Raw genomic sequence first — 56,736 nt, 5'->3', positions numbered from 1 at the left:
AGATCACCTGACCGGGCACTTCCTGCCCGTCTCCGGCGCCGACCGGGCAGTTCCTGCCCGTCCGCCCTCCGCAAGGTCCAGGAAGTGCCCAGTCGATGTCCAGGACGGGCACGAAGTGCCCGGTCACCTGCAATCGTCGATGGGGCACTTGCGAAGGATGTGACCAGAGGGGACAGTGGGGCGTCCGTGTTCTCGGATCGAAGGCCCTTCCCCCATGCCCGTGCTCCGCCCGCTCGCCCAACGCCTCGCCCATCGCATCGCTGCCGACGACACGTCGCGTCCGCTCTGGCGGCACCCCGCCACGATCGCCGCGGCTGTCCTCGCGCTGACCCTCGGCGCCGTCCCGCTGCTCCCGGACGGCGACGAGGAGCGGGACGCCATCACGCCGGCAGCCGAGTCGGCCCCGCGCGCCGGAACCGCGGGCCGCGGCAGGGTGACGACCGAGATGCGCGCCGAGATCGAGCGGGTCGTCGCCGCCGGCGCAGTTGCGCGGCTGGCTCAGGGACGTACGGCGGCGGCGCGCGCGGCGGTCCGGTGCGCGACCTTCGACGGCCAGCGCTACTGCCTCGGCTTCGGCTGGACCAACCAGTCGCGCGAGACCCTGACCGCCCGGCTGGAGAGCCCGCCGGTCTTCGGCCGGCGGGCCGAGCGGACCGGCGACCTCGACGCGGACGGCGTACTGGGTCGGGCCATGGCCCGCAGCGACGCGGAGCGGGAGGAGGCCGAGCGCGCCGAGCTCACGATGGCAGCGCAGTCGGTCGGGAAGGTCTGGATGCTGCGCCACGAGGTCCAGGGGGTCGCGCTTCCCGAGGACTTCGCCGAGGACCACCCCGAGGTGACCACCGGCTCGGGGATCGACGCCCGCGGCGGGTACGGCGCGTCGTACCCCACGAAGGACAAGATCCTCACCAGCAAGGTCGCGAAGGCGCAGCACCAGACCTGGTGGTGCGGCCCCGCCACGATGCAGGCGATCGGCTGGAGCTCGCAGGGACAGCGGAAGACGCAGGCCTACTGGGCGCGTCGCCTCGGCACCACCTCCGCCGGCACCGCGATCTCCGACATGGTGCGGGTCGCCAACAACAAGACCGACTACGACGAGGAGACCGCCGCCGGACCCTACGTCGTGCTCGACATCAGCGACTTCACGTTCAAGCAGTGGTACCGCGTGATGATGCGCCACATCACCGACTACCGCGCGCCGGTGATCCTCCACCCGGTGCTCCTCAAGCAGTACTACCCCTACCTCGACGACGACGCGAGCGGGCACTTCCAGGTCGGCCGCGGCTTCGACCAGGACCCGGACGGCAACCGGAAGATCGGCTACTTCGAGCCGTGGGACCAGTCACGGTTCGACCCCAGCGAGCCGGCGATCGAGCGCGTGCAGTGGCGCAACGCCTACAAGTCCTACCGGGCCAACCTCGACCACTTCCAGCACAACATCGGCGTCTGACGTGCACGGGCGTACGACGACCACGCTGGCGCTCCTGGTCGTGCTGACGGGCTGCACCGGGACCGACGCACCGACCGACGACCCGGCGACGCCGGAGCCGTCGAGCGCACCCGCCGGCGGGACGCTCGACGACCCGGCGACGGTCGAGCCCAGGGAGGCGCTGCTCGACTGGAACGCCACCGGCTACGGAGCCGCGAGCCGCGCCGTCATCGGCGAGCGGTGGACGGGCATCGTCCCGGACGACCAGTCCGCCGCCTGCGTGTCCGACCGCACCGCCACCGGGGGTGAGGACGAGGTCGAGGAGTGCATCGAGGTCACCGCGGGGGCGGGCCGCACGATCTCCGAGCTGCTGATGAGCGAGGACTGGGCCGTGGTGGTCACGCAGGACACGGCGGAGACCGCGCCCAGCAAGGTGGTGGCGATCGACCTCGCCACTGGCGAGGAGCATGACGTCGTCTCCCCCGTCGCCGCGAGCGGTGGTTCCTGGGCGCTCACCGGCGGCGACCTCTACTACCCGACCTACGGCGACGGCGGCGCCTACTGCCTCGCGACCAGCGCTCTCGCCGACAGCAACGGCGAGGACGGCTGGTGCGCCCCGCTCCGGACCGGCTTCTCCAACCTCACGGCGAGCGAGCACGGCGTCGGCATGATGACGTTCGACGACGGCCGCCCCGCCTGCCGGACGCTCAACATCCTCGAGGCCGGCGTGCCGCGGCCGATCGACGGTCCGACCGAGTGCACCGGCTGGGACGTCGCCGCCACTGCCGACGGCGTCGTGTGGTCGGAGGTGCCCAGGCCGCGCCGACAGGAGGAGGCCGTCTTCCGCGCGTCGGCCGGCGGCGAGTACTTCGACCTCGGTCCGGGCACCACCGGCACCGCGCTCCCCTGCGGCGACTCGGTGTTCTTCGTCCGCGACCCGCAGGGCCCTGACGAGCCCGCACGGCTGATGCGCTGGACCCCGGACCACACGCTGGAGGTCGCCTACGAGTCTCGCTCGGTCGGCAACGCCTTCCTCGGCGAACCGGCCTGCGGCGGCGGGGTGCTCACCCTGTCGTCGTACGGCGAGGAGGGCGACGAGATGGTGTGGGCTACCGTCACCTGACGTGAGCTTCACCGGATTCCCCGTCGCGGCGCTGGACTTCTACGACGACCTCGAGATGGACAACTCCAAGTCGTTCTGGGAGGCCAACAAGCAGGTCTGGAAGGACTCGGTCGAGGCGCCGATGAAGGCGCTGGTCGCCGAGCTCGAGCCGGAGTTCGGTCCCGCCAAGGTGTTCCGCCCCTACCGCGACGTCCGCTTCGCCAAGGACAAGACGCCCTACAAGACCCACCAGGGCGCGTACGTCGGCGCCGGCCCGTCGACCGGGTGGTACGTCGAGATCTCCGCGCGCGGCACCCGGGTCGGCGGTGGCTTCTACGACGCCGACGGGCCGCGACTGTCCGCGATCCGCGAGGCGATGGCCGACGAGAAGTCCGGCACGGCGCTCGAGCGGGTGCTGAGGCGACTCGAGAAGGACGGCTTCGAGATCGGCGGCGACCGGCTCAAGACCTCGCCGCGCGGCTACGACGCGAACCACCCCCGCATCGAGCTGCTGCGCTGCAGGCAGCTGATCGCCAACAAGTCCTACGGCTTCGAGGCCGACGCCATCGACGCGAGCCTGGTCGACCGGGTCCGCTCGGACTGGAAGACGCTGCGCCCGCTCGTCAGCTGGCTGCGCGCCGTCCCGACCGACTGACCAGCACTGTTCTGGCCCTCGACGGCTCGCGTTCACGCAGTCGTCGTACGCCCCGACGAGGCTGGCGCCATGGCCAAGCGACTGTTCCTGCTCCACCTCGGTCCCGACACCGTCGACCTCGACGAGATGCGCGAGGACCTGCGCCTCGGCCGGGTCGCCACCCCGGACGTCGACGCCGAGGTGCTCGACCTCGCCGGCATCGAGATCACCCGCGCCCACAGGGCCGCCGGGATGAGCCGCAAGGAGGTCGAGGGAGCGTGGGCGAAGGTGTGCCGCAGGGCATGGAAGGCGAAGGCCGACGTGTTCGCGAGCGTCCCGGCGTTCTTCGACGCCACCTCCGAGCAGGCCGCGCTCGCCCTCGACGGGCTCGCCGGCTTCAAGGTGGTCCTGGTGGTGACGAGCGGCTTCGCGGCACAGCCGCCGGCCGCGTGGGTGTCCCTGGTCAAGCCCGACCGGGTGCACGTGCTGCCCGACAACCTCGGCGACGAGCAGCTCGCGGCCCAGGTGGCGAGGATCGCGCTGATGGAGGAGGAAGCCCGCCTCGACAAGCGGCTGGCCAAGGTCGCCCGGCGCCGCAAGCAGGTCAACCGGCGGCTGGCCGCCTGACCCTCTCGCTGGTCGACGAAGGCGCCCTGGCGCCTGTCACGAGACCACGGATCGAGCGGGTCTCGCGACGGTCGCTGCGCGACCTCCTCGACCAGCGGTGTGGCTCAGTGGGGCTGCCAGGCGTCCTCGTCCTGGGTGAGCGCGTCGACCGTGGTGGGCAGGCTGCCGTCGGCGAGGTCCTGGATGGTCACCTGCTCGAACACCGAGCGCAGCGAGCTGCGGGCGGCGATCCACACGCGCTGGAGCACCTGCGCCGAGTCGTCGTACTCCACGGCCTCGGGCCGCAGGCCGTAGACCGAGACGAGCGGGCCGTCGACAGCCCGGATGACGTCGGCCACGCTGACCGTGCCGGGGTCGCGCGCGAAGCGCCACCCGCCCGACTGGCCGCGCTGCGACACGACGACGTCAGCACGTCGGAGGTCGGCGAGGATCGCCTGGAGGAAGCCGTGGGGGATGCCCTGGGCCTTGCCGAGCTGCTCGGCGCTGACGGCCGTGCCGTCGGTGCGCACCGCGATCTCGATCAGGGCCCGGAGGGCGTAGTCGGCTTTGGCGGAGACGCGCATAGGTGCAGTTTGTCAGATATGTCGGCAGAGACAGTGGTGCTTGGCCCCGTCTGCTCCGGACGTGTCCGTACGCCGCCCCTCCCGCGCGCTGCGGACGTGGCGGCGTACGACGGCGTGCGTCAGGCCGGAGCGGCCTCGAGCTCGCGCTCGTCGGCAGCCTCGGACTTCGCGCGGCGCTCCTGCTTGACGGCCCAGACGATGCCCGAGACCCAGAGGACGAAGATCACCGCAGCGGCGGTGGCGACGCCGACGCCCGGGACGCCGAAGGCCTCGAGGAGCGTCTTGGAGTTGGTGAGGATGATCAGGCCACCGGCGGCGACGCCGAGGACGCGGGCCGCGAGGTGCTTGACCAGCCAGGCGGCGATCGGGGCGGCGACCACGCCACCGGCGAGCAGCGCGACGGCGTAGCCCCAGTTGATGCCCTGGGAGCCGAGGCCGAAGATGAAGCCGAGCGAGGCGCCGACGGCGACGACGAACTCGGAGGTGTCGATCGACCCGACGACCTTGCGGGGCTCGAGGCGACCGCTCGACAGCAGCGAGGTGGTGCCGACCGGTCCCCAGCCGCCGCCACCGACGGCGTCCAGCGTGCCAGCGACGAGGCCCATGGGGGCCAGGAAGAACGCGGACGGGTGGCCCTTGAAGGTCGGGCGGGCGCCGCCCAGCTTGAGGAAGCGGTAGACGACGTAGAAGCCGAGGCTCAGCAGGATCACGGCGACGACGGGCTTGGCGACGGCGGCGTCCATGTTGGACAGCAGCGTCGCGCCGATGAAGGCGCCGATGAAGCCCGGCAGGGCCAGGATCGACACGGTGCGCCAGTCGACGTTGCCGAACTTGTGGTGCGAGGCACCGGAGACCAGCGACGTGCCGATCTCGGAGAAGTGGACGGCGGCCGAGGCCGCGGCCGGGGCGACGCCGGCAGCGAGCAGGAGGGTCGAGGACGTCACGCCGTAGGCCATGCCCAGGGATCCGTCGATCAGCTGGGCGACGAGGCCCACGAAGCCGAGAACGATGAGCTTGCGCACGTGCAGGCACCTTCCACTGGGGTCAACGCGATGAGTCGAGTGTCTGAGGTTTGTCAGGTGAAACAGTAGAGATAGTGGGCGTGATAGGCAAACCCGCGCTCCCGTCCGGCGCGCCCTGCCGCCCGGGGCGGCGTGACCGGTGACATCCACCGTTCGTGTTGCGCGCGACGAGCCCGCGAGGCATCATCTTGTTACCGACCAGTAAACTGATCGGTAGCACTGACCGCAGACCCCTCGCACACGGACAGGTGGAACGCACGTGAGCCACTACAAGACCAACCTCCGCGACATCGAGTTCAACCTCTTCGAGGTGCTCGGCCGCGACGACGTGCTCGGCACCGGGCCGTTCGGCGAGGTCGACGGTGAGACCGCCCGCGAGGTGCTCGCGGAGGTGGACCGCCTCGCCCGCGAGGACCTCGCCGCGTCCTACGTCGACAGTGACCGCAACCCGCCCGTCTTCGACCCGAAGACCAACACGGCGCCGCTGCCCGAGTCGTTCAAGAAGAGCTACCAGGCGTGGGCCGACGCCGAGTTCTGGCGCCTGCAGATCAACGAGGACCTCGGCGGCACGCCCGCCCCGTCGTCGCTGATCTGGGCGATCGGCGAGATGGTGCTCGGCGCCAACGCCCCGGTGTGGATGTACGGCGCCGGCCCCGCGTTCGCCGGCGTGGTCCACCGCAACGGCAACGAGCGCGACAAGCGCATCGCCCAGCACATCGTCGACAACGGCTGGAACACCTCGATGGTGCTCACCGAGCCGGACGCCGGCTCCGACGTCGGCGCCGGCCGCACCAAGGCCACCCCCAACGACGACGGCTCGTGGAACATCGAGGGCGTCAAGCGCTTCATCACCTCGGCCGAGTCCGACCTCTGCGACAACATCATCCACCTCGTGCTGGCCCGCCCGGTCGGCGTCGAGGGCGCCGGCGGCCCCGGCACGAAGGGCCTGTCGCTCTTCATCGTCCCGAAGATCCACTTCGACCACGAGACCGGTGAGCTGACGGGCGAGCGCAACGGCGTCTACGTCACCAACGTCGAGCACAAGATGGGCATCAAAGTGTCCAACACCTGCGAGCTCACCTTCGGCGACTCGTCCGTCGGTGGCGGCGAGCCCGCGAAGGGCTGGCTGCTCGGCGAGGTCCACGACGGCATCGCGCAGATGTTCCAGGTCATCGAGAACGCGCGGATGATGGTCGGCACCAAGGCCATCGCCACCCTCTCGACCGGCTACCTCAACGCCCTCGAGTTCGCGAAGGAGCGCGTCCAGGGCGCCGACCTCACGCAGGCCGCGGACAAGACGGCCCCGCGGGTCACGATCACCCACCACCCCGACGTACGTCGCTCGCTGATGACGCAGAAGTCGTTCGCCGAGGCGATGCGCGCGCTCGTCCTCTACACCGCCACCTGGCAGGACCAGGTCATGCTGGCCGAGCACGCCGGCACCGCCGGCTCCGACGAGGCCCGCCTCGCCGCCGCCGTCAACGACCTGCTGCTGCCGATCGTGAAGGGCTACGGCTCCGAGCGCTCGTGGGTGCTGCTGGGCACCGAGTCGCTCCAGACCTTCGGCGGCTCGGGCTTCCTGCAGGAGTACCCGATCGAGCAGTACGTCCGCGACGCCAAGATCGACACCCTCTACGAGGGCACCACCGCGATCCAGGGCCAGGACTTCTTCTTCCGCAAGATCGTCAAGGACCAGGGCCGCGCGCTGGGTCACCTCGCGAAGGAGATCGAGGGCTTCATCGCCTCCGAGGCCGGCAACGGTCGCCTCAAGAACGAGCGCGCGCTGCTCGCCACCGCGCTCGAGGGCGCCAACGCGATCGTCGGGCACATGATCAACGACCTGATGTCGTCGCAGGACGAGGTCCGCAACATCTACAAGGTGGGCCTCAACACCTCGCGCCTGCTGATGGTGCTCGGCGACGTGGTCTGCGCCTGGCTGCTCCTGCGCCAGGCCGACGTGGCCCTGCAGAAGCTCGCCGGCGAGGTCTCCGCGAAGGACAAGGCCTTCTACGAGGGCAAGGTCGCGGCCGCGCAGTTCTTCGCGCAGCACAACCTGCCGAAGATCTCCTCCGAGCGTGCCATCGCCGAGGGCATCGACCTCGACCTGATGGACCTCGACGAGGCCGCCTTCTGATCGGTCGAGCGCGCCTCGCTGGTTGAGGTGCGAGGAGCTCCAGCGACGAGCCTCGAAACCTGCGTCTCACGTATGGTTTCGAGGCTCGCTCCACTCGCACCTCAACCAGCGGGCCGCACGTCTCGATGACAGGTGTCACGGGGAGGTCGTGACAACTCCACGGGGAGCCTGGCGCCGTACGGCGACATGCTCAGGGCCATGAGCACACCAGCCATCCATGCCACCGGCCTGCGGAAGTCGTTCCGCACGACCGACGGCTCGAGCGTGACCGCGGTCGACGATGTCGATCTGACCGTCCAGCCCGGCGAGATCGTCGCGTTCCTCGGCCCCAACGGCGCCGGCAAGACCACGACCGTCGACATGCTGCTCGGCCTGACGTCGCCCGACGCCGGCACGATCGAGGTGTACGGCGCCACGCCCGCCGAGGCCGTCCGGCTGGGGCGCGTGTCCGCCGTCATGCAGACCGGCGGGCTGCTCAACGACTTCACCGTCGCCGAGACCGTGCAGGCGATCGCCGCTCTCCACGGACGCCCGGACCGCGTCGACGTGGTGCTCGAGCGCGCCCGGTTGACGGGCCTGGCCGGTCGCCGGGTCGAGGCGTGCTCGGGAGGCGAGCAGCAGCGGCTGAAGTTCGCGCTCGCGCTGGTGCCCGACCCCGATCTGGTCATCCTCGACGAGCCGACCACCGGCATGGACGTCGGCGCCCGCCAGGAGTTCTGGCAGGCCATGCGCGAGGACGCCGCACTGGGCCGGACGATCGTGTTCGCGACCCACTACCTCGCCGAGGCCGACGAGTTCGCCGAGCGCACGGTCCTGATGAACCACGGACGGATCGTCCACGACGCCGCGACCACGGACGTGCGGGCGGCGTACGGCGGTCGGACCGTCACCTTCCGCCCGCCGGCAGACGTGGTCGGGGCCGCCGGCATCGACCCCGCCTGGCTGGCACGGGTGCGCGCGGCGCTCGCCCCGCTCGGCGTGGGCGACCTCGAGGTCTCCGCTGCCAGCCTGGAGGCGGCCTTCCTCGCCCTGACCGCCGAGAGCGGCACGACCAGCAACGACGACGCCCTGACCGGAGCCGCACGATGACCACCACCGCCCTCACCTCGGCCGTCCCGTCCGGGCGCACCGCTCCGCGCCCCGCCATGGTGGCCTACGCCCGCCTCGACCTCCGCCGCCAGCTGCGGGATCGGATGGCGATGTTCTTCATCGTGGGGCTGCCGACGTTCATGTACCTCGTGTTCGGCCTCGGCTCCGACGACCGCGTCGGCAGCGGCAACGTCGCGATGTACATCATGATCTCGATGGCCTGCTACGGCGCGGTCACCGCCACCACGGGGATCGCCGGCAGCGCGGCGACCGAGCAGGTGATGGGCTGGGGCCGCCAGCTCGGGCTCACCCCGATGCGACCGCTCGGCTTCGTCGCTGCCAAGGCCGCGCTGGCGATGGTGGTCGCGGCGATGCCGGTCACCCTGATCTTCGCCATCGGCGCACTGACCGGCGCCCGCGGCGCGTGGAGCGACTGGGTGCTGGGCGCCGCGATCGTCTGGCTCGGATCGGCCCTGTTCGCGATCTACGGCCTCGCCGTCAGCCTGGTCTTCCGCGGGGCCAACGCCGCCGGCATCGCGTCGGGCTTCATCGTGATCATGGCGTTCCTGGGCGGCCTCTTCACGCCGATGAGCGGGATCATGCTCGACATCGGCCGGCTCACCCCGCTCTACGGCTACGCCTCGCTGGCCCGCTACCCGCTCACCGACGGGTGGCTCCCGGTCGGCGGGCACGACCCGCTGTGGCTGCCGGTCGCTAACGTGCTCGCGTGGACGGTGATCTTCTCCCTGCTGGCGATGTGGGGCGTACGACGCAGCCGGGCGCGGACGTGAGCCAGGCGGCGCACCACCCCCTGCCCGACAACCCCTGGGAGAAGTGGGGGTGGGCGTTCGCCTCCATCTGGCTCTTCTTCCTCGTCTTCCCGATCTCCGCCACCCTCGACGCCGACGCCCCGTCGCTCGCGAAGGCGTTCACCCTGACGTGCATAGCGGGGTTCGCGGTCGCCAACGTCCTGGGCTACTCGCACCGCCGGAGCACGTGGGTGAGCCTCGGCCTGATGGTCGCCCTCGCCCTGGCCACCGTGCCGGTGATCGGCATCGACGTCATCTCGTTCACCCCCTACGTCGCGATCCTGTCCGCGCTCGAGCTGCCCGCTCCCGCGTGGAAGTGGGCGGTCGGCCTCTGGGCGGCGGTGCCGATGCTGTCGCTGCTCGACATCGACGGCTTCCCGACCTACTTCTTCCTGATGCTGTGGCCGGTCATCCTCGGCGGGGTCATGCTGCGCCTGTTCGGCGAGCGCGAGCAGGTGGCCTACGCCGCGCGCAGCGAGTTCGCCCTGGTCTCCGAGCGCGAGCGGGTGGCCCGTGACGTCCACGACGTGCTCGGCCACTCACTGACCGCGCTGTCGGTGAAGGCGGAGCTGGCCGCTCGCCTGGTCGACCTCGACCCGGAGCGGGCCAAGGAGGAGCTCGAGTCGATCCAGGCGACCGCCCGGCAGGCGCTCGCCGAGGTGCGCGCGACCGTCGGCGGGCTGCGGGCGGGCAACCTCGAGGCCGAGCTGGCCGCCGCCCCGCGCGTGCTCGCCGACGCCGGGATCACCGCCACCGTCGTGGGCGACGTCGCCGACACCGACCCGCGGCACCGTGCGCTGATGGCGTGGGTGCTGCGCGAGTCGGTCACCAACGTCGTACGCCACGCGCGGGCGCGGTCCGTCGTCATCGAGCTCGGCCCCGACGGGATCGCGGTCACCGACGACGGCGCCGGGTGCGACGGCCCGGAGGGCAACGGCCTGCGCGGCATGCGCGAGCGGGTGAGCGGTGCCGGCGGCACCCTCGAGGTCTCCCCCGGCACCCCGGGGACACGCGTGCGGGTGGCGCTCCCGTGATCCGGCTGCTGCTGGCCGACGACCAGGCCCTGGTGCGCGGCGCGCTGGCGGCGCTGCTCGACCTCGAGTCCGACCTCGAGGTGGTCGCCCAGGTCGGCCGCGGCGACGAGGTCGTCGAGGCGGCGCGCGCGTCCGCCGCCGAGGTGTGCCTGCTCGACATCGAGATGCCCGGCCTCACCGGCATCGACGCGGCCGCCGCCCTGCGCCGCGAGCTGCCGGACGTGCGGTCGCTGATCGTGACGACGTTCGGCCGGCCCGGCTACGTCCGGCGCGCGATCGAGGCCGGCGCCTCCGGCTTCGTCGTCAAGGACACGCCCGCGCGCCAGCTCGCCGACGCCGTACGCCGGGTGCACAGCGGGCTGCGGGTGATCGACCCGGACCTCGCCGCGGAGTCGCTGATCGACGGCCCGAGCCCGCTGACCGGACGCGAGCGCGAGCTGCTGACGCACGCCCTCGACGGCTCACCCGTCGCGACGATCGCGGCGCGGGTGCACCTCTCGGAGGGCACGGTGCGCAACCACCTGTCCGCCGCGATCGGCAAGACCGGCGCGACGACCCGCAGCGAGGCCGCGCGGATCGCTCAGGACCGCGGCTGGCTCTGAGCGGTCAGCGCTGGGGCGCCAGGAAGCGGTAGGTGACGGTGAAGCGGTCCACGTCCACGGAGTCCGCACCCCGCGTCGTGAAGCTCCAGGTCACCGCGGCCGGGACGACCACCTCGTCGCCGTCCTCGTCGTAGACCGTGCGACCCGCGCCACCAGAGGGGTGGGTGACCCACGGCGTCTCACCACCGGTCGAGCCCCGTACGACGGCCCGCGACGCCGACGACGACCCGAGCGCCAGCTCGCCGGCATCGTCCTCACCGGCGGTGGTCGGCGCACCCGTGAACGCCACCCTGGCCTCGGCGACGCCTCGGACACCGGTGGCGTCGGGGACGAGCACCTGGTGGGACCGCGAGGCGAGGGGGTACCTGAACTCCCCGGTGCAGTCGACGGAGCGGTAGCTGAGACCCTCGGCGAAGAGGGTGCTCGGCACCACCGACCCGCACGGCACGTAGTCGCCGCACCCGCTGCCCAGGCACGGGTCGCTGTACGCGCTCTCGACCGGCGTGACCGTCTCCGTGCGCTCCTGCCACCCGAGCTCGTCGTCGGACACCCAGATCCTCAGCGGCTCGGACCGTCCCGAGTTGCCGGCGAGGTCGCGACCCGAGGCGACCGCGGTGTAGCGGCCCGCCGGGAGGGGCCTGCCACCGCGGACGGCCGCCCAGTCCACGGTCCGCCCCGTGCCGAACGAGGGACCGTTGGGGCCCATCCGTCGCTCGTCGAGGTCCGCGCGACGCACGACGCGACCGGCGGAGTTGCGGATCACGAGCTCGAAGACGTCGACCTTGTTGTCCCAGACGTTCGCCGTGATCGGGAGGGTGTCCTGGACGACCGTGGTGCGCGGGTACACGCGCGCGGGCACTCCGGGGCCGGCGCCGTAGGTGGGAGCGGCCAGCGTCGGGTCGAAGTGGGTGTCGACCTGCACCTTGTCGCTGGCGCGGGAGGAGAGGGAGCCGGAAGCGGGGTCGGCGTCGAAGAGCTGGATGACGTAGGCGCGGTCGATGACGACCTTGCCGGACTGGTTCCGGCCGTTCCAGGTCCAGGTGTGCCGTCCCGCGGGCTGCCACCCGAGGTCGACGCGGCGCTGGACCGTCCGGTGGCGTGCCGGGCCGATCGTCAGGCGCACGTGGGTGCGCTGGGGCAACGTGTATCGGAAGGCGACGGTGTCCTGCACCCCGTCACCGTTCGGCGAGAACCGGCTCGGCCCCTGGATCGTGTAGCGAGCGGGAGTCGCGGCGTCGGCGGGCAGCGCGACGAGCGCGGGCAGCGCGGCGAGCGCGGGCAGCGCGGCGACGGCGAGGCCGACGACGACACGAGCGAGACGGGAGACCACGAGCACTCCTTGCGGACGATGGCACCCTGCGTGCCGCGCAGAGCGTAGACGCAGACGGGGCGCCGGAAGTTGCCGGCGCCCCGTCACGCGTCCTGCGGTGCCACGGTCACATCTCGCGGCGCTCCTCCACGTGGGTGGTCCTCGAGCGCTGGTTGTTCATGACCAGGCCCAGCACGAGGGCCAGGACGCCGGCGATGACGAGGATCCAGCCCACCGTCTGCGGGTCGACCACGTCCTGGACGGAGGCCGGGAAGTCCTTGATGGCGAACAGCAGGATCAGGCCGATGACGAGCAGCAGGATGCCGATACCGATTCCCATGACGACTCCTTTGTCGGTGGCGCAGCCGGCTCGGGACCGGCCATCCCTTCCAGCGTAGGACCGCCGGACGCACGGGCGGCGCAGCCTGCTCCCCCGGAGGGGTGGGTGCGCCGCCGGCGTCGGCGCCCCTCGGGCTCCCGGCCCAGCCCTAGGCTGCACTGCATGTCAGACCAGCAACGTCTCGCCGCGCTCGTCGCCGTGTGGTGGGAGGCGGTGGACTCGTTCACCCGCGTCCTCGAGCACGTCGCCGACGACCAGTGGGCGACGCCGACCGATCTCCCCGGGTGGGACGTGCACGCCGTCGCCGCGCACACCGCGCACCTCGAGTCGCTCCTCGCCGGACGCCGGCACGAGGAGGTCGAGATCGGCGACGCCCCGCACGCCGTCGGCACGATGGGGCACTTCACCGAGCAGGGGGTCGTGGTCCGCCGCGACGAGTCGCCGGACGCGCTCATCACCGAGATCCGCGAGTCGACCACCGCGCGGCACACCCAGCTCCTCGCCGATCCCCCGACCGACCCCGCGGCACCGGCGCCCGGGCTCTTCGGCGCGATCGGGTGGAGCACCGGCCTGCTGCTGCGCAACCGGCCGCTGGACGTGTGGATGCACGAGCAGGACGTGCGTCGCGCGCTCGACATGCCGGGCAACCTCGACTCGGCGTCGGCGCTGCACGCCGCGAGCTACCTGATGGAGAGCCTGCCCTTCGTCGTCGGGAAGCGGGCGCAGGCACCTGCGGGCGACGTCGTACGGCTCGAGGTGGACGGGCACGAGCCCGTGTCCGCCGTGGTCGGGGAGGACGGACGGGGCCGCCCCGCCACCGCCGGGGACGGGCAGCCTGCCGTCACGCTCGGCATGGACCGCGAGACCTTCATCGTGCTGGCCGGGGGGCGCCGGCCCGCCGAGCCCGGCGTCGTACGGATCTCGGGCGACGAGGACCTCGGGGCCCGCGTCGTGGCCGGACTGGGCGTGACGCCGTGAGCGGGGCCGCCTGGAGCACCGACGACATCGGCGACCTCACCGGCCGCACGGCGCTGGTCACCGGCCCGACGCAGGGCGGCCTGGGCTTCCACATCGCCCTCGAGCTCGCCCGCCACGGCGCCCGCGTCGCGCTCGCCGGACGTACGCCGGCCAAGCTCGACGCCGCGGCCGAGGCGATCACCGCCGAGGTGCCCGGCGCCCGGCTCGACCCGGTGGTCGTCGACCTCGCCGATCTCGGGTCGGTGCGCGAGGGCGCTGCCGCGGCCGCCGACCTCGGACCGCTCCACCTGCTCGTCAACAACGCCGGGATCATGGCCCCACCGCTGCGCCGGACGGCCGACGGGCTGGAGTCGCAGATGGCGACGAACCACTTCGGCCCGTTCCTGCTGACCGGCCTGCTGCTCGACCGGCTGGTCGCGTCGGGCGACGCCCGCGTGGTGACGCTCTCCTCGCAGGCGCACCGGCTGGCGCGCTCGGCCCCGTTGGGCGACCCGCGGGCGCAGCGGCGCTACAGCCGCTGGATGGTCTACGGGCAGACCAAGCTCGCCAACCTGCTGTTCACCCACGAGCTCGACCGGCGGCTCCGGCAGGCCGGGCTGCCGGTGTCGGCGCTCGCGGCCCACCCGGGGCTGGCCGGGACGCACCTGGTGGTCAACGGGCAGATGCGCGGGATCGAGGCGCGCGGTGAGGCGATCCTCGACGCCGCGGTGAAGGCCGTGTCGCAGTCCGCCGAGGCCGGCGCCTGGCCCGCCCTCATGGCCGCCACCGCGGACCTGCCGGGCGGGACCTACGTCGGTCCGGGTGGTCCGGGTGAGGCCGGCGGCCGGCCGCGCGTGGTGGGCTCGACTGCGCTCTCCCACGACGCAGCGGCGCAGCGGCGGCTGTGGGAGCTGAGCGAGGAGACGGTCGGGCTCTCCTATCCCTGACGCCTGAGGACGCCATGGACGTCGCCGGCCGGGTGACTCGTTCGCCACGTCCTCAGGTGTCAGTCGCGGTCGCGGACCCGGACCAGGCCCGCGAGGGTGCCGAGCCAGGCGGAGCCGTCGGGCCCCAGGGCGACCCGCGACCCGTCACTGCCGGCCGCGAGCCCGGTGCCGGTGCGCACGCTCCACATGCTGCGGCCCGACCCGGCGTCGAGCGCGGTCAGGTACCACGCGCTGACGCCGGCCAGGGACGGCCGCTTGGTCCAGGCGTAGACCAGGCCGGTGGGCCAGCTGGCCGTCACCCCCGAGCTGGGCGAGACCGCCTCGCTGGTCCAGCGCACGACGCACGTCCCGTCGACGAGGTCGACGCGAGCGATGCCCGGGTCGCTCGTGAAGCCGAGAAGCGTGCTGCGCGGCGAGGAGTAGCCGTGGTTGTTCGCGACGACCACGCCGCTGCCGAGGGAGGCGAGGTCGCTGCGGGTCGACCCGTCACCCTCCTCGAAGACCGGCTGACGGCAGATCGGCGCGCCGGTGTCGCGCGCGAGGAAGGTGACGCCGAGGCGGTCGTCGACCTCCTCGGTCACGGCCACCGCGCCACCGTCGAGCAGCACCGGGGCGGACCCGCTGGCATTTGCCTGCTCGGCCCTCCATTCGGTGCGGGGCGTGCCGTCGGGGCCGGCGGTCAACCGGTAGAGCGCCTCGTCCGAGACGACGTACGTCGCCCGCGCGTCGACGGCGATGCCCCGCCGGACCGGTTCGGCGAGGTCGAGCACGGCGACCCGGCCCGAGCCCGGCTCGAGGGTGCCGAGGAGACCCGTGGCCGACACCCACCACATAAGGCCCGACCAGTCCGGGGCGATGGCGACGACGCAGTCGCCGTACGGGATCCACGGCTTGAGGTCCCAGGTGCCGGAGAGGTCGAGCGAGGCGTCACCGGTGTCGACCGCCGACACGGTGCGCTGTTCGGCGACGACCGCGCGGTCGTGGTCATCGAGGTAGAAGGCGTCCGCGGAGCAGGCCGGGTCCGCGGACGCGGGACCGAGGTCGTAGGTGGCGGTGGGACGCATCGAGTCGGGGTCGAGGAGCCGGAGCCGGGAGCCGTCGCCGTCCTCGCAGCGAGCGACGAGCGCTCCTTCCGACGTCGGTGCGATCTGCCCGCAGCGCTGGTGGAGCCACGCGGTCTCGACCTCGGGCTGGAGGCCCAGAGGCCCGGGGCGCTGGGCGGCCGCACCGGTGGTGCGGTGGGGGTGCTGCGGCGCCTCGGTGGCGATCGGCCGCGCGTCTGCCGGTCGCCCGACGTAGCGCGGGACCGCCCAGGCCCCGGGCGCGGGCGGGATCGGCAACCATCCGTCCGGGATCGCGAGCGCCACGAGCGCGACGACCAGCGCTGCGGCGCCCACCGCTGCGGCCGGCCGCGGCCGCACGTCGACACGGTCGACCACCCACCAGCGCACCCGCGGCACGCACAGCAGCGCCACTGCGAGCAGCGGCACCACGGGACCCCACGCCAGCCAGGCCAGCAGCACCGCACCGACCCCCCAGACCACCGGAAGACCCTAGGCGAGCGGCTGCCCCTCAGCGGGGAGGCTCGGCCGGTGGCCGGCGCCGCGGCATGCGGCGTTCGTCACCCGGCCAGCACGGACCGTGCGATCCGACCGGCCGGCGGGCGGCCTCAGTCGGCCAGGTGCGGCGCGGTGACGGTGAGGTCGGCGTAGGCGCCGAAGCCCTCGGCACCGCGCAGGAAGATGCGGGACTGTCGCGGCCGGGGGACCCGGGCCGGAGCAGGCTCGTGGATCGGGATGGCGTCCGCCTCGTTGCGCGGACGCACCAGGGCCGGGCCGCTGAACTGCTCGAGGGACTTGATCCGTCCCGCCACGTCCCAGGTGATGTCGTCGTTCTTCTTGCTCCGCATCGCGGACTCCTCTGATCCCCGGAGCGGTCCCCCACGGACCGCGCCACACCCTCAAGGCTAGGAGCGCCGCGTCGCGGTGACCCCGACTAGGAGAACCCTTCGGGAACTCTTGGGAAGTCGGTCCAGACAGGTCGAAGACTTCGTCTGCTGGGCCTCTGCTGGGCCTCTGCCGGACGTCTGGCGGACGGTCTGCCCCGGCCCGGCGACACGGCCCGGAACGCCAAGGACCGGCTCACGCAGAGCGTGAGCCGGTCGTGGTCGCACCGATCGCGGCGACCCCTCCCCAAGGAGGTCGCCGCGACCTGGTCAGGCAGCCGGCGGTCGGACCGCCGAGCTGGTGTCCACCGCGCCGCGCTGGCGCGGGATGACTGGTTGTGCCGTCTCCGCGCGGACGTCGTACGACGCCGCCTGAGCTGTGTCCCCCACTGCACCGACCCTGATCATCGGGTGCCCTCCTGATGTGTTGACTGGTTCATCCGTGTCTCGATCCCCACGATCGATATCCCCTGGAAAGGAAGGATGGTCCCAGTGTGCTCCTGATACATCCGTACAACTACTGATGATTGCCATTCGGTACGGAGGTCCAGACCAGCGGATTCCGTGGCAACAAGTGGCAACTAGCGTGGAAACCGTCAGGCGGCGGCCCGCGCCTCGCTCTCCAGCTTGCGTCCGAGGAGCCGACGGGTACGGCGGTCACCGGTGGCCATCTTGTAGAGGATGGCAAGTTGCTCGGGCGCGTTCTTCGCGTTCGTGGTCGCAAGCCAGCCGTTGGGCAGCGACAGGCGCACCACCTTGTGCCAGGCCGAGTAGACCTGCGGGACCATCGGCCGGGCGCAGTAGGTGAGGTCGTACTTCTCGAAGAGGGCCTGCACCTTGGGCGCGATCTCGGCGTAGCGGTTGGACGGCAGGTCCGGGAACAGGTGGTGCTCGATCTGGTGCGACAGGTTGCCGGTCATCAGGTGCAGGAACTTCGAGCCGGAGATGTTGGCGCTGCCGAGCATCTGGCGGACGTACCACTCGCCCTTGGTCTCGCCCTCGATCGAGCGCTTCTCGAAGGTCTCGACGCCCTCGGGGAAGTGGCCGCAGAGGATGACGGAGTTGGACCAGAGGTTGCGCACGATGTTGGCGGTGACGTTGGCTGCGAGCGTCGGCAGGAACGAGCCGGTCGGCAGCGAGAGCAGCGGGTGGACGACGTAGTCCTTGGTGGCCTGCTTGCGGATCTTGCCCAGCACCTGCTTGGCGCGGCGGCGGAACTCCGGCTCCTTGGTGCCCTTGCGCTTGATCACGGCGCCGAGCTCGAGGTCGTAGGCGGCGATGCCGTACTCGAAGAAGACGGCGTTGATGAAGCAGAACACCGGCTGGGCCAGCGACGCCGGCGTCCACGGCTGGTCCTCGTCCACGCGCATGATGCCGTAGCCGAGGTCGTTGTCCTTGCCGATGACGTTGGTGTAGGTGTGGTGCAGCTCGTTGTGGCTGTGCTTCCACTGCTCGGCGGGCGACGCCATGTCCCACTCCCACGTGCTGGAGTGGATCTTCGGGTCGCGCATCCAGTCCCACTGGCCGTGGAGGATGTTGTGGCCGATCTCCATGTTGTCGAGGATCTTGGAGATGCTCAGGCCGAGGGTGCCGAGGACCCAGGCCGGCGGGAACGCGCTGAACAGCAGCACCGCGCGCGAGCCGAGCTCGAGCTTGCGCTGGGTGTCGATGACCCGGCGGATGTACGCCGCGTCGCTGGCGCCGCGGTCGTCCAGGACGTCCTGGCGGATGGCGTCGAGCTCGATGCCGATCTGCTCGATGTCGGCCTCGGTGAGGTGCGCGATCGGGCTCTCCTGGCCGAGGACGGCCTTCTTCTGGATCGTGGTCATCGGGGTGTCCTTCCGTCTTTCGTCTCAGCCGGTCGAGGAGGTCGCTCTGGCGAGCGTCACGGGACCCGCGGGTGGGGGTGGTGTCAGTGGTCGATGTGGCAAGGGCCGGCGGCGGCGTTGATGCAGGTCTGCACCTTGATGTCCCCGGTCTCACCGGGGACGGCGGTCGTGATGGCGCCGTTGCGGAGGTCGCGCACGCTGCCCTCGCGGAGCGGGATGACACAGCCCATGCAGATGCCCATCCGGCACCCGCTCGGCATCAACATGCCCGCCTCCTCGGCCGCGTCGAGGATCGGCGTGGCGCCGTCGAGCTCGAGCGTCGCGCCGGAGGTGAAGCTCACCGAGCCGCCGTCGCCCGGCTCGACCCGGGCGGTGCGGAACTGCTCGGTGGTCAGCGTGAGGCCCGCGGCCTGGTGGTGGGCGGCCAGGGCGTCCAGCAGGCCGGCCGGTCCACAGGCGAGGGTCGTGCGCTCCGCCAGGTCGGGGACGAGGTCGGCCAGGTCGTCGACGTCGAGGACGCCGTGCTGGTCGTCGTACCGAGCGACGAGGCGGATGGATCCCGCGGCGTCGAGCGCCTCGAGGTCGCGGATGAAGATCGAGTCGGGGTGGCTCGGCGCCACGTGGACGACGACGATGTCGTGGACCTCGCTGCGGGGAAGGCGCAGGACGCCCTCGTCGGTGCTCGGGTAGAGGTTGCGGAGCATCCCGATGACCGGCGTGATGCCCGAGCCGGCGGTGACCATGAGGAACTTGCCGCCCTCGGGCGGCAGCACGAACTCGCCGGCGGCCTGCTCGAGGTGGACGAGCGTGCCGGGCCGCGCCTCGTGGACGAGGTGGTTGCTGACGAGGCCGTCGGGCACGGCCTTGACCGTGATCGAGATGCGGCCGTCGCGGCGCGGACCGTGGGTGAGGGAGTAGGCACGCCACTGGCGTACGCCGTCGACGTCGATGCCGATGCGGAGGTACTGACCGGGCACGTGGCCGGCCCAGTCGGCGCCGGGGCGGATGACGAGGGTCGCGGCGTCCGCGGTCTCCGGGTGCACGGACTCGATGCGACCGCGCAGGTCGGCGCCCGAGCGGAGAGGGGCGAAGAGGTCCATGAAGTCGGCCGGGAGGTAGGGCGTCGTGGCGGCCTCGGCCACGCGGACCAGGTGGTCCCGCACACGCCTGCCGCGCACCCGATCGGTGCCCGCCTGCTCGAGAGTCGTGCTCATGGGACCACAGTGCCCGGATCCGACTGTGCTTACCTGCCCCCGGCACGTGAATCGAGGCTAGACTCTTGTTCGCAACGAACAAAATCGATCCCTGGAGTCCCGTTGGCCACCCGACCTGTGCGCCCCACCACACAAATGCCGACCGTGGTGGGTCTCGATCCGGCCGTGACGGACGCCCTGCGCTCGCAGCTCGCCCAGATCGCCGACAACGCCGTCCTCGCGATCGTCGAGGAGGTCCCGAGCTATGCGGGGGCGTGGAGCGGCCGGATGGGTGAGGTGATCCGCAACGCGGTGCAGCTCGCGCTGGGCGGGTTCCTGACCCTGGCCACCAGGTCCGGCGCCGACGCGCCCCGGGCGCCCGCGATCGAGGGTGCCTACCAGCTCGGCCGCGGCGAGGCCCGCCAGGGCCGTACGGTCGAGGCGCTGCTCGCGGCCTACCGCATCGGTGCCCGGGCGTCGTGGCACCACATGGCCGACGTCGCCGTCGAGGCGGGCGTGGACGCCGGCCAGCTCGCCCGCTTCGCCGAGCTCGTCTTCGCCTACATCGACGAGCTGTCGGCCTCCTCCGTCGCCGGGCACACCGACGAGCTCGAGAGCAGTGGCCGCGTGCGGCAGCGCAACCTCGAGCGGCTCGCGCGGGCGCTGCTCACCGGCGCACCTGCCGACGCCGTCACCGCTGCGGCCGAGCGCGCCGGCTGGGAGCCGCCGGGCGCGCTGACCGCGGTCGTGCTCCAGGAGTCGCAGGTGTCCCACGCGCTGACCGCGCTCGACCAGGCCACGCTGCAGCCCACCGACGACGTGCCGGGCCTTCCCGAGGGGCACGCGTCGCTGCTGGTGCCGAGCACGGGGGCGGCTGCGGCGCGCCCTGCGTTGCTCCGCGCGCTGCGCGGCACCGATGCCGTCGTCGGGCCGTCGGTGCCGTGGCTCGAGGTCGTCGCGTCCCACCGGCGCGCCGTGCGATGCGCCGCGCTCGGCATCGGCGGCCTCGTCGATGCCGACGACCACCTGGCCGCCCTCCTGCTGACGGCCGACCCCGACGCACGTGCGGACCTGCGCGCCCGGGTGCTCGCCCCGCTCGCCGACCTGCGCCCCTCCACTGCCGAGAAGCTCACCGAGACGCTCCGCAGCTGGCTGCTCCACCACGGCCGCCGCGACGCCGTCGCCGAGGAGCTGTTCGTGCACGCCCAGACCGTCCGCTACCGGGTGCAACAGCTCCGGGAGGTCTACGGCGACCGCCTCGAGGACCCCGCCTTCGTGCTCGACGCGACCCTCGCGCTGGCCTGACGCCGTACGGCCGCGCGCCGCTGTGACGTCGGCCCTCGCCCGGCGCTGTAACGCCGGGTTATGGCCTGTACCCACCCCGGAGGACCATAGGGGGTACAGCTCCTCCGGCGTTACAGCGGATCAGGGCCGGCGGTTCAGGGGCGCTCGTACGCCGCGTCGCCGGCGACCCAGGTCACGACGACGTGGTCGGCGAAGGCCCGCAGCCGCTCAGCGTGCGCGCGGTCGGACGAACCGTCGAGGGGGTCGGCGTCGAGGAGGACGAGGTCGGCCGGGTGGCCGGCCGCGACGGTCCCCCAGCCGTCGGTGGACGCGGCCAGCGCCTCGCGCGCGGTGATCGACTGCTCGGGGTGCCACGGCTCGCGGTCGTCGCCGGACCGGTGGACCGCGGCGGCGACCGCCAGCCACGGGTCGAGCGGCGAGACCGGGGCGTCCGAGCCGAGGACCACGTCGACGCCGTCGTCGAGCATCCACCGCAGCGGGAAGCAGCGCTCCGCCCGCCCGGGCCACAGCCGTTCGGTCACGTCGCGGTCGTCGAGCAGGTGCGCGGGTTGCACGCTCGCGCGGACGCCGAGCCCGGCCATCCGTCGTACGTCGTCACGGGTGGTGAGCTGGACGTGCTCGATGCCGCCGCGGGCTCCGGTGTCGGCGAACGCGTCGAGCGCCTCTGTGACCGCCCGGTCGCCGATCGCGTGGACCGCCACGTCGAGCCCGCCCGATGCAGCGCGGGCGAGCAGCGCGCGCAGCTCGTCGGGGGTCTGGTTGGGCTGGCCCTCCTCGAAGCCCGCCACCGCCTTCTCGGCGTAGGGCTCGCAGCACCAGGCCGTACGGGTGTTGAGCGAGCCGTCGCTGATGATCTTGAGCGGGCCCATCGTCAGGCGCGGGTCGTCGGCCAACGGGTCACCCGAGCGCAGGCCCCGGGCGAGCACGTCGTCGAGGCCGTCGGCGTAGCAGGCGTGGCGGACGCGCAGCAGGTCGGCACCCGCCGACCACCGGTCCACCCAGTCGGCGACCCCGCCGCTGAACTCGAGGTCGACCAGCCCGACCACGCCCTGCGCGGCGGCCGCCTCCATCGAGCGGCGGTAGGCGTCCGGGCCGGTGCCGTCGGAGCCCATCACGCCCGCCAGCCGGCCGTAGGCCTGGAACCACTCGCCCTCGCTGACGACGTCCTGACGGCTCGAGAGCGCGAGCACGTGCAACGCGGTCGTGTTGAGCCAGCCGTGGTGGCCGTCGCCGGCGATCAGCACGATCGGCTGGTCGGTGTCGATCGCGTCGAGGTCGGACACGGTCGGGCTGTCCGGCCACGCGGTCGGCCGGTGGCCCCAGCCGATCACCGGCAGGTCCGGCCACTCCTCGAGGCGCGCGCGCACCGCGGCGACGGCCTCCGCGCTCGACCGCGCCGAGGCCAGGTCGAGCCGCGCCGACGCGAGCGTCCACTGGCCGAGGTGCACGTGCTGGTCCCACAGCCCCGGCATCAGCCAGCGCCCCGCAGCGTCGTACGTCGACTCGCCGGGCCGCGTCGGCAGCGACGGCCCGACCTCGGTGACGACACCGTCCTCGACGCGTACGTCGACGGGCCCGGGCACGTGCCCGGTGAGCGCCACGAGGCGGGTGTCGCGGATCAGCATGGCGCCACGGTAGGACGTGCGGTCGCCGCCCCCGTCGCGGCCCCGTCCCGGACCCCGCCCGTCCGAACAGGCGGCGGCGGGCGGTGCGCACACGGTGTCGCCTAGAGTGCGGCCATGGACTGGCGGGGGCCTGCGGTGGTTGTCGCGCTCCTGGCGATCGGCGCCGGCAGCGGTTACGCCGCGTCGGGAGCCACCCGCGACACCTCGATCGGCACCGGCTCCGGGACGCCGATCCCGGCGCGCAACCCGGAGTACCCCGTCGAGGCCGACCTCCCGTTCGCCCAGGACCCGGACGACCCGACCCTCCAGCCGGGCCTGCAGATGCGGACCGAGACGCGCGGCGAGGGCAAGTTCGAGATCACCTTCCCCGCCCCCGTCGGCTGGACCTCCAACACCAACGCGAGCAACGAGTGGAAGTGGAAGCAGCCCGGCACGTCCAACAACACCTACGTGATGCGGATCGAGCAGATCGACAGCCAGGACATCACCATCGAGGACGCCATCGACGTGCGGATCGAGCGGCTCGAGCGCGAGCAGGAGGACGTCGACATCCTGGCCCGCGGCGCCGACTCGCTCGAGTACACCTACCGCAGCAACGAGGGCAACGCGCGGCACAGCTTCATGCGGTGGCTCGACCTCGACCAGAGCGGGCAGGCGGACGTCGAGATCGTGGTGCACGGGCGCCAGCGCGACGTGCCGGGGACGCGTGACCTGATCCGCCGGGTGGCCGACGGCATGCGCGGAGCGACCGGCGGCGTCGTCGAGTGACCGTGAGCCGTCCGGCCGATGGCCTAGGTTGTCGGCCGTGACGTGGCGGGGGCCGGTGGTGCTGGTGCTGCTGCTGGCGCTCGGTGCCGGCGCGGGCTTCGGCGCGTCGTGGGCGCTGGGCGAGACGGCGGTGGGCACCGGGGAGGCGGCGCCGATCGTCGCCGAGCCCACCCTGCCCGTGGACCCGAAGCCGGACCTGCTCCCCGACCCGGACTTCCCCGCCCTCGCCCCTGGCATCGAGCTGGTCGAGCAGCGGGTCGGCACCGGGGACTTCGGCCTCGCGCTCGAGCGACCGGCGGGGTGGCGGTTCACGACCAACTCGCTCACCGAGTGGCAGTGGCGCCCGCCCGACTTCCAGACGTTCGGCTACTACATGCGCGTCGAGCAGGTGATCAGCAACCGTCGCTCCATCGCCTGGACCCTCGACCGCCGCATCGACGAGCTCGTCGAGGACGAGCAGTCCGTGCAGATCAAGAGCCAGGGCGGTGGCCGGCTCCACTACACCTACGTCACGAACAACCACCTGCGCCACGGGTTCCTCACGTGGCTGGACCTCACCGGGTCCGACAACGCGCAGGTCGAGATCGCCGTCACGGGACGGGCCGCCGACGTGCCGGGGATGTCGGAGCTCATCGGCCGGGTGGCGGAGTCGATGCGCCTGGGCCGCAAGGACCCCGGGGACGACGCCCCGTAGGTCGGGTCGACCTAGAGGCCGTACGTCGTCACCGACGCCAGCACGCGCGTGGCCGTGGGCCGGTCGTCGGCCGCCACCTGGATCCAGAGCAGCCGGTTGGTGGTGGCCTGCACGACGCGCTCGACGATGACGTCGGCGCCGGGGCAGCCCCGGAAGTAGACGGTCCTGGACTCGTCGCCGTCCTGCACGTCCTCGATCGGCTGGCCGTTCTCCTCGCAGGCGAAGTGCTGCGGGACCCGGGCGGGGAGCTTCTCGGCGACCAGCACGCCCACGAAGACACCGGGGGCGGCGTCGGTGGTGGTGTTCCAGCCGGGCCTCGACCCGACGGCGAGGGCGGGCTGCTCGGTCTGTCCCTCGAGCTGCGGTGTCCACTGCTCGGGGTCGACCTGGGTCGTCCAGGACTCGGGCACCGTCACCTCGATCGTCCCGGTGGCGTCCTCGATCGTGCGCTCGGTCGTCGCCCCCTGCTCGGCGGCCCACCCGACGCCGAAACCTCCGGCCAGCGCGACGATCCCGGCGACGAGCCAGGGCAGGCGGCGCCGCCGACCCCTGCTCGCGGGCGCGGCCGAGTCGCGCAGGCGGTCCGTGCCGACGGGACGGGCGGCCGCCTGGGTGAGCTCGGGGTCGGTCGGCACCCACGCCAGCGGCGCCTCCTCGACCTGGCCGCCGAGGGCCTCGGCGAGGGCGGCGGTGAAGGACTCGACGTCGTCGTAGCGGTCGTCGCGGTCCTTGGAGAGCGCCTTGCCCACGACGGCGTCGGCCTCGGGGTTGCCGATGTCCATCGGCGGGGGTGGCGCGGGGTCCTCGGCGGCGGCGAGCGTGGTGTGGTGGAACGGCTGCCGGCCGGCCAGGAGGTAGTAGGCGAGCGCGGCCAGCGAGAACTGGTCGGCGCGCCCGTCCAGCGCCTCGCCCTGGGCCTGCTCGGGGGCGACGTAGGTGGGCGTGCCGCCGACCATCGTGAGGCGCGAGGACATGTCCATCGCCTTGCCCAGCCCGAGGTCGCCGACCATCGCGACGACCTGGGCGCCACGGGCGCTCTCGACGGTGCGGAACAGGACGTTGGCCGGCTTGATGTCGCGGTGCAGCACCCCGCGGTCGTGCAGCGCGGTGAGCCCGCGGCCCACCTGGGTGAGGACGGTCAGGGCCTGCGACGGCTCGAGGGCCGACAGCTCGAGGCGGTCGGCCAGCGTGCCCTGGTCGGCGTACGCCATCACGAGGAACGGCCGCTCGTCGGGCAGCTCGCCGGCGTCGTAGACCGTCACCACGTGGGGCGACTCGACCTTGCGGAGGAAGCGGCCCTCCTCGACGAAGCGCTGGCGGATGTGGAGGTCGCCGGTCCAGTTGTCGGCGAGCACCTTGATCGCCACGGGCGAGTCGAGGTGCTCGTCGTAGGCGAGCCACACGGTCGCGAAGGCCCCCGACCCGATGCGACGGCGCACCGGATACCGACCGAGACGAGAGGGAGCGGACACCCGGGCATTATCGTGCAGGGGTGATGGATTCGGGGGACCGCGGGGCCGCACTGACGGCGGACGAGATCGACGAGCTCGCCCGCGACGCCCGTGACGGCGACCGCGACGCGCTCGAGCAGCTGCTCGCAGCCGTGCGTCCACGCGTGCTCAACATCTGCCGCGGGGTGCTCCCCTACTCCGGCGACGCGGAGGACGCGTGCCAGGAGGCGATGCTCAACGTCGCGACCAAGATCCACACCTGGGGCGGTCGCGGCCGGTTCACCACCTGGCTGCACATCGTGGCGGTCAACAGCGCGCGGTCGACGTACCGCCGGCTGAAGAACCTGGCCACCCCGACCGACTTCGAGGACGGCGCCCACGACCGGCCCGACCCGCGCACGACGAGCGTCATCGCCGGGACGCGCCTCGACCTGCTCGAGGCGATGGAGACCATCGAGCGCGACCACCCGCAGTTCGTCGAGCCGCTGCTGCTGCGCGACGTCTACGGACTGCCGTACGACGAGATCGCCGCGCTCGTCGACGCCCCGCTCGGCACCGTCAAGGCGCAGATCCACCACGGCCGCAAGCTCGCCCGGCCGTTGCTCCGGGGCGACAGGTGACACTTCCCCTGCGTCGTCGGCTGCCCGCTCTGCTGGCCGGCGCGGTCCTGCTGGCGGGCTGCTCGTCGGAGGCCAGCGGTCCGGACGAGCTCGCCACCCCGTCCGCCTCGCCCACGTCCGAGGCGACGACCGACACCGAGCAGGGCGCGGTGGCCCCGGCCTCCGAGCCCGTCGTCGTGCCGGCGGTCGAGCAGGACCTCGACGCAGCGCTGTCCGAGCCGGTCGAGGACAGCGTCTACCCGGCCGTCGGCGACCCGCGGATCGACGCGCTGCTCTACGACCTCGACCTCGACTGGGACCCAGACGCGAAGCGGCTCGAGGCCTCGGCGGTCGTCACCTTCCGGGCCGCCCGCACCGCGCCGCGCTTCCAGCTCGACCTCGGCCCCGGCCTCACGGTCGGCCGCGTGCAGCTCGACGGCGAGGCGGTGGGGTTCGCGCGGCGCGGGAAGGACCTCGTGGTGAAGGCGCCGATCACGGCCGACGAGCGCCACGAGCTCAGCCTCGACTACGTCGGGACCCCCGAGCCGGCGCCCGCGCCGACCACGCGCAGCGACTTCTCGACCACCGGCTTCACGATCACCGACACCGGTGAGGTGTGGACGATGCAGGAGCCCTACGGCGCCTACACGTGGTACCCGGTCAACGACCAGCCGTCCGACAAGGCGCTCTACGACGTGACGATCCACGCGCCGTCGCCGTGGACCGGCATCTCCAACGGCCACCTCACCGAGCTGACGGACGACGACGGGACCACCACCACGTCGTGGCAGCTCACCGAGCCCGCGTCGTCGTACCTCGTCACGCTCGCGATCGGCGACTACGCCCACAGCGCCGGCACCACCGCCGACGGCATGCGCGTCGACTACTGGACGCCCCGCGGCCTGGTGAAGGGCGTCGAGCAACTGCAGACCGCGGCGGCGTCGGTGGACTGGATCGAGGGCAAGCTCGGGACCTACCCGTTCGACTCCCTCGGCCTCGTCGTCACCGACTCGCAGAGCGCGATGGAGACCCAGACGATGGTCACGCTGGGCAACAACGACTACGTCCTGTCGCCGCAGGTGATCGCGCACGAGCTCGTCCACCAGTGGTACGGCGACCAGGTGTCGCCCGCCGACTGGAGCGACGTCTGGCTCAACGAGGGCATGACGATGCTCCTGCAGTGGATCTACGAGGACGAGCACGACATCCGCCCGCTGCGCCAGACGATCACCCAGGCGCGCGCCGGCGACCAGGGCCTGCGCGACCAGTACGGTCCGCCCGGGGACTACGACCCGTCGCAGTTCGGCAGCTCCAACATCTACTACACGCCCGCGCTGATGTGGAACGAGCTGCGGGTCGAGCTCGGTGACGACGAGTTCTACCGGATCGCGCGGTCGTGGCTGGAGGACAACGACAACACGTCGGTCACCCGCCAGCAGGTCTTCGACCACTGGGAGAGGGAGACCGGCCGCGAGCTGTCGGCCTTCTTCGACGCCTGGATCACCGGCGGCCGCACGCCGAAGCCGGGGGTCCCCGCCGCATGAGCCGGCTCTCCGCGCACGACCTCATCGCCCTGGTGCTGGACGACGACTCGTGGACGTCGTGGGACATCGCGCCCTCGCGCGACGGGATCGGCGAGGAGTACGCCGCCGAGCTGGCCGCCGCGGCCGAGAGGTCGGGCGTCGACGAGTCGGTCCTCACCGGCGAGGCGCGGCTGCGGGGGCGCCGGATCGGCGTGCTGGTCGGCGAGTTCGGCTTCCTGGCCGGGTCGATCGGCCGCGCCGCGGCCGACCGGATCGTGGCCGGCATCGAGCGCGCCACGCGCGAGGGCCTGCCCCTGGTCGCCGCGCCGGTCAGCGGGGGCACGCGGATGCAGGAGGGCACGCCCGCCTTCGTGCAGATGGTGCGAATCTCGGCCGCGATCGCGGCCCACCGCACCGCGGGCCTGCCCTACTTGGTCTACCTCCGCCACCCGACCACCGGCGGGGTGATGGCGTCGTGGGGCTCCCTCGGCCACGTGACCGTCGCCGAGCCCGGCGCGCTCGTCGGCTTCCTGGGCCCGCGGGTCTACGAGGCGCTCTACGGCAAGGCGTTCCCCGACGGCGTCCAGACCTCGGAGAACCTCTACGCCCACGGCATCATCGACGCGGTCCTGCCACCCGACGAGATCGCCGACATCCTCGACCGCGCACTGACGATCCTGCTGGCCGCGCGGGAGGGCGTCGCCCCGGTGGCCGACCCGGGGCAGGAGTCGGTGCCCGACGTGGACACGTGGGACTGCGTCACCCGGTCGCGCCGGCCGGACCGGCCGGGCGTCCGCCGGCTGCTGCGCTACGGCGCCAGCGACGTCGTACCGCTCAACGGGACGGGTCAGGGCGAGCGCGACCCCGGCCTGCTGATCGCGCTCGCGCGGTTCGGCGAGGCGCCGTGCGTCTTCCTCGGCCAGGACCGCCGCGGGCAGACGACCGACCACCCGATGGGCCCCGAGGCGCTGCGCGAGGCCCGGCGCGGGATGCGGCTGGCCTCCGAGCTCGGACTGCCGCTGGTGACGGTGATCGACACCCAGGGTGCGGCGCTGTCGGCCGACGCCGAGAACGGCGGCCTGGCCGGCGAGATCGCGCGCTCGCTCGCCGACCTCGTGACGCTCGACGCGCCCACGCTGTGCCTGATGCTCGGGGAGGGCAACGGCGGTGGGGCGCTCGCGCTGCTGCCGGCGGACCGGGTGATCGCCGCCCAGCACGCGTGGTTGTCACCGCTTCCGCCGGAGGGCGCGTCGGCGATCGTGCACCGCGACCTCGACCACGCCGCCGAGATGGCGCGCGCCCAGCAGGTGCGGGCCCTCGACCTCTACCGCCGCGGCGTCGTCGACCGGATCGTCGCCGAGAAGCCCGACGCCGCCGACGAGCCCGAGGAGTTCTGCCACCGGGTCGCCGCGGTCCTCGAGCACGAGCTCAGCGCCCTCCTCGCCGCCGGCCCGGGCACCCCGGAGCGACGGGCTCGTCGCTACGCCTGACGGACGGTCGGCGTGGGCTGGCGCTGGAGTCACCGGATGTCCGGTGACCGCAACGGTTGTCGGCCGAGATCTCGGCCGACAACCATGGAACTCGGCTACGAAGTCCGGCTGGGCGCCGGGACGAGCGTCATCCCTTGGCCGACCGCTCCTCGGCATCCTCGGCGGCGGCCTCCTGGGCCTCGACGACCTCGGCCTCGGTGACGGCCTCGGGCGCCTCGTCCGGCTCCTGCCCAGCGGCGGGCTCGTCGGCGGGCGCGTCGGCCGGTACGTCGGCCGCCTGGGCCGGCTGGTCGTCCGGGCCGCCCGGCAGGGAGACGCCGGGGACGGTGCCGGTGAGAGTGGCGAGCATCTGCCGCACGTTGGAGAGCTGGGCGTTGATGCTGTCGCGGCGCTGGGCGGCGGCGGTGAGCTCGCGGTCCGACTCGGCCTTGACGCGGTCGGCCGTCGCGCGGGCCTCGGCCACCATCGTGGTCGCCCGCTCCTCGGCGTCGGCGAGCATCCGGGCGATGCGCGACTCGGCCTCGGCGCGGTTGCGCTCGAGGGTCGCCTCGGCGTCGCGGTTGCGGGCGTTCATCGCGTCGAGCTCGGCCTGCGTCGCGGCCTGCTGGGCCTGGAACTCCGAGGTCGCCTTCTGACGGCGCTCGGCCAGGGTCGTCTCGAAGTCGGCGGCTGCCTGGGCGGCCTTCGCGCGTGCGTCCTCGTGCAGCGCCTCGGCCTCGGCGCGGCGGGCGGACGCGTCCCGCTCGGCGGCGTCGCGCTCGGACTCGGCCGCCGTACGCGCGTCGGCGACGACCCGGGCGCCCTCGGCCTCGGCGTCGCGGCGGGTCTCCTCGGCGTAGCGGTCGGCGTCGGCGCGGACGGCGCCCGCCTCCTGCTCGGCCTCCTTGCGGAGCGCCTCGACCTCGCCGAGCACGCGGTCGCGGATCTCGGCGGCCTCGGTCTCGGCCAAGGAGAGGATCTGCCCGACGCGCTCGCCGAGGTGGGTGTACGTCGGCAGCTCGGGCTCCTGCGACTCCCGGGACACCAGCGCCTCGCGGGACGACGCGGCCTCGCTGCGTGCCTGTGCGGCGTCGGCCTCGGCTGCCTGGAGCCGCGAGCGGAGGGTGGCGACCTCGGACTGCGCCTGTCCGATGGCCTTCTCGACCTCGGCGGGGTCGTAGCCGCGGCGCACGGTCGTGAACATCTCGTCAGGCATCGGGGGTCTCCTGGGCGGTGGTGGGGGCAGGGGCGGAGTCTGGGCTGGGGGTGTCCGGGTCGGCCGCGAGCTGCTCGCGCTCGGGGACCGAGAGCGCCTCGATCACCCCGGACAGCTGACCGAGCTCGGCGGCGATGCCGTCGCGGCGGGTCTGCAGCTGGGCGATCTCGGCGCGGGCGCGCTCGAGCGCCTGGCGGGCGCTCTCGCGCAGCTGCTCGGCCTCGGCGCGACCGTCGGCCACCAGCGCGAGCGACTCCTCGCGCGCCCTACGCCGGTCCTCGGCGGCGGCCGCCCGGCTGGCGGTCACCTCCTGGGCGACGAGGGCCCGCAGGCTGGCCGCGCCGGTCTCGGCCTCGGCCCGGCGTCGTTCGAGCCGCTCGACGGCGCGCTCGGACTCGTCGGTCGCCTCGGCGATGATGCGGGCCGCCTCGGCGTGGGCCTGCTCGAGCGCGGACCGTGCCTCGGCGGCGCGTTCGGCCGCGGTGGCGGTGGCGGCCTGGGTGATCTCCTCGGCACGCACCTTGGCCTCGGCCAGCTCGATCGCCATGCGGCCGTTGACGGCGGCGAGGATGCCCTGCACCCGCTCGCGGACCAGGCGGACGTGGTCGCCCGCCTCGGCGTGCGCGGCCTTGCGGATCGAGTCGGACTCGGCGGCGGCGCCGGCGAGCACGGACTCCACGGTCGCGGTCGCCCACTCGGTCTGCTCGGCCGCGTGCCGCAGCTTCTCGTCGCTCTCCGTGCGCGCGGCGGCCAGGGTCCGCTCCGCCTCCTCGCGCAGCCTGTCGGTCTCCGCGCCAGTGGTGCGGCGCAGCTCCTCGGTGTGCAGCGCCGCCTCGTCGCGCATCCGGGCGGACTCGATCGAGGCGGTCGCACGAAGCGACTCGGCCTCGGCCGTCGCCGAGCTGAGGAGCTGCTGGCCAGCGGCGCGGCCCTCCTCGACCAGTCGAGCGGCGGCCTCCTGGGCGGCGGCGACCGCGGCGTCGTACTCCGCCTTGGCGGCCTCGAGGAGCGAGGCGCGCTCCCCGGCAGCGCTGTCGCGCAGCTCCTGGGACTCCGCGCGGAGGACGATCGCGTCGTCCTGCGCCTGCGAGCGCAGCTGGTCGCCCTCTGCCCGGGCGGCCTCGACGGCCTGGTCCCGCGCGGCCTCGGCGGAGCCCATCAGCAGGGCGGCCTGCTCGTTGGCGTCGACCACGATGGTCGCCGCCTCCTCGGAGGCGCCGGCGAGCACCTGCTCGGCCTGCTTGCGTGCGCGGCCGGCCTCGGCGCGGTCGGCCTCGGCCTCCGCGGCCAGCCGTCGCGCCTCCTCGCGGAGCACCGCGAGGTCGGCGGTGAGGCGCTCGGCCTCCGCGCGGGCCTCGGCCTGCAGCTGGTCGGCCACCTGCTGCGCACGCGCCAGCAGGGCGGCCGTGGTCGGCTCGCCGGACGAGGCCGTGGCGGCATCGAGGGCCATGTGCCCGCTCCCTTCGCGCGCATGTTCCGAGAGGCTCCGGAGGAGCATTGTGGCAAAGGGGTGTCATCCCTGACAAAGGATCGTCACTGGTTGCGCTGACAGCGAACCACCCTTGCCGCCCCTCGCGACGAGCGGTGGAGTGCCCTCATGAAGCTCCTCGTGCTCGGTGGTACCCGCTTCCTCTCCCGCGAGACCGCGACCCAGGCGGTCGCGCGTGGCTGGGACGTCACGTGCGCCTGCCGCGGCGAGTCGGGGCCGGTGCCCGACGGCGCGCCGCACCTGCCGTGGGACCGCTCCGAGGAGCCGCCCGCGGCCCTCGCGGACGGTGGCTGGGACGCCGTGGTCGACGTGACCCGCCTGCCGTCCCACGCCCGTACGGCGGTCGCGGCCCTGTCGGACGCCCACTGGGTCTTCGTCTCGACGGTCAGCGTCTACACCGACAACTCCTCGGCCGCGATGCAGCCGCTGGCCGACCCGATCACCGAGGACGTGGACCTCGCGGTCGATCCCGAGGCCTACGGCGGGATGAAGGTCGCCTGCGAGCAGGCGATCCGGTCCGTCGCCGCGTCGTCGGTGGTCGCCCGGCCGGGGCTCATCGTGGGTCCTGGGGACCCCACCGGGCGGTTCGCGTACTGGCCCCAGCGCCTGGCGCGCGGTGGCGAGATGCTGGCACCGGGCCGGCCCGAGGACGTCGTCCAGGTGATCGACGTGCGCGACCTCGCGGCCTGGCTGCTCGACCTGGCCGCGGCCCGCACGACCGGGGTCTTCGACGCCGTCGGCACCCCGATGCCGTTCGGGGAGATGCTGGCCGGCGTCGCGTCCGGCGTGGGCTCCGACCCGGAGCTGACCTGGGTGGACCAGGACTTCCTCGAGGCGCACGACGTCGCCCCTTGGGCCGGCGAGGGCTCGCTGCCGCTCTGGCTGCCCCGCCCGGAGTACGACGGCATGCTGGCGCACGACCCCCGCCCGGCCGAGGCGGCGGGGCTGCGGCTCCGTACCCCCGCCGAGACAGCACCGGGCTGCCTCGACTCGCCCGTCGTCGCGATCACCCCCGAGCGTGAGGCCGAGCTCCTCGCCGCCTGGCACTCCCGCTAGGCGTTCGAACCTCCCCGCTCGGTATCTCGGGGTATCCAGGGACGTTCTGGTAGGTCGGAGGATCCCGGGACCTACCAGAACGTCCCTAGATACACCTGCTGGGTCTCAGAACAAGAGCGCGGTCCCCGGGTCCTGCAGGATCCCGGCCACGTCGGCGAGGAAGCGCGAGCCCTTCTCGCCGTCGATGTGGCGGTGGTCGAACGACAGGGCCAGCGTGGTCACGTCGCGCACGACGATCTCGCCCGTCTCCTCGTCCACCCACGGCCGCTTGTTGATCGCGCCGAAGCAGAGGATCGCGGACTCGCCGGGGTTGATGATCGGCGTGCCGGCGTCGACGCCGAAGACGCCGACGTTGGTGATCGTGAAGGTGCCGCCGGCCATCTCCGCCGGCTGCGTCTTCCCGTCGCGGGCCGTCGCCGTGAGCTCGGCGAGCGCCGCGGCCAGCTCGGTCATCGACAGGCTGTCGGCGTCCTTGACGTTGGGCACGACCAGGCCGCGCGGCGTCGCGGCCGCGATGCCGAGGTTCACGTAGTGCTTGTACACGACCTCCTGCGCGGCCTCGTCCCAGAAGGAGTTGATCTCCGGGGTGCGCTTCATCGCCAGGATGACCGCGCGGGCGAGGACCAGCAGCGGGCTGACCTTCGTGTCGCGGAGCTCGGGGCGCTTCTTGAGCCGCGCGACGAGCTGCATCGCGGCGGTCACGTCGACGGTGATCCACTCGGTGACGTGCGGGCTGGTGAACGCCGACTGGCTCATCGCCGTCGCCATCATCTTCCGCACGCCCTTGATCGGCTCGCGGGTCTCGCGCTCGCGCGGTGCGTCGTACGACGACGCAGCGATGGGTGCGGCCGGGGATGACGCTGCGGCCGGGGTCGAGCCCGACGTGGCGGCGTGCACGTCGTCGCGCGTGATCGACCCGGATGGTCCCGTGCCCGTCACACTGGTCAGGTCGACCCCGAGGTCCTTGGCGAGCTTGCGCACCGGCGGCTTCGCCAGTGCGCGTACGTCGCCCGGCTCGTTCTGCGCGGCCGACGGCACCAGCGCCTCGGCCGGCGCCGCCGCCGGCGCCGGCCGCTGGTCGGTGGCCGGCACCGGCGACTCGTCGGCCGGCATCACGTCCTGCGACTGCGCACCCCCCGGGGAGAACGCGCCCTGCACCTGCATCTGGGTGTTCGCGCCGGCCTCGGTGCTCGGCGAGGCGGACCCGCGCCGGGCCCGTCGCATCGGGCCGCGCTCGGCCTTGATCCGTCCGACGAGGGACGCGCCCTCCATCGACCCGGACGCGGCCGGGTTGGAGAGGTCGATGTCGGCCGGGTCCACCTGGGGCGCGGTCGAGTGACCGCTCTCGGCCGCACCGGCCTTCTGGGCCATGCCGAGGTAGGGGTCGGACTCGGTCTGCTCGGCGGTCCCGGCCGCCGGAACAGGGGTGGCGGCCGGCTCCTCGCCCGCCGCACCGATCGAGATGATCGGTGTGCCGACGGCGACGGTGACGCCCTCCTCGACGAGCAGCGCGAGGACCGTGCCCTCGAACGGCGACGGCAGCTCGACGAGCGACTTCGCCGTCTCGATCTCGACGATGACGTCGTTGATCTCGACGGTGTCGCCGACCTTGACCTTCCACGCCACGATCTCGGCCTCGGTCAGGCCCTCGCCGACGTCGGGGAGGAGGAACTCAGACATGGCGGGCCTCTCAGTATCCGAAGGTGCGGTCGACCGCGTCGAGGACGCGATCGAGGTCGGGGAGATACTCCTCCTCGATCCGCGACGGCGGGTAGGGCATGTCGAAGGCACCGACCCGCAGGACCGGGGCCTCGAGGGAGTAGAAGCACTCCTCAGTCACGCGGGCAGCCACCTCGGCACCCATGCCGAGGTTGACGTGCGCCTCGTGGGTGACGACGCAGCGACCCGTACGTCGTACGGAGTCGTAGACGGGCTTCATGTCCAGCGGCGACAGGGTGCGCAGGTCGATGACCTCGAGGTTGCGCCCCTCGGACTCGGCGGCCTCCGCCGCCTTCAGCGCCGTCTTGACGGTCGGGCCGTAGGCCAGCACCGTGGCGTCGCTGCCCGGGCGCACCACCCGCGAGGTGAACAGCGGCTCCGGGGTCGCGGACTCGTCGAGCTCGGCCTTGTCGGCGTGGTACTGCCGCTTGGGCTCGAGGAAGACGACGGGGTCGTCGTGGGCGATCGCCTGCTGGATCATCCAGTAGCCGTCGACCGGGTTGGAGCAGGCCACGACCTTGAGGCCCGGGGTGTGGGCGAACTGCGCCTCCGGGCTCTCCGAGTGGTGCTCGACCGCGCCGATGCCGCCACCGAACGGGATCCGGATGACGATCGGCATCTTCACCTTGCCCTGCGAGCGGTAGGTGTACTTGGCGACCTGGCACACGATCTGGTCGTAGGCCGGGTAGACGAAGCCGTCGAACTGGATCTCGATGACGGGGCGGTAGCCGCGCAGCGCCATGCCGACCGCGGTGCCGACGATGCCGGACTCCGCGAGCGGGCTGTCGATGACGCGGTCCTCGCCGAAGTCCTTCTGCAGGCCGTCGGTGATGCGGAAGACGCCACCGAGCTTGCCGACGTCCTCACCCATGAGCAGGACCTTGTCGTCGGCCTCCATCGCCTTGCGCAGGCCCATGTTCAGGCCCTTGGCGAGAGTGATCTTCTGGTTGGTCATGATCAGTGGCTCCCCTCGAACGAGGCGAGGTACGCCGCGAACTCGTCGCGCTGGGCGGCGATCTCCTCGGTCATCTCGCTGAAGACGTAGCCGAACTGGTCCATCGGCTTCGGGTCGGGCAGCGCCTTGCACCCCTCGCGCAGGTGGTGGCCCAGCTCCTTGGCCTCGGCGTCGAGGTCGTCGAAGAACTGCTGGTCGACCAGGCCGTTGCGCCGCAGGTAGACCTTCAGCCGCTCGATCGGGTCCTTGAGCTTCCAGTGCTCGAGCTCGTCGTTGAGGCGGTAGCGCGTCGGGTCGTCGGTCGTGGTGTGCGCGCCCATCCGGTAGGTGTAGGCCTCGACGAACGACGGGCCGTTGCCCTCCCGCGCACGCTGCAGCGCGGCCTTCGTGACGGCGTACGTCGCCAGCACGTCGTTGCCGTCGACGCGGATGCCCGGGAACCCGAAGCCCAGCGCGCGCTGGTAGAGCGGGATGCGGGTCTGGCGCTCGATCGGCTCCGAGATGGCCCACTGGTTGTTCTGGCAGAAGAACACGACGGGCGCGTTGTAGGACGCGGCGAAGATGAACGCCTCGTTGACGTCGCCCTGCGAGGAGGCCCCGTCGCCGAAGTGCGCGATCACCGCCGAGTCGCGGTCGGGATCGCCGGTGCCGACGACACCGTCGCGCTGCATGCCCATGGCGTAGCCGGTGGCGTGGAGCGTCTGCGCGCCGATGACGATCGTGTAGAGGCCGAAGTTGTTCTCGTTGGGGTCCCAGCCACCCTGGTCGACACCGCGGAAGAGCCCGAGCAGCCGCAGCGGGTCGACGCCCTTGCAGTAGGCGACGCCGTGCTCGCGGTAGGTCGGGAAGACGTAGTCCTGGGGGCGCAGCGCCCGGCCGGCGCCGATCTGCGCGGCCTCCTGGCCGAGCAGCTGGGCCCAGATGCCGAGCTCGCCGTGGCGCTGCAGCGCGGTCGCCTCGACGTCGATGCGCCGGGTCAGGACCATGTCGCGGTAGAGGCCGCGCAGCTCCTCGGCGGAGAAGTCGTGGTCGAACTCGGGGTGGTGGACGCGCTCACCCTCGGGGGTCAACAGCTGGACGAGGTCGGGACCGCCGTCGGACTGGGAGGGCCCGAAGACCTCCGCCAGGTCGGGGCCGAAGCTCACGGGATCGGACAACTCGGATTCTCCTCACAACAGCTAGCGGCAGTCACGGGATCGCCGGACGCCGACGGCTTGCAGGGGTGGACGCCGGCGTGTGTGACCGCGACCACATGGTGGGCTCAAGGTATCGGCAGCAGCCTGACAGCACCAATCAGACCGGGACTCCCGGCCCCCTGTGCACCGGCATGCACCGGGGCATGGATGAGCCGGCGCCGACGGACTCGTGGGTGTCCCGTCGACGCCGGCTCGCCTCCATTGGGGGGTGGAGGCTCGGGCGGCGGAGACCGCTACCCGGAGAGGAGGGCCGCCACACTCACCTCGGGCGAGGTGTGGCGACCCCCGAAAGGTCCTCCCGGGCGCGCTCGCAGGACGAGCGGCGGTCGGGTGTTCGTCAAGTCGATCAGCGGCGCGCGGGCACCGAGATGTGGACGGGCGAGCTGTCGCCCGAGGCCGAGGCCCGTGGCTGCACGGCCGTCAGGCCCCCTGCGGTGAGGAAGATCGCCAGCAGGGCGAGAGCGAGCCGGCGCATCAGACGTGGTTGCCGCGACGCGGCGGGTTGTAGGCACTGATGCCTTTCTGCGTGACACAAGACATGGAGATCCCCTTGTACTGCCGTGGAGTGGATGACCGGCGCCCCAAAGCCGTCGACCACCGCGCGCCATCCGCCCCCCAAAGGCGGTCGGCGCAGTTGCTTCGACGACTACTCTCACGCCCTCGTGCGCGGAGCGACACCCACTTGCCCGAGGCGGCGACCTAACTGGACGAGGCCTTGAGGGAGTCTTGGGGTATCTGGCCCGTTAGCGCGGGACTGGACCAGACCGATGGGCGAGTCGCGTGGCGCCCGCGCCGTACAGAGAAAGAGCCGGCGCCGACGAACTCGTGGGTATTCGTCGGCGCCGGCGGCCTCCGTGTGGGCGGAGGCGTTCGTGGGCCAGGCTGGGCCTGGCGGGGTCAGCCCAGGCGGTCTCCGGCCTCGGGCAGCTGGATGGGCGCCGGACAGCGCTTCGGGAGCCGGGTGCGCTCGAGCTGGCGCGAGCCGGCCTTCAGCACGACGACGGCACGCGACGCGCCGCGCACGGTGACGGTCTTGCGACCCAGCGACCTCACGACGAAGCGGTGCATCGAGCCGCCGACTCGGAGGTAGTAGAAGACCGCCCGGCCGGACCGGTTGTCCAGGCGCGCGCGCACGGCGCCCCGGCAGGTGGTCCGGACGTTGCCGACGGCCTTGCCGAACGACTGCTCGCCCAGCACCTCGGCCTGGCAGACGGTCACGACCTCGCTGTCGGTAGTGGCGTCCGCGGACTCGGTGGCGACATTGGCGTGGTCGTCACACGGTCCGTCGGTGACCCCGAGCGCCATGGACGACGTACGCACGAGCACGCGGTGGTCGGGTGCGGCCCACACGTCGTCCCAGTCGAGGGTGCCGAGGTCGGCGGGCGCGCCGCCGTCGGTGGAGGTGGAGACCGAGGTCAGCTCGTCGGTCTTCTGGTCGACGGCGTAGTCGGCCTGGGCGTCGTCGCTGCCGGACCCGGCGTCGGTCGCGACCGTCGCGGTGGTCACGGCCGGGCCGGCCGGCGCGGAGCCGGGGGCGCAGGTGTACGCGAACGAGCTCGCGCCGCTCGGCAGGACCACCTGCACGCCGTCGGCCGGCGAGGTGTCGGTGGCGGCGACAACGCACGCCGCAGCCCCGGCCAGCGAGGCCGAGACCGTGGCGGTCACCGTGGCGCCGGGGTTGGTGACGCCGATCGTGCCGGCGACCTCGAAGCCCGAGCGGGCGGGCGGTCCGAGGGCGATGACGCCGACGGCGTAGCGCACTGCGGCGGTGCCACCCTCGGCGACCTCGGCACGGTTGCGGTCGACGGCGTTGAAGACCTGCCAGGCGTAGTCGGCGTCGTAGGTCGCGGTCACGGTGTTGGTGACCACGGGCGCGCTGTCCACCGCGAAGGCCGCGGTCGGCGCGGCGATGACGGGCAGCGCCAGCGCCAGTACGGCGGCGCGGCCGAGGCGGCGTCCCGGACGCCCGGAAGCACCGGCGGTCGGCGAGCCGAAGAGAGTTCCCACAATCGTCCCCTGTCGAGCTGCCCGGTCGTTGCGCCGGGCGGCCGTGCTCCCCACGAGTCGGCCTGTGAGGCAACAGTGGGGCACCGACACGCCGTTCTGACCCGGCTAGGCCGAAACGCAGGACTACCTACAGAGGTCCTTGACCGAAATCACCGGCCTCGACGTCACACGTCCAGTCACCTGTCTCCCTACGACCCATCAGCCCCGCCCGTGCGGGGTGCTCCAGCCCGACGGGTCCGGGCCGGACGGGACGATCTGGAGCGGGTTGATGTCCTTCTGGACGACGTAGTAGTGCTGCTTGATCTGGTCGAAGTCGACCTCGTCACCGAAGCCCGGCGTCTGGTAGAGGTCGCGCGCGTAGCCCCAGAGGTTCGGCATCTCGGTCAACTTGGAGCGGTTGCACTTGAAGTGGCCGTGGTAGACCGCGTCGAACCGGGCCAGCGTGGTGAACAGGCGCACGTCGGCCTCGGTGATCGCCTCGCCCATCAGGTAGCGGCGGTCCGCGAGCCGCTCCTCGAGCCAGTCCAGGGTGGTCCACAGGCGCTCGTAGGCCTCGTCGTAGGCCTCCTGCGAGCCGGCGAAGCCACAGCGGTAGACGCCGTTGTTGACCTCGGTGAAGACCCGCTTCATCACCGCCTCCATCTCCTCGCGGAGGTCGGCGGGCCACAGGTCCGGGGCGTCCGGGCGGTGGTGCTCGCGCCACTCGAAGAACAGGTCGTGGGTGATCTGCGGGAAGTCGTTGGTCACGACCCTGCCGGACTCGACCTCGACGATCGCCGGGACGGTGATGCCGCGCGGGTAGTCGGGCTGGCGGGCGAAGTAGGCCTGCTGCAGCCGCTCGATGCCGAGCACCGGGTCGACACCGCCGGGGTCGAGGTCGAAGGTCCAGCTGCGGGCGTCGTGCACCGGGCCGGGGGCGCCCCACGAGATCACGTCCTCGAGCCCCAGCAGGTTCCGCACGATGATCGAGCGGTGCGCCCACGGGCAGGCGCGCGCGGCGACCAGGCGATAGCGCCCGGGCTCCGCCTCCCACACCTCGACGTCGCGCGGGCTGTCCTTCGACCCGCTCGGGAACCGGTCGTCCAGCGGGTCGGCCGAGACCTCCCCCGCCAGGACCCGGTCCGGGATGTAGGACATGTCGCGCTCGAAGGGCTTGCCCTTCGTCGAGTAGGTCGCGGTGTCGTTCACCCTTCAACCATACCCGCGCACCCCGCACTCGATACGGTGCGAGCGTGCCAGCGACCTTCGCGACCAGCGACCCCCACGGCCACCTCGCCGAGCTGACCGCGGCGCTGCAGGCCGCCGGCCTCCTGGACGGGGAGTCGCGCTGGTCCGGCGGCGACTCGCGGCTGTGGGTGCTCGGCGACCTCCTCGACCGCGGCCCCGACGGGCTCGGCGTCATCGCGCTCGTACGTCGCCTCGTGGACGAGGCGGCTGCGTCGGGCGGCGCCGTGCAGCCCGTGCTCGGCAACCACGAGGTGATCGCGCTGGGGATGCGGCGCTTCGGGGACACCCCCGTCGTGCACCGCGGCGTGGTGCGCACCTTCGAGTCGATCTGGTCGCGCAACGGCGGCCTCGACAGCGACCAGGCGGGGATCGACGACGAGCTGTTCGCCTGGCTCGCCGGTCTGCCCGCCGTCGGGCTCGACGGCGACCACCTGCTGATGCACTCCGACACCACGCAGTACCTCCGGTGGGGCAGCACCGTCGAGCAGGTCAACGACACGGTCCGCGCGATCCTGGGCGACGACGACCCCGTCGCGTGGTTCGACGTGCTCGTGGCCCTGGCCCAGCGCCACGAGTACGCCGGCAGCGCGGGGCCGCTCGCCGCCCGCCGGCTGCTACGCGCCCTGGGCGGCCAGCGGATCGTCCACGGGCACAGCATCATCGGCGACCTGTTCGGGGTGCGCGTCGACTCCTACGACGAACCCCGGCTCTACTGCGGCGGGCTGGCGCTCGACATCGACGGCGGGATCTACGAGGGCGGCCCGTGCCTGGTCGCTCGCCTGTCGGACTGACCGACGGAAGTCGTCGCAGACGCGCGGGCGATGCTGCCGGTCACCTCGGCCGGCGAGCGTGGCGCAGCCCCGTGCGGCCGACCAATGCCTGCGCGTCTCCCGTCGCCGATCAGGTCAGGAGGCGAAGCGCGCGGCGACCTCGACGACGCGGTCGAAGGCCTCGGTCTCGCCGATGCTGACCCGGACACCGTCGCCGGCGAAGGGGCGCACGGAGATGCCGAGCTCGCCGCACGCCGCGGCGAAGTCGAGCGCCCGGTCGCCGAGCGGGAACCAGACGAAGTTGCCCTGCGCGTCGGGCAGGTCCCAGCCCACCTCGCGCAGTCGGGCGACGAGGTCGGCGCGCCGCGCGACGAGGTCCTCGACCCGCGCCATCAGCTCGTCGGAGGCGGCGAGCGACGCGATCGCGGCGGCCTGCGCGACGTGGCTGACCCCGAACGGCAGCGAGACCGCGCGCAGCGCGGCGGCCAGCGGCGCGGGGGCGACGGCGTACCCCACTCGGAAGCCGGCCAGGCCGTAGGCCTTGGAGAACGTGCGCGTCAGCACGACGTTGTCGTGGCGCCGGTAGGTCGCGACGCCGTCGATGGCGTCGTCCATCCGCACGAACTCCAGGTAGGCCTCGTCGACCACGACCACCACGTGGGTGGGGACCTTCGCGATGAACGCGTCGAGGTCACGCTGCGTCACGGCCGGGCCGGTGGGGTTGTTGGGCGTGCAGACGATCACGACCTTCGTGCGGTCGGTGACCGCCGCGGCCATGGCGTCGAGGTCGTGGCGACCGTCGGTCGCGAGAGGCACCTGCACGCTCGTCGCGCCGCCCGCGGTGACGGCGATCGGGTAGGCCTCGAACGAGCGCCAGGCGTAGACGACCTCGTCGCCCGGCTCGCAGAACGCGTTGACCAGCTGGTAGATCAGGCCGACCGAGCCGGTCGCTGCGGCGAGGTGGTCGACCGGGACGCCGATCGCCTCGCCGAGCGCGGCGTAGAGCGCGGTGCTGCCCATGTCGGGGTAGCGGTTCATCTGCGCCGCCGCCTCGGTCGCCGCCTCCAGCACGCCGGGCAGCGGCGGATACGGGTTCTCGTTGGACGAGAGCTTGTAGGAGGTCAGTCCCTCACGAGCGACGGGCGGCTTGCCGGCGACGTACGCGGGGATGGCGAGCACGTTGGGCCGGGGCTGGGGCGAGGTCATGTCCGCACCCTAGTGAGGCGTCCGCGCCACGGCTTCAGCACCGGCAGCAGCAGCACGCCGACCACGAAGCCGATCCCGGCGCCCAGGACGTTGTCCACCAGGTCGGTGACGTCGCAGGCCCGGTCGAGGCGGGCGAGCTGGAGCTGGGTGAGCTCGATCCCGAGGCTGTACGCCGCCAGCGCGAGGAGGCCGACCGGCGCGAGCAGGACGCCGGACCACCACCGGCCGACGGCCAGCACGAGGAAGAGGCCGGCGGGCACGAAGAGCAGCACGTTGAGGGTGCGCTGGTCCAGGCCGAGGACCTCGAAGGCGCCTCCCGACGGACCGCCGTAGTCCCACGAACAGGACTCGCTGCGGCCCTCCGCCGGCACGATCCCGACGTCGGGGCGGGTGGGCACGAGCGTGACGAGCGCGATCGCGACCAGCGACCACCCCAGCCCGGCGAGCGCCACGGCGGTCGTCGTACCGAGCCGGGGGCGCAGCGCCAGCGCGACGAGCCCGGCGACGACCGCCGCCGCCAGGGCCCCGAGCACCATCACGCCCGTGCCTCCGATGCTCACCACGGCGGTGAGGCTAGCCCCGATACTGTCGTGACATGCGCTTCGTGACGTGGTTGCTGACCTATGCCGCCGGGCTGGCCGTGGCGGCCTGGCTGCTCGACGGGATCCGGTTCGACGGCCCCGCCAACGGCCAGGCGGAGGTGCAGGACAAGATCGTCCCGCTGTTCGTCGTGGCGCTGATCCTCGGGCTCGTGTCGACGTTCATCGAGCCTGTCATCAAGCTGATCTCGCTGCCGTTCATCATCCTCACGCTCGGCTTCCTGCTGCTGGTGATCAACGCCCTGATGCTGCTGCTGACCGCCCGGCTCGCCGACGCGTTCGACCTCGGCTTCCACGTCGAGGGCTTCTGGAACGCGCTCATCGGCGCGATCATCGTGACCATCGTCGGGTGGGGCGTCCGGACGGCGCTGCCCGCGCGGGACTGATGCCGGTGCAGCACCTGCCCTCCCCCCTTCCCCCGCCCCGCGCACCCCGAACCGCTACCGCATCGCCCTCGTCTGCCTCGGCAACATCTGCCGCTCCCCCACGGCCCACGTCGTGCTCGAGCAGCGGATCGCGGACGCGGGCCTCGACGACGTCGTCGAGGTCGCGTCCTCCGGCACCGGCGGCTGGCACGTCGGCAACCCGATGGACCCCCGCGCCGCGCAGACGCTCCGTGCCGCGGGCTACGACCCGACGCGGCACCGCGCGCGCCAGTGGGACACCACCTGGCCCGAGGCGTACGACGTGGTGCTGGTGATGGACGAGCAGAACCTCGCCGACGTCGGCGGGCGCACGGACCGCGTCGGGCTCTTGCGCGACTTCGATCCGGTCGACCGGGGTAGTGAGGTGCCGGACCCGTACTACGGTGGGACCGACGGCTTCGAGGAGGTGCTGGCGATGGTCGAGCGCACGAGCGAGGCCATCGTGCGTGCCCTCCCGGATGCGCTGGCGACGTCCCGCGGGGACGCCTGATGGCTCGTCAGCCCCTGGTGGCCAGGCGCGCCGAGGAGCTCCTCGGGGCGGCGGTGGTCGCGACGTCGCCCGTGGCGGGCGGTGACATCGCCACCGCGACCCGGCTGCGCCTGTCCAGCGGCCAGACGGCACTGATGAAGACCCTGCCGCACGCGCCCGACGGCTTCTTCGAGGCCGAGGCGGCGGGCCTGCGCTGGCTCTCCGAGGTCGAGGACGGGGTCCCGGTCCCCGAGCTCCTCGCCGCCGCGGAGGACTGCGTGATCCTCGCGTGGGTGGAGCAGGGCTCGAAGACGCCGCCCGAGTCGGCCACGACCTTCGGCCAGCAGCTCGCCCGGACCCACGCCGCCGGCGCCGACGGGTGGGGCCTCGACCACGACGGCTTCATCGGCCGGCTGCCGCTGCCGAACAGGACCGCGGGGTCGTGGGCGGAGTTCTACGCCGTCCGCCGGCTGCTCCCCTACCTCAAGCTCGCGCGCGACCGCGGGGCCATCACCGACGGTGACGCGGCCGTGGTCGAGGCCGTCGTGGGGCGGCTCACGGAGCTCGTGCCGGAGGAGCCTCCCGCACGCCTGCACGGCGACCTCTGGAACGGCAACTGCCTCTGGGGCCAGGACCTCGCCATCCACGTCATCGACCCGGCGGCCTACGGCGGCCACCGGGAGGTCGACCTCGCGATGCTGCACCTGTTCGGCCTCACCCACCTGCCGCGGGTCGTGGCGGCCTACGACGAGGTCCACCCGCTCACCGACGGGTGGGAGGACCGGCTCGGGCTCTACCAGCTCTTCCCGCTCCTGGTGCACGCGTGCATGTTCGGCGGCAGCTACGGCGCGCGCGCCGGTGCGATCGCGACGCGCTACATCTAGCCACACATCCAGCCACGTCCGGCCACGTCCAGCCACGTCCGGCCACGTCCAGCCACGTCCAGGACGCCGGACCACCCCTCGGGCTGGCCCGCCACCCCGACCCATCGGGCCATGGTGGGGTGATGAGCACCGACGCCAGCCCGTGGGTCCCGGAGTCGCGCGAGGTCGACGAGCTGGAGGCGGCCGCACAGGACTGCCGCGGCTGCGAGCTGTGGGAGCCGGCCACGCAGGTGGTCTTCTCCACCGGTGGGCCGGGCGCCCGGATCATGCTCGTGGGCGAGCAGCCGGGCGACCAGGAGGACCTGGCCGGTGAACCCTTCGTGGGTCCGGCGGGCCGGGTGCTCGACGAGGCGCTCGTCGCGGCCGGCATCGACCGGGAAGCGACCTACCTGACCAATGCCGTCAAGCACTTCCGCTTCACCGAGCGCGGCAGGCGACGCATCCACCAGAAGCCCGACGTCCGTCACGTCACCGCCTGCCACCCGTGGCTGCAGGCCGAGCTCGCCGGGGTCGAGCCCGCGGTCGTGGTCGCCCTGGGCGCCACCGCCGCGCGGGCCGTGCTGGGCCGGACCGTGAAGATCGGCGAGGCACGCGGCCACCTGCTCGAGGAGCCGGGCCACGTCGTCGTGGTGACCACCCACCCGTCCGCGGTCCTGCGCCTGCGCGGCGAGGACGGGTACGACGAGGCGTTCGGCGCGCTCGTCGACGACCTGCGCCTCGCGGCGCCGTACGCCTGAGCGCTCGCGCTTCTCAGGACCGGCTCAGGCGTCGGTGGCATCCTTGGCCCGTGTCCGAGACCAAGTCACGCGTGCTCGTCGTCGACGACGACCGCGCGGTGCGCGACTCGCTGCGCCGGTCGCTGGAGTTCAACGGCTACGACGTGGTGCTCGCCGCCGACGGGGCCGAGGGCCTGGTCGCGGTCGGGGCCCAGCACCCCGACGTCGTGGTGATCGACGTGATGATGCCGCGCCTCGACGGGATCGAGACCACGCGGGCGCTGCGCGCGGCCGGCAACGACGTACCGATCCTCGTGCTCACCGCCCGTGACGCCGTCGGCGACCGGGTCGAGGGGCTCGACGCCGGTGCCGACGACTACCTCACCAAGCCGTTCGCCCTCGAGGAGCTGCTCGCGCGCCTGCGCGCGCTGCTGCGCCGCGTCGTGCCGGACGAGGAGGGTGACGGCGAGGTGCTCAGCTTCGCCGACCTGACGATGGACGTGTCGAGCCGCGACGTGTCGCGCGGCGGGCGGCCGATCGAGCTGACCCGCACGGAGTTCACGCTGCTGGAGATGTTCCTGCGCCGACCGCGCCGGGTGCTCGACCGGTCGTTCATCCTCGAGGAGGTCTGGGGCTACGACTTCCCGACGAGCGCCAACTCGCTCGAGGTCTACGTCGGCTACCTGCGCCGCAAGACCGAGGCGGACGGCGAGCCGCGGCTGATCCAGACGGTGCGTGGCGTCGGCTACGTGCTCAAGGAAGCATGAGGACCCGTGCGGCCTGACGAGGCCCTCGCCCGCGGCGGGTGGCACTACCGACGGTCGCTGGCGTCGCGCGTCGCGGTCCTCACCACCCTGGCGCTCGGCGTCTCGATCGCGATGCTGTCGCTGACGGCGTACGTCGTGATGCGCCAGCAGCTCGTCAGCTCGCTCGACCAGTCGCTGCTCAACCGGGCCCACCGCGCCACGGCCTCCACGACCCTGTCGGGGGTCGCGACGGGGCAGATCCCGTCGTGGCTGCTCGGCGCCGCCGACATCCGGATCATCCTGATCAACTCCGAGGGCGACGGCATCACGGGCACGGACCCGCCGTCGTTCACGCTCGGGCAGCCGGAGTACGACGTCGTCACCGGGCAGCGCGAGTCGGTCGTCCGTACGCTCGTCACGCGGGAGGGCGAGCGCTACCGCGTCGCGACCGTGCGCGCCGGGAGCGGGCAGGCGCTGATCCTCGCGCAGCCGTTGACCGAGACCGAGCGCACGTTGGGCAAGCTCGGCGGCGTCCTCTTCGTCTTCGGCGCGCTCGGCCTGCTCGCCGCGCTGCTGGCCGGGTGGCTCGTCGCGCGCAACGGGCTGAGGCCCGTGCGCCGCCTCACGCAGGTGGTGGAGCGGATCGCCGAGACCGAGGACCTGCGGCCGCTGCGGATCGAGGGCGACGACGAGGTGGCCCGGCTGGCCACGGCCTTCAACCAGATGCTGCTCGCGCTCGGGGCCTCGCGCGACCGACAGCGGCGGCTCGTCGCCGATGCGAGCCACGAGCTCCGTACGCCGCTCACGTCGCTGCGCACCAACCTCGACCTGCTGCGCCAGGCCGAGGGCAACGCCAACCTGCCGCAGGAGGCGCGGCTCGAGCTGCTCGACGACGTCCGCGGGCAGATCGAGGAGCTCAGCGCGCTCGTCGGCGACCTCGTCGAGCTCGCGCGCGACGAGCCGATGACCCACGTCGTCGCGCAGGTCGACCTGGCCGACGTCGTCGACCGGGCGGTGACGCGCGTACGGCGCCGCGCGCAGGGCATCTCCTTCGACGTGGCCACCCAGCCGTGGCTCGTCGTCGGAGACGCCAGCAGCCTCGAGCGTGCGGTGACGAACCTGCTCGACAACGCCTCCAAGTGGAGCCCGCCCGGCGGCACCGTCACCGTGCGGCTCTCCGGCGGCGAGCTGGTCGTCGACGACCAGGGCACCGGCGTCGCCGAGGCCGACCGGCCCCACGTCTTCGAGCGGTTCTTCCGCTCCGAGGAGTCGCGCGCGATGCCCGGCTCGGGGCTCGGGCTGGCGATCGTGCGCCAGGTCGTCGACCGCCACGGCGGCTCGATCATGGTCTCCGAGTCGCCCGACGGCGGGGCGCGGTTCGCGCTGTGGCTGCCGGGGGTCGAGGCTCTGGCGGCATCTCTGGAGTCACCGGATATCCGGTGACCGCAACGGTTGTCAGCCGAGATCTGGGCAACGAACCGTAGGACTCGGTCACGAAGGTCGGTCGAACACCCGCAGCAGCCGCTCGGCCTTCCACTCCGACTCGGCCCACTCCTCGTCGACGTCGGACCGGACGGTGATCCCGCCGCCCGTGCCGAGCTGCCAGGTGCCGCTGCCGTCGGTCGTCAGCGACCGGATGACGACCCCGAGGTCGGCCGGGCCGTCGCCGCTGATCCAGCCGAACGCGCCGGCGTACACACCTCGCGGCGTCGCCTCGACCTCCCCGATGATCTCCATCGTGCGGAGCTTGGGGGCGCCGGTCATCGAGCCCGCCGGGAACAGAGCGCGCAGGGCGCCGACCGTCGTCACGCCGTCGCGCAGCCGCCCGCGGACCGTCGAGACGAGCTGGTGGACCGACGCGTAGGACTCGACCTGCATCAGGGCCGGGACCTCGACCGAGCCGACCTCGCACACCATCGACAGGTCGTTGCGGAGCAGGTCGACGATCATCAGGTTCTCGGCCCGCGTCTTGGGGTCCGCGGCCAGCCGGTCCCGCAATGCCTCGTCCTCCTCGGGCGTCGCGCCGCGTGGCGTCGTGCCCTTGATCGGCTTGGTCTCGAGGTGCCGGTCGCCGGTCACCAGGGCGTACCTCTCCGGCGAGCTCGACAGCAGCCACGCCCGCGCGCCGTCGACGTCGTGCTGGAGGAAACCGCTGTACGGCGCGGGGTTGAGCTCGCGCAGCCGGAGGTACGCCGTCACCGGGTCGAGGTCGTCGGCGAGGGTCAGCCGGTGGGTGAGGTTGACCTCGTAGGAGTTGCCCGCGTGCAGGTGCTCCTGGACGCGGGCGAAGGCATCGGCGTACGCCTCAGGAGCCCCGGGCGACCCATCGACGTGCGAAGTCTTGCGCGGTCGGGGCGTTGCAACGGCCGGATCGCGAGGGAGTCCCCGTTCGAGCGGTGACTCCCACCGAGCCGCGTGCTCGAAGACCCGCACCGCGGTGGGGCGCATCCAGACGGCGTCGGGGAGGAGCGGGTCGGGCTCGGCCGGGAGGTCGGGGCGCGAGGCGTAGCCGAGGTAGCCGAACCACTGCTCGCCCGCGCGCATCCGCGCCTCCAGGACGGCGAAGACGTCGTCGCCCACCACCGCTGACGTCCCGCCGACGTGGAGGGTCGCCTCGCGCCGGGCGGCCGACCACGACAGGGACTCGTTGTGGTCCGCGAGCCACCCGATGATGGACCGCCGGCCCGACCAGTCGCGGGCGCCACCGCCGTCGAGCCAGAAGCAGCGGTCGTGCTGGGCGGCGACGTCGAGGAAGAAGGAGGTCGCCTCGTCGAGGCTCACCGGAGGAAGTTCCTGACGAGCGACGCTCCGTGGGCGGACAGGACCGACTCCGGGTGGAACTGCACGCCTTCCAGCGGCAGGTCGCGGTGGCGCACGCCCATCACGACGCCGTCCTCGCTCCACGCCGTCGCGACCAGCGCGAGCGGCAGCACGACAGCGCCCAGCGAGTGGTAGCGCACCGCGTCGAAGTCCTGCGGCAGCCCGGCGAACACGCCCGCCCCGTCGTGGCGGATCGTCGCGACGTCCCCGTGCGCGGGCGCGAGCCGCGCCACCTCACCGCCGTACGACGTCACCAGTCCCTGCATGCCCAGGCACACGCCGAGCACCGGCCGGGTGCCGGCCTGCAGCACCGCCGTGCCGACCGCGAAGTCGGCGGCGACCGCGGGGTGCCCGGGCCCGGGCGAGAGCACGACGTGGGAGTGGCGCAGCACGTCGTCGGGCTCCACCTCGTCGTGCTGCACGACGCGGGGCAGGACGCCGGTGACGGCGGCGACGAGGTGCACCAGGTTCCACGTGTAGGAGTCGTGGTGGTCGACCACGATCACGTCCGGCGTCACGCGCCAGACAGTAGTGCTACCTCCGCACCCCGCGACACGCCTCGGCGAGCGGCTGCGCGCCGGTCTCGCGGCACGTGTCGAAGGCCGCCAGCTTCGCCATCAGCAGGTCGACCTCGGGCTTGCGTTTCGGGCTGGCGAAGGCGTTGCGCCGCTCCCAGCGGTCCTTGCGGTAGCTGTAGTACTCGTAGCCCCACGACGTCCGCTTCGCGCGCGGGTCGAGGTCGAGGCGCACCAGCAGGGCCAGCCGGCTGCGGACCGCGGTGTAGGACGGGATCCGGTCGAGCTCCGACCCGGTGAAGGCGGCGTCGGGGTCGCCGCCGGTGAGGGTCTGCTGGGTGTGCTCGAGGAAGGCGTAGGACTGGCGCACCAGGGCGGGCTGCGTGAAGGTCGGCACCAGCGACAGCCCGCTGCGGTACGCCGCGGGCGACAGGCCGGCCAGCTCCTCGAAGGTCGGCGCGAGGTCGATGTTGCTGGTGACCTCCCGGCGCTGCCCGGGGACCACGCCCGGACCGGTGACGAGCAACGGCACCCGCACGTCGGTGTCGTACGCCGTCCCCTTGCCCCGGCCAAGGCCGTTCTGGCCCAGGTGGAAGCCGTTGTCGGAGGTGAGCACGACGTAGGTGTCCGGCCCGACCGTCCGGAGGATCCTCGAGATCAGGCGGTCGGCGGACTGCGACATCCGCGCGCGGTCGCGCAGGTCGCGGACGGCGAGGGCCCGCGACAGCGGCCGGCCGGTGTTCCATGCCCGCGCCCGCTTGCCGCCGGCCGTGCGGGGGCGGTTGTCCTTCGCGGGGTCGCCGAAGCCGGGCAGGTCGGCGGCGGTGAGCTTGCGGCACGCCACCCGGCCGCAGCTGCGGTCGCCGGTGCGGTCGCGGAACATCGGCGGGAAGAGCGCGTCGTCCGCGTAGTGGCCCTCCGGCTGCGTGCGGTTGTGCGGCGCGTAGAGCGCGACCTCGAGGAAGTACGGCGCCGCGGCGGCCTCGTTCGCGGTCAGGAACTCCATCGCGAGGTCGCCGATCACCGTGCCGGCGTAGGCCTTGTCCTTCGCGCTGTCGCTCGCGCTCGCGGGCGGCGCGTCGTGCTGCACCAGCCGCAGCTTGCCGTCCGTCACCGAGGTGCTCGCGAAGTCCCAGCCGTCGTAGGCCGAGCCGAAGACGGTGTTGAAGGTCGACCAGCCCGGCACCACCGGCGGGAGGGCGCGGCCCGGCGACCACTCGTACTCGTTGAGGAACTTGCCGACGAACCCGGTCGTGTAGCCCGACTCCTGCAGCCGCACGTTGAAGGCGCGCCCGGGGTTGCCGTTGGCGAGGTAGGCCGGCCAGCCGCCGAGGCCCGACTGCCCCTGGTTGCTGGTGTTGGTCCGCACGCCGGTCTGGTGGGGGTACTGCCCGGTGAAGAAGCTCGATCGCGAGACGCAGCACAGCGAGTCGGTGACGAACGAGTGCGGGTAGGACGCCCCCGCCTTGCGCATCTTCTGCACCGACCGCATCGTCTGGACGAGGTCCATCGAGAAGTCGTCGAGCATCACCACGACGACGTTGGGCCGCGTGTCCGCGGTCGCGCGCACCGCCGCGGCCCGCGGTGGGCCGACCGGTGCCGCCATGGATGCGCCGACCATCAGGGTGAGCAGGCAGAACCCTGCCCACCCGCGTACGAGCTGCTTCACGTGTCCCCCGTGGTGTCCCGAGCCAATGTCTAGTGCATGACTCTACTTTGCCGCGCGCCGCTCAGCGGAGCAGGTCGCGCACTGCAGCATGCAACAGGTCGTAGCCGTTCTCGGTGAGGATCGACTCGGCGTGGAACTGGATGCCGCGGTAGTGGGGGCCGACGATGGCGTGGATGTCGCCCGTCGCCTCGTCCGCCTCCACTCGTACGCCGTCGGGCAGGGCGTGGCCGGACGGCACCCGGCCGACGAACGTGTTGTAGAAGCCGACGCGCTCGGTGCGGCCATCGAGTCGCACCGGCGACTGCGTGCCTTGGAACACGACGTCCTTGTAGCCGAGGTCCAGCCCGAGCCGCTGGCACAGCGTCTGGTGGCCGAGGCAGACCGCGAGGAACGGCTGGTCCGCGGCGAGCAGGTCGTCGACGGCGCGGCGGAAGGCGGCGATCTTGGGGTGGTCCCCCTCGCGCGGGTCGCCCGGACCGGGACCGACGATGACGAGGTCGGCGCCGTCGAAGGCACCGGTCGCGTAGTCCTCGTGGCGCACCACGCGCGCGGTCATGCCGAAGACGCCGAGCACGTGGACGAGCATGTTCACGAAGTCGTCCTCGCCGTGCAGGATCACCACGGACTTCCCGGCCAGCGACGGGTCGGCGGGCTCGCCCGCCTGGTCGGTCAGCCAGAAGCGGGAGAGCCGCTGGTTGCGCGTGCCCAGCGCCAGTACGACGTCCTCGTCCCGCGCGAGCTCGGCGATGTCCGCGCCGTCGGAGGTCGCCGCCGGCGCCAGGCCGAAGGCACTGAGGATGCCGCCGGCCTTCGCCCGGGTCTCCGCGACCTCGTAGGCGGCGTCGGAGTCGCGCACCAGCGTCGCGCCCGCGGTGACCTTGAGCTCCCCGGACGTCGACACGTCGGCGGTGCGGATCAGGATCGGGCTGTCCATCGTCGGCGTGCCGTCGGGCGAGCGACCGAACAGCGCGAGCGCGGCGCCGTAGTAGCCACGACCCTCGGGCTCGTAGTCGGCGATCAGGCGGCAGGCGTTCTCGACCGGCGCGCCGGTCACCGTGGCGGCGTACATCGTGTCGCGCAGGATCTCGCGGTGGTCGCGGTCGGAGCGGCCGGCGAGGAGGTACTCGGTGTGGATCAGGTGCGTCATCGGCTTGAGGAACGGCCCGAGCACCTGGCCGCCCTCGTGGCAGATGTCGCACATCATCTTGAGCTCCTCGTCGACCACCATGAAGAGCTCGAAGACCTCCTTCTCGTCGGCGAGGAACTCCATGAGGCCGGCCTTGAGCTCGTCCTCGGACTTCCCGGCGACGCGGAAGGTCCCGGAGATCGGGTTCATCCGGACGTCGCCGGAGCGCACCGAAACGTGCCGCTCGGGGCTCGCGCCGATCAGGAAGCGCTCGCCGGTGAAGAAGCAGAAGGTCCAGTACGCCCCGCGCTCGCGCTCCATCAGCCGACGCAGGACGGTGAGCGCCTTCGTCGCGTCCCAGTCGGCGACGACCGCGCGGTAGTGCCGGCCGATGACGAGGTTGGCGCCCTCGCCCTGGCCGATCTCGTCGCGGATGATCGCCTCGACGACCTTGCCGTAGTCCTCGTCGGACGTCGCGAAGCCGCCTCGGTCGGCGAACTCGACGGGGACGTCCGGCAGCGCCGCGAGCAGCTCGTCGACCGGCACCTCGTGCTCCACCTCGAGGTCGACCACGGTCAGCGGGGTGTCGTCGTCGATGGCGGCGAACCCGCGCTCGCGCACCTGCCGGAACGGCACCGCGACCAGCCGGTCCGCGCTGCGCCCGGGCTCGGGCGCGCCGGTCTCCAGCGGGATGTCGAGCAACGAGGCGACCTCGTGCGGCGTGCCGCCGACGAGGCCCGCCGTCGGGGAGGCCTTGCGCCGGATGACCGCCCACGCGCCGTACCCCTGGATCTGCTCCAGGAGGTCACCCACAGAGGGCAGGCCGGCAGGGGTCTCGGTCATGGAAGGAGACCCTACGGGCGAGCCGCCGGGCGACCCGAGCCCGTCTCAGTCGAGCTGGGTCGCGATCCACTCCTGGAGCCCGGCGACGCCGTCGCGCAGACTGACGCGCGGCTGCCAGTCGAGCGAGCGGATCGTGTCCTCGACGGTGCAGGAGGCGTGCCGGACGTCGCCGTCGCGGTACTGGCCGGTGACGTGCGGCTCGGGCGCCGAGTGGTAGCGGGCGACCTCGCGGGCCAGGTCACCGATCGTGGTGCGCACGCCGCTGCCGACGTCGACGGTCCGCATGTGGTCGGCCGGCTTGTGCGCGATCGCGGCGACGAGCGCGCTGACCACGTCGTCGATGTAGACGAAGTCGCGGGTGATCTCGCCGTCCTCGTAGAGCGGGATCGACTGGCCCTCGCGCGCCAGCCGCGAGAAGAGGGACACGATGCCCGTGTAGGGGTTGGACAGCGACTGGCGCGGGCCGTAGACGTTCTGCAGGCGCAGCACGGACAGGCGGGTGTCGTGCGAGCCGGTCCACGCCGCGAGGATCTGCTCCTGCGCGAGCTTGGTCGCGCCGTAGACGTTGATCGGGTTGGGGTGGGTGCCGGCCACCGTGTTGGGCACATGCGCGGCCCCGTCGCCGTGGTCCCACTTCCCGGACTCGAGCTGCGCGTGGGTGCGCAGGCCGGGCTGGAAGGTGGTCCCGTCCGGGTTGCGCCACACCCCCTCGCCGTACACCGCGCGGGAGCTGGTGAGGACGAAGTGGCCGGGCACGTGGCCGGCGCGGGTGAACGCGTCGAGCAGCTGGGTCGTGCCGACGACGTTGACCATGCCGTGCCGGGTGCTCTCGGAGAGCGACTGCGCGGTCCCCGTCTCCGCGGCCAGGTGCACGACGGTGTCGGGGCGCAGGTCGGCGACGACGGCGTCGAGGTCGTCGGCGCTCGTCACGTCACCGACGCGGAGGTCGACGGAGTCCGGGAGGTCCGCCGGCGGCTGCGAGCCGGGGTGCACCTGCGGGTGCAGGTTGTCCAGGACGACCCACTGCTCGGCGGCGTCCGCGAGCTGACGGGCCAGGGTCGTGCCGATGAAGCCGGCGCCGCCCGTGACGAGGACGCGGCCCCCTGCCTGCTGAGATGACGACATGCGCCACACCCTAGGTGTCAGCGCTCGAAACCCGGGTGTCGCCAGTCGTGCGCGCTGACAGACTCCGGCCCATGAGCGACCGGTCCCACGTGCGCGGCCTGCTCGAGGTCGGCGCGGCGAGCGTGCTGTGGGGCACGGGTGGGCTGGCGGTGCAGCTCATCCGCGAGCACGAGCCGCTCTCGCCCGTGACCATCAGCGCGTGGCGGATGGCGATCGCCGCCGCGGTCCTGCTCGTCGCGGTCCTCGCCCTGCGACGAGGTGGCGAGCTCGTCGACCTCGCGCGCCGGCACCCGCGTCGGCTGCTGGCCGTGGGGGCCGGTACGGCGGCCTACCAGGGCTTCTACTTCGTGTCGGTCACCCAGGTCGGCGTCGCCGTCTCGACCGTCGTCAGCCTCGGTCTGGCGCCGGTGCTGCTCACCGTCTTCGAGTCGGTCCGTGACCGCCGGCCCCCGGCGCCGTCGCGGCTCGGCGCGCTCGGAGCGGCGCTCGTCGGACTGGTGCTCGTCAGCCTCGCAGGGCACGAGTCGGCGACCGGCCCCGCCCCGGTCGCCGGGGTGCTGCTCGCCGTCGCGTCGGGGACGACCTACGCCCTCACGACGGTGGCGGGCGGGTCGGTGAGCCGTACGTCGTCGCCGCTGGTGCTGACGAGCGGGATGACGCTCGTCGGGGCGGCGGTCCTCCTGCCCTGCCTGGCCGTCGCGGACGGACCGCTCGTCACGACCGACGCGGCTGCGCTGGCGTGGCTGCTCTACCTCGGCGCGCTGACGATGGCGCTGGCCTACGTCCTGCTCTACTCCGGGCTGCGCGTCGTCGCGCCGAGCACCGCCGTCACGGCCAGCCTGGTCGAGCCCGTCACGGCCGCCGTCGTCGCGGCGGTCGTCCTCGGCGAGGCGCTCGGACCGGTCGCGATCGTCGGGATCGTGCTCGTCCTCGGCGCCGTCGCCGGGCTCGGGCGTCCGACCGCGGCCGCGGGACCGGTGCTGCCGGATGCGCAGATGGGCTGACCGGGTGCACCATCAGCCCATGGAGCTCGTCCAGATCGCCCAGCGCGCAGAGGACCTCGAGCGCGCGTCCCGTTTCTACAGCCGCCTGCTGGGTGCCGACCCGGTGGCGACCTTCGACCCGCCGGGGCTGGTGTTCTTCTCGCTCGGGTCGACGCGACTCCTGCTCGACCGCGTGGCGCCGTCGTCCTTCATCTACCTGAGGGTGCCGTCGGTCCGCGAGGCGATCGAGGAGCTGCGGGCCGAGGGCATCGAGATCACGTCCGAGCCGCACGTGATCTTCCGGCACGACTCCGACGACCTCGGCCCAGCCGGCCACGACGAGTGGCAGGGGTTCATCAAGGACTCCGAGGGCAACACGGTCGGGCTGGTGAGCTGGGAAGCCGCCGAGGACTGAGCATTCGGGACGACCTCCATCGCCTAGTGTGCCTGAATGCCGAGTGCTCGTCGCCTGCCGATCTGCTGGGTGGTTGCGGGCATCGCGCTCGTGTCCTCAGCATGCTCAGGCCGGGCGCCAGCTCCCGCGGGCTACGATCGCATCGGCGCCGCCGGTGATGACGTGGTCTACGCCCGGTCCTCGCAGGACGACAGGGGCAGCTGGGTCGACGTCGTGGTTCGGTCCGGGGAAGGCGACAACCTGTGTGACGCGCGAGGGCCGTTGCTCGTGGACGCCGCGCGGAACGTCCCCGCTCTCTGCAGTGATCTCACTCCTGAGGCCAACGTCTATCTGGTGCAGGTGTTGAAGACGGCACCGGCTACGCCGATCTGCCATCAGGACGGCACTCCCCTCGCCGCTACCCGCTTGAAGACCGATGACACGTGGTCCGTCGACTTCGTGATCTCGGTGGATCGCTCGGTTCGTGACGACCCGATGATCGTCCCCTGCTGAGAGACCAGGACGGAGCTAAGCACGCCTGTGGCCCCGCCATGATGAGGACTGGCGGGGTGTGGGGCGGGGTCATCGTCGACGGGGCCGTCGGATGCCGGGCGGGACGTCGTCGGGTGGGTCGCCGGCAGGTCGGTCGTGGTGGTCGAGGCCGCCATCGATCGCAGTGGTGCCCGTCGCGCTGCGTCGGTAGCGATGACCGTGGGGACTGGTCCACTCGAAGACCCCGTTGGACGTCATGTCGTAACGCCACGCCGTATGGGTCTTGAGGCGGTGGTGGTGTCGGCACAGCGGTGCGAGGTTCCAGGTGGCGGTGGGGCCGGGTTGCGGTCGGCCTTCTGCTTCGGTGTGGTGGTCGAACGGGATGACGTGGTCGATGTCGCAGCGCCGCGCGGGTCTCGTGCACCACGGGAACACGCAGGTCTGGTCGCGGAGGACGATCTGGTCGCGGATCCGGTCGGAGATGTCGTAGCCGGGTGCGGACAGTGGTGCGTTGAGGTCGACGACCGGTTTGACCGTGATCTTCGTGCGGGAGTCGCCGCACCAGGTCTTCAGCTGGTCGAGCAGCAGCAGGCGCTGGCGTCCCTCCATGCGACCGGTGGGTCCGAACACGGTCCGCTCGCCGACGGTCGAGGCGTTGAAGTGGACGTGGAGAACTAGTTCTCGAGCGGCCGGGAGGTCAGTTCCTTCGGTGGTTGAGGTGCGAGCGGAGCGAGCCTCGAAACCACCACCCATGCCCATGGCGAGGTCGAGGGCGGTCTGGGTGCGGGCGAGGTCACCGAGGGCCTTCGCCCGGCGGACGTCCAGCGAGTCGGTGAAACCGAGAGCCTTTTGCTCGGAAGCCTTGTGCTAGAGCACGTGGTCGAGGTCGAGGGAGTCGGCGATACCGAGCTCGGCCTCCCACCGCATGGTGCCGGCGAAGTGCACGTCGTCGTCGTGCAGGGTCACGTGTCGTGGATCGACCGACAGGTAGCCGTCCACGGGATCGGCTGCGGGGTCGGGCTGGGCGAGGTCGAACCTCTTGATCGTCTCGGCGACGAGGCGGTCGAGCTGCGCGGCACCAATACGACCA

Annotated in this window: 55 protein-coding genes; 28 read left to right on the top strand and 27 right to left on the bottom strand. The window is 72.6% G+C overall.

Features of this window, described 5'->3' with window-relative positions; genetic code table 11:
* The first annotated feature begins 214 nt into the window (after positions 1-214).
* The 4 genes from L2K70_RS00270 to L2K70_RS00255 all read left to right on the top strand — a co-directional run bounded on the left by L2K70_RS00270 (position 215) and on the right by L2K70_RS00255 (position 3,792).
* A complete protein-coding gene (locus tag L2K70_RS00270) occupies positions 215-1,450 on the top strand; it encodes a C39 family peptidase (RefSeq protein WP_236397277.1) in 1,236 nt (411 codons plus the stop codon).
* A gap of 1 nt (position 1,451) precedes the next feature.
* Positions 1,452-2,552 (top strand): hypothetical protein, encoded by a 1,101-nt coding sequence (locus L2K70_RS00265; protein WP_236397274.1) that lies wholly within the window; start codon positions 1,452-1,454, stop codon positions 2,550-2,552.
* 1 nt (position 2,553) lies between these two features.
* On the top strand, positions 2,554-3,186 hold the full coding sequence (locus tag L2K70_RS00260; RefSeq protein ID WP_236397272.1) for a DUF2461 domain-containing protein: 633 nt from the start codon (positions 2,554-2,556) through the stop codon (positions 3,184-3,186).
* Positions 3,187-3,255: 69 nt separating this feature from the next.
* Positions 3,256-3,792: a hypothetical protein gene (locus L2K70_RS00255; protein ID WP_236397269.1), complete on the top strand. Its 537-nt coding sequence runs from the start codon at positions 3,256-3,258 to the stop codon at positions 3,790-3,792.
* A 104-nt stretch (positions 3,793-3,896) separates the two neighbouring features.
* Here L2K70_RS00255 and L2K70_RS00250 read toward each other — a convergent pair whose 3' ends face one another.
* On the bottom strand, positions 3,897-4,355 hold the full coding sequence (locus tag L2K70_RS00250) for an RrF2 family transcriptional regulator (protein ID WP_236397267.1): 459 nt from the start codon (positions 4,353-4,355) through the stop codon (positions 3,897-3,899).
* A gap of 119 nt (positions 4,356-4,474) precedes the next feature.
* Complete coding sequence (locus L2K70_RS00245; protein WP_236397264.1) at positions 4,475-5,377, bottom strand: sulfite exporter TauE/SafE family protein; 903 nt, start codon at positions 5,375-5,377, stop codon at positions 4,475-4,477.
* Between the two features lie 259 nt (positions 5,378-5,636).
* Between L2K70_RS00245 and L2K70_RS00240 the strand changes: the two genes are divergently transcribed.
* The 5 genes from L2K70_RS00240 (at position 5,637) to L2K70_RS00220 (ending at position 11,045) form a co-directional block, all read left to right on the top strand.
* The gene (locus L2K70_RS00240) at positions 5,637-7,511 is read left to right on the top strand and encodes an acyl-CoA dehydrogenase (RefSeq protein ID WP_236397261.1); all 1,875 of its coding nucleotides are present in this window, start codon (positions 5,637-5,639) and stop codon (positions 7,509-7,511) included.
* A 198-nt stretch (positions 7,512-7,709) separates the two neighbouring features.
* Complete coding sequence (locus L2K70_RS00235) at positions 7,710-8,600, top strand: ABC transporter ATP-binding protein (protein ID WP_236397259.1); 891 nt, start codon at positions 7,710-7,712, stop codon at positions 8,598-8,600.
* On the top strand, positions 8,597-9,391 hold the full coding sequence (locus tag L2K70_RS00230) for an ABC transporter permease (RefSeq protein ID WP_236397256.1): 795 nt from the start codon (positions 8,597-8,599) through the stop codon (positions 9,389-9,391). The genes L2K70_RS00235 and L2K70_RS00230 overlap by 4 nt, the downstream gene beginning before the upstream one ends.
* Positions 9,388-10,443, top strand: a complete 1,056-nt coding sequence (locus tag L2K70_RS21440) for a sensor histidine kinase (RefSeq protein WP_236397254.1) — start codon at positions 9,388-9,390, stop codon at positions 10,441-10,443. Before L2K70_RS00230 ends, L2K70_RS21440 begins: the two co-directional genes overlap by 4 nt.
* A complete protein-coding gene (locus tag L2K70_RS00220; protein ID WP_236397251.1) occupies positions 10,440-11,045 on the top strand; it encodes a response regulator transcription factor in 606 nt (201 codons plus the stop codon). The genes L2K70_RS21440 and L2K70_RS00220 overlap by 4 nt, the downstream gene beginning before the upstream one ends.
* A gap of 4 nt (positions 11,046-11,049) precedes the next feature.
* Here L2K70_RS00220 and L2K70_RS00215 read toward each other — a convergent pair whose 3' ends face one another.
* Positions 11,050-12,375 (bottom strand): FlgD immunoglobulin-like domain containing protein, encoded by a 1,326-nt coding sequence (locus tag L2K70_RS00215; protein WP_236397248.1) that lies wholly within the window; start codon positions 12,373-12,375, stop codon positions 11,050-11,052.
* A 106-nt stretch (positions 12,376-12,481) separates the two neighbouring features.
* On the bottom strand, positions 12,482-12,694 hold the full coding sequence (locus L2K70_RS00210; RefSeq protein WP_236397245.1) for a DUF6458 family protein: 213 nt from the start codon (positions 12,692-12,694) through the stop codon (positions 12,482-12,484).
* Between the two features lie 162 nt (positions 12,695-12,856).
* Here L2K70_RS00210 and L2K70_RS00205 point away from each other — a divergent pair, with 162 nt between their 5' ends.
* Positions 12,857-13,672: a maleylpyruvate isomerase family mycothiol-dependent enzyme gene (locus L2K70_RS00205; RefSeq protein ID WP_236397242.1), complete on the top strand. Its 816-nt coding sequence runs from the start codon at positions 12,857-12,859 to the stop codon at positions 13,670-13,672.
* Positions 13,669-14,598 carry an oxidoreductase gene (locus L2K70_RS00200; RefSeq protein ID WP_236397239.1) on the top strand — a complete coding sequence of 310 codons (930 nt, stop codon included), beginning with the start codon at positions 13,669-13,671 and terminating at the stop codon, positions 14,596-14,598. The genes L2K70_RS00205 and L2K70_RS00200 overlap by 4 nt, the downstream gene beginning before the upstream one ends.
* Before the next feature lie 59 nt (positions 14,599-14,657).
* On the opposite strand, the gene L2K70_RS00195 is transcribed toward L2K70_RS00200, so the two are convergent.
* The 4 genes from L2K70_RS00195 to L2K70_RS00180 form a co-directional block, all read right to left on the bottom strand.
* Positions 14,658-16,142 (bottom strand): hypothetical protein, encoded by a 1,485-nt coding sequence (locus L2K70_RS00195; protein WP_236397236.1) that lies wholly within the window; start codon positions 16,140-16,142, stop codon positions 14,658-14,660.
* A 125-nt stretch (positions 16,143-16,267) separates the two neighbouring features.
* A complete protein-coding gene (locus tag L2K70_RS00190) occupies positions 16,268-16,507 on the bottom strand; it encodes a hypothetical protein (RefSeq protein WP_236397233.1) in 240 nt (79 codons plus the stop codon).
* A 632-nt stretch (positions 16,508-17,139) separates the two neighbouring features.
* Complete coding sequence (locus tag L2K70_RS00185) at positions 17,140-18,372, bottom strand: fatty acid desaturase family protein (protein WP_236397231.1); 1,233 nt, start codon at positions 18,370-18,372, stop codon at positions 17,140-17,142.
* Between the two features lie 83 nt (positions 18,373-18,455).
* Positions 18,456-19,586, bottom strand: a complete 1,131-nt coding sequence (locus L2K70_RS00180) for a ferredoxin reductase (RefSeq protein ID WP_236397229.1) — start codon at positions 19,584-19,586, stop codon at positions 18,456-18,458.
* Positions 19,587-19,751: 165 nt separating this feature from the next.
* Between L2K70_RS00180 and L2K70_RS00175 the strand changes: the two genes are divergently transcribed.
* Positions 19,752-20,870, top strand: a complete 1,119-nt coding sequence (locus L2K70_RS00175) for a PucR family transcriptional regulator (RefSeq protein WP_236397227.1) — start codon at positions 19,752-19,754, stop codon at positions 20,868-20,870.
* 134 nt (positions 20,871-21,004) lie between these two features.
* On the opposite strand, the gene L2K70_RS00170 is transcribed toward L2K70_RS00175, so the two are convergent.
* Positions 21,005-22,495, bottom strand: a complete 1,491-nt coding sequence (locus L2K70_RS00170) for an amidohydrolase (RefSeq protein WP_236397224.1) — start codon at positions 22,493-22,495, stop codon at positions 21,005-21,007.
* Between the two features lie 114 nt (positions 22,496-22,609).
* Here L2K70_RS00170 and L2K70_RS00165 point away from each other — a divergent pair, with 114 nt between their 5' ends.
* A complete protein-coding gene (locus L2K70_RS00165; protein WP_236397222.1) occupies positions 22,610-23,263 on the top strand; it encodes a hypothetical protein in 654 nt (217 codons plus the stop codon).
* Between the two features lie 37 nt (positions 23,264-23,300).
* Complete coding sequence (locus L2K70_RS00160) at positions 23,301-23,957, top strand: hypothetical protein (protein WP_236397220.1); 657 nt, start codon at positions 23,301-23,303, stop codon at positions 23,955-23,957.
* Between the two features lie 11 nt (positions 23,958-23,968).
* On the opposite strand, the gene L2K70_RS00155 is transcribed toward L2K70_RS00160, so the two are convergent.
* Positions 23,969-25,396: a serine/threonine-protein kinase gene (locus L2K70_RS00155; RefSeq protein WP_236397217.1), complete on the bottom strand. Its 1,428-nt coding sequence runs from the start codon at positions 25,394-25,396 to the stop codon at positions 23,969-23,971.
* A 56-nt stretch (positions 25,397-25,452) separates the two neighbouring features.
* Between L2K70_RS00155 and L2K70_RS00150 the strand changes: the two genes are divergently transcribed.
* The 3 genes from L2K70_RS00150 to L2K70_RS00140 are packed head-to-tail and all read left to right on the top strand — an operon-like array spanning position 25,453 to position 29,020.
* Positions 25,453-26,028, top strand: a complete 576-nt coding sequence (locus tag L2K70_RS00150; protein WP_236397658.1) for an RNA polymerase sigma factor — start codon at positions 25,453-25,455, stop codon at positions 26,026-26,028.
* Positions 26,025-27,551, top strand: a complete 1,527-nt coding sequence (locus L2K70_RS00145) for a M1 family metallopeptidase (protein WP_236397214.1) — start codon at positions 26,025-26,027, stop codon at positions 27,549-27,551. The genes L2K70_RS00150 and L2K70_RS00145 overlap by 4 nt, the downstream gene beginning before the upstream one ends.
* Positions 27,548-29,020, top strand: coding sequence for a carboxyl transferase domain-containing protein (locus L2K70_RS00140; protein ID WP_236397213.1), 1,473 nt, complete (start codon positions 27,548-27,550; stop codon positions 29,018-29,020). The genes L2K70_RS00145 and L2K70_RS00140 overlap by 4 nt, the downstream gene beginning before the upstream one ends.
* A 127-nt stretch (positions 29,021-29,147) precedes the next feature.
* Here the strand turns inward: L2K70_RS00140 and L2K70_RS00135 are convergent, their stop codons facing one another.
* Positions 29,148-30,215, bottom strand: a complete 1,068-nt coding sequence (locus tag L2K70_RS00135) for an SPFH domain-containing protein (protein ID WP_236397210.1) — start codon at positions 30,213-30,215, stop codon at positions 29,148-29,150.
* Positions 30,208-31,665, bottom strand: a complete 1,458-nt coding sequence (locus L2K70_RS00130; RefSeq protein ID WP_236397207.1) for a coiled-coil domain-containing protein — start codon at positions 31,663-31,665, stop codon at positions 30,208-30,210. The genes L2K70_RS00135 and L2K70_RS00130 overlap by 8 nt, the downstream gene beginning before the upstream one ends.
* A gap of 147 nt (positions 31,666-31,812) precedes the next feature.
* Here L2K70_RS00130 and L2K70_RS00125 point away from each other — a divergent pair, with 147 nt between their 5' ends.
* Positions 31,813-32,760, top strand: coding sequence for an NAD-dependent epimerase/dehydratase family protein (locus L2K70_RS00125; RefSeq protein WP_236397204.1), 948 nt, complete (start codon positions 31,813-31,815; stop codon positions 32,758-32,760).
* A 105-nt stretch (positions 32,761-32,865) separates the two neighbouring features.
* Here the strand turns inward: L2K70_RS00125 and L2K70_RS00120 are convergent, their stop codons facing one another.
* The 6 genes from L2K70_RS00120 to L2K70_RS00100 all read right to left on the bottom strand — a co-directional run bounded on the left by L2K70_RS00120 (position 32,866) and on the right by L2K70_RS00100 (position 39,825).
* Positions 32,866-34,440, bottom strand: coding sequence for a dihydrolipoamide acetyltransferase family protein (locus L2K70_RS00120; RefSeq protein ID WP_236397201.1), 1,575 nt, complete (start codon positions 34,438-34,440; stop codon positions 32,866-32,868).
* A 10-nt stretch (positions 34,441-34,450) separates the two neighbouring features.
* Positions 34,451-35,434: an alpha-ketoacid dehydrogenase subunit beta gene (locus L2K70_RS00115; RefSeq protein ID WP_236397198.1), complete on the bottom strand. Its 984-nt coding sequence runs from the start codon at positions 35,432-35,434 to the stop codon at positions 34,451-34,453.
* 2 nt (positions 35,435-35,436) lie between these two features.
* On the bottom strand, positions 35,437-36,591 hold the full coding sequence (pdhA, locus tag L2K70_RS00110; protein WP_236397194.1) for a pyruvate dehydrogenase (acetyl-transferring) E1 component subunit alpha: 1,155 nt from the start codon (positions 36,589-36,591) through the stop codon (positions 35,437-35,439).
* A gap of 385 nt (positions 36,592-36,976) precedes the next feature.
* Positions 36,977-37,105, bottom strand: a complete 129-nt coding sequence (locus L2K70_RS20830; RefSeq protein WP_268929930.1) for a hypothetical protein — start codon at positions 37,103-37,105, stop codon at positions 36,977-36,979.
* A gap of 422 nt (positions 37,106-37,527) precedes the next feature.
* Positions 37,528-38,637: a hypothetical protein gene (locus tag L2K70_RS00105; protein WP_236397191.1), complete on the bottom strand. Its 1,110-nt coding sequence runs from the start codon at positions 38,635-38,637 to the stop codon at positions 37,528-37,530.
* Between the two features lie 198 nt (positions 38,638-38,835).
* Positions 38,836-39,825, bottom strand: a complete 990-nt coding sequence (locus L2K70_RS00100; protein WP_236397188.1) for a glutathione S-transferase family protein — start codon at positions 39,823-39,825, stop codon at positions 38,836-38,838.
* Between the two features lie 44 nt (positions 39,826-39,869).
* Here L2K70_RS00100 and L2K70_RS00095 point away from each other — a divergent pair, with 44 nt between their 5' ends.
* Complete coding sequence (locus L2K70_RS00095) at positions 39,870-40,655, top strand: metallophosphoesterase (RefSeq protein ID WP_236397186.1); 786 nt, start codon at positions 39,870-39,872, stop codon at positions 40,653-40,655.
* A gap of 114 nt (positions 40,656-40,769) precedes the next feature.
* Here L2K70_RS00095 and hisC read toward each other — a convergent pair whose 3' ends face one another.
* Both hisC and L2K70_RS00085 read right to left on the bottom strand, forming a co-directional pair.
* Positions 40,770-41,840: a histidinol-phosphate transaminase gene (gene hisC, locus L2K70_RS00090; protein ID WP_236397183.1), complete on the bottom strand. Its 1,071-nt coding sequence runs from the start codon at positions 41,838-41,840 to the stop codon at positions 40,770-40,772.
* A complete protein-coding gene (locus tag L2K70_RS00085; RefSeq protein WP_236397180.1) occupies positions 41,837-42,403 on the bottom strand; it encodes a VanZ family protein in 567 nt (188 codons plus the stop codon). Before L2K70_RS00085 ends, hisC begins: the two co-directional genes overlap by 4 nt.
* A 32-nt stretch (positions 42,404-42,435) precedes the next feature.
* Between L2K70_RS00085 and L2K70_RS00080 the strand changes: the two genes are divergently transcribed.
* From L2K70_RS00080 to L2K70_RS00055, 6 genes are all read left to right on the top strand, one after another.
* The gene (locus tag L2K70_RS00080) at positions 42,436-42,825 is read left to right on the top strand and encodes a phage holin family protein (RefSeq protein WP_236397177.1); all 390 of its coding nucleotides are present in this window, start codon (positions 42,436-42,438) and stop codon (positions 42,823-42,825) included.
* A gap of 112 nt (positions 42,826-42,937) precedes the next feature.
* The gene (locus L2K70_RS00075) at positions 42,938-43,354 is read left to right on the top strand and encodes a low molecular weight protein-tyrosine-phosphatase (protein ID WP_236397174.1); all 417 of its coding nucleotides are present in this window, start codon (positions 42,938-42,940) and stop codon (positions 43,352-43,354) included.
* Positions 43,354-44,217 carry a fructosamine kinase family protein gene (locus tag L2K70_RS00070; RefSeq protein ID WP_236397171.1) on the top strand — a complete coding sequence of 288 codons (864 nt, stop codon included), beginning with the start codon at positions 43,354-43,356 and terminating at the stop codon, positions 44,215-44,217. The genes L2K70_RS00075 and L2K70_RS00070 overlap by 1 nt, the downstream gene beginning before the upstream one ends.
* A gap of 122 nt (positions 44,218-44,339) precedes the next feature.
* Complete coding sequence (locus L2K70_RS00065) at positions 44,340-44,954, top strand: UdgX family uracil-DNA binding protein (RefSeq protein WP_236397168.1); 615 nt, start codon at positions 44,340-44,342, stop codon at positions 44,952-44,954.
* 50 nt (positions 44,955-45,004) lie between these two features.
* Positions 45,005-45,700, top strand: a complete 696-nt coding sequence (locus tag L2K70_RS00060) for a response regulator transcription factor (RefSeq protein ID WP_236397165.1) — start codon at positions 45,005-45,007, stop codon at positions 45,698-45,700.
* A gap of 6 nt (positions 45,701-45,706) precedes the next feature.
* On the top strand, positions 45,707-47,122 hold the full coding sequence (locus tag L2K70_RS00055) for a HAMP domain-containing sensor histidine kinase (RefSeq protein WP_236397162.1): 1,416 nt from the start codon (positions 45,707-45,709) through the stop codon (positions 47,120-47,122).
* Positions 47,123-47,170: 48 nt separating this feature from the next.
* On the opposite strand, the gene pabB is transcribed toward L2K70_RS00055, so the two are convergent.
* The 5 genes from pabB to L2K70_RS00030 form a co-directional block, all read right to left on the bottom strand.
* On the bottom strand, positions 47,171-48,460 hold the full coding sequence (pabB, locus tag L2K70_RS00050; RefSeq protein WP_236397159.1) for an aminodeoxychorismate synthase component I: 1,290 nt from the start codon (positions 48,458-48,460) through the stop codon (positions 47,171-47,173).
* Positions 48,457-49,017: an anthranilate synthase component II gene (locus L2K70_RS00045; protein ID WP_236397156.1), complete on the bottom strand. Its 561-nt coding sequence runs from the start codon at positions 49,015-49,017 to the stop codon at positions 48,457-48,459. The genes pabB and L2K70_RS00045 overlap by 4 nt, the downstream gene beginning before the upstream one ends.
* A gap of 16 nt (positions 49,018-49,033) precedes the next feature.
* A complete protein-coding gene (locus L2K70_RS00040; protein ID WP_236397152.1) occupies positions 49,034-50,683 on the bottom strand; it encodes a sulfatase-like hydrolase/transferase in 1,650 nt (549 codons plus the stop codon).
* Positions 50,684-50,744: 61 nt separating this feature from the next.
* Positions 50,745-52,652 (bottom strand): anthranilate synthase family protein, encoded by a 1,908-nt coding sequence (locus tag L2K70_RS00035; protein WP_236397149.1) that lies wholly within the window; start codon positions 52,650-52,652, stop codon positions 50,745-50,747.
* Between the two features lie 45 nt (positions 52,653-52,697).
* Positions 52,698-53,777 (bottom strand): NAD-dependent epimerase/dehydratase family protein, encoded by a 1,080-nt coding sequence (locus tag L2K70_RS00030; protein WP_236397146.1) that lies wholly within the window; start codon positions 53,775-53,777, stop codon positions 52,698-52,700.
* A 71-nt stretch (positions 53,778-53,848) separates the two neighbouring features.
* On the opposite strand from L2K70_RS00030, the gene L2K70_RS00025 reads away from it, so the two are divergent.
* Genes L2K70_RS00025 through L2K70_RS00015 form a run of 3 tightly spaced genes read left to right on the top strand, consistent with a single transcriptional unit; the run spans position 53,849 to position 55,667 of the window.
* Positions 53,849-54,781, top strand: a complete 933-nt coding sequence (locus L2K70_RS00025; protein WP_236397143.1) for a DMT family transporter — start codon at positions 53,849-53,851, stop codon at positions 54,779-54,781.
* A 19-nt stretch (positions 54,782-54,800) separates the two neighbouring features.
* On the top strand, positions 54,801-55,175 hold the full coding sequence (locus L2K70_RS00020; protein WP_236397139.1) for a VOC family protein: 375 nt from the start codon (positions 54,801-54,803) through the stop codon (positions 55,173-55,175).
* Between the two features lie 36 nt (positions 55,176-55,211).
* Positions 55,212-55,667, top strand: coding sequence for a hypothetical protein (locus L2K70_RS00015; protein WP_236397136.1), 456 nt, complete (start codon positions 55,212-55,214; stop codon positions 55,665-55,667).
* A 69-nt stretch (positions 55,668-55,736) separates the two neighbouring features.
* On the opposite strand, the gene L2K70_RS00010 is transcribed toward L2K70_RS00015, so the two are convergent.
* Together L2K70_RS00010 and L2K70_RS00005 are read right to left on the bottom strand one after the other, a co-directional pair.
* Entirely contained in the window at positions 55,737-56,399 is a 663-nt protein-coding gene (locus tag L2K70_RS00010; RefSeq protein WP_236397133.1) for an HNH endonuclease signature motif containing protein, read from the bottom strand.
* Between the two features lie 114 nt (positions 56,400-56,513).
* Positions 56,514-56,736: hypothetical protein (locus tag L2K70_RS00005; RefSeq protein WP_236397130.1), on the bottom strand; the 223-nt coding region annotated here is incomplete at its 5' end.

Source organism: Nocardioides potassii, from assembly GCF_021648885.1.
Classification (GTDB): domain Bacteria; phylum Actinomycetota; class Actinomycetes; order Propionibacteriales; family Nocardioidaceae; genus Nocardioides; species Nocardioides potassii.
Note: the sequence above shows the minus strand (reverse complement) of the source record. Positions and strands in the feature narration are given on the sequence as shown.

Coding starts and splice junctions, on each gene's coding strand:
- L2K70_RS00270 (WP_236397277.1), top strand. CDS start 215: ATGCCCGTGCTCCGCCCGCTCGCCCAACGCCTCGCCCATCGCATCGCT.
- L2K70_RS00255 (WP_236397269.1), top strand. CDS start 3,256: ATGGCCAAGCGACTGTTCCTGCTCCACCTCGGTCCCGACACCGTCGAC.
- L2K70_RS00250 (WP_236397267.1), bottom strand. CDS start 4,355: ATGCGCGTCTCCGCCAAAGCCGACTACGCCCTCCGGGCCCTGATCGAG.
- L2K70_RS00235 (WP_236397259.1), top strand. CDS start 7,710: ATGAGCACACCAGCCATCCATGCCACCGGCCTGCGGAAGTCGTTCCGC.
- L2K70_RS00230 (WP_236397256.1), top strand. CDS start 8,597: ATGACCACCACCGCCCTCACCTCGGCCGTCCCGTCCGGGCGCACCGCT.
- L2K70_RS00210 (WP_236397245.1), bottom strand. CDS start 12,694: ATGGGAATCGGTATCGGCATCCTGCTGCTCGTCATCGGCCTGATCCTG.
- L2K70_RS00205 (WP_236397242.1), top strand. CDS start 12,857: ATGTCAGACCAGCAACGTCTCGCCGCGCTCGTCGCCGTGTGGTGGGAG.
- L2K70_RS00190 (WP_236397233.1), bottom strand. CDS start 16,507: ATGCGGAGCAAGAAGAACGACGACATCACCTGGGACGTGGCGGGACGG.
- L2K70_RS00185 (WP_236397231.1), bottom strand. CDS start 18,372: ATGACCACGATCCAGAAGAAGGCCGTCCTCGGCCAGGAGAGCCCGATC.
- L2K70_RS00180 (WP_236397229.1), bottom strand. CDS start 19,586: ATGAGCACGACTCTCGAGCAGGCGGGCACCGATCGGGTGCGCGGCAGG.
- L2K70_RS00170 (WP_236397224.1), bottom strand. CDS start 22,495: ATGCTGATCCGCGACACCCGCCTCGTGGCGCTCACCGGGCACGTGCCC.
- L2K70_RS00165 (WP_236397222.1), top strand. CDS start 22,610: ATGGACTGGCGGGGGCCTGCGGTGGTTGTCGCGCTCCTGGCGATCGGC.
- L2K70_RS00150 (WP_236397658.1), top strand. CDS start 25,453: ATGGATTCGGGGGACCGCGGGGCCGCACTGACGGCGGACGAGATCGAC.
- L2K70_RS00140 (WP_236397213.1), top strand. CDS start 27,548: ATGAGCCGGCTCTCCGCGCACGACCTCATCGCCCTGGTGCTGGACGAC.
- L2K70_RS00135 (WP_236397210.1), bottom strand. CDS start 30,215: ATGCCTGACGAGATGTTCACGACCGTGCGCCGCGGCTACGACCCCGCC.
- L2K70_RS00130 (WP_236397207.1), bottom strand. CDS start 31,665: ATGGCCCTCGATGCCGCCACGGCCTCGTCCGGCGAGCCGACCACGGCC.
- L2K70_RS00125 (WP_236397204.1), top strand. CDS start 31,813: ATGAAGCTCCTCGTGCTCGGTGGTACCCGCTTCCTCTCCCGCGAGACC.
- L2K70_RS00120 (WP_236397201.1), bottom strand. CDS start 34,440: ATGTCTGAGTTCCTCCTCCCCGACGTCGGCGAGGGCCTGACCGAGGCC.
- L2K70_RS00115 (WP_236397198.1), bottom strand. CDS start 35,434: ATGACCAACCAGAAGATCACTCTCGCCAAGGGCCTGAACATGGGCCTG.
- L2K70_RS20830 (WP_268929930.1), bottom strand. CDS start 37,105: ATGCGCCGGCTCGCTCTCGCCCTGCTGGCGATCTTCCTCACCGCAGGG.
- hisC (WP_236397183.1), bottom strand. CDS start 41,840: ATGACCTCGCCCCAGCCCCGGCCCAACGTGCTCGCCATCCCCGCGTAC.
- L2K70_RS00080 (WP_236397177.1), top strand. CDS start 42,436: ATGCGCTTCGTGACGTGGTTGCTGACCTATGCCGCCGGGCTGGCCGTG.
- L2K70_RS00070 (WP_236397171.1), top strand. CDS start 43,354: ATGGCTCGTCAGCCCCTGGTGGCCAGGCGCGCCGAGGAGCTCCTCGGG.
- L2K70_RS00065 (WP_236397168.1), top strand. CDS start 44,340: ATGAGCACCGACGCCAGCCCGTGGGTCCCGGAGTCGCGCGAGGTCGAC.
- L2K70_RS00035 (WP_236397149.1), bottom strand. CDS start 52,652: ATGACCGAGACCCCTGCCGGCCTGCCCTCTGTGGGTGACCTCCTGGAG.
- L2K70_RS00030 (WP_236397146.1), bottom strand. CDS start 53,777: ATGTCGTCATCTCAGCAGGCAGGGGGCCGCGTCCTCGTCACGGGCGGC.
- L2K70_RS00025 (WP_236397143.1), top strand. CDS start 53,849: ATGAGCGACCGGTCCCACGTGCGCGGCCTGCTCGAGGTCGGCGCGGCG.
- L2K70_RS00020 (WP_236397139.1), top strand. CDS start 54,801: ATGGAGCTCGTCCAGATCGCCCAGCGCGCAGAGGACCTCGAGCGCGCG.
- L2K70_RS00015 (WP_236397136.1), top strand. CDS start 55,212: ATGCCGAGTGCTCGTCGCCTGCCGATCTGCTGGGTGGTTGCGGGCATC.
- L2K70_RS00010 (WP_236397133.1), bottom strand. CDS start 56,399: ATGGGTGGTGGTTTCGAGGCTCGCTCCGCTCGCACCTCAACCACCGAA.